The sequence below is a fragment of the Streptomyces sp. NPDC127177 genome, assembly GCF_042672475.1.
Taxonomy (GTDB): domain Bacteria; phylum Actinomycetota; class Actinomycetes; order Streptomycetales; family Streptomycetaceae; genus Streptomyces.
The window spans coordinates 112,170-169,239 of record NZ_JBHXUW010000003.1; the positions used below are offsets into that span (position 1 = coordinate 112,170).

The 57,070-nt window shown below is 71.4% G+C and carries 48 protein-coding genes and 1 pseudogene (2 of these 49 only partly in view); 27 read left to right on the forward strand and 22 right to left on the reverse strand.

Translation table 11 applies throughout. The annotated features are described in order from the left end of the window. Positions 1-626 carry the 5' portion of a pirin family protein gene (locus ACFVJX_RS04055; RefSeq protein ID WP_384124200.1) on the reverse strand. Its footprint begins 34 nt before the window's first position, so only the first 626 of its 660 coding nucleotides appear in the window; its start codon is at positions 624-626; its stop codon lies off the left edge, out of view. A 122-nt stretch (positions 627-748) separates the two neighbouring features. Between ACFVJX_RS04055 and ACFVJX_RS04060 the strand changes: the two genes are divergently transcribed. From ACFVJX_RS04060 to fabF, 5 genes are all read left to right on the forward strand, one after another. Next, a complete protein-coding gene (locus ACFVJX_RS04060) occupies positions 749-1,948 on the forward strand; it encodes a CdaR family transcriptional regulator (RefSeq protein WP_123470709.1) in 1,200 nt (399 codons plus the stop codon). 89 nt (positions 1,949-2,037) lie between these two features. Then, positions 2,038-2,952 carry an ACP S-malonyltransferase gene (locus ACFVJX_RS04065; protein WP_384124390.1) on the forward strand — a complete coding sequence of 305 codons (915 nt, stop codon included), beginning with the start codon at positions 2,038-2,040 and terminating at the stop codon, positions 2,950-2,952. A 13-nt stretch (positions 2,953-2,965) separates the two neighbouring features. Next, positions 2,966-3,967, forward strand: a complete 1,002-nt coding sequence (locus tag ACFVJX_RS04070) for a ketoacyl-ACP synthase III (RefSeq protein ID WP_384124198.1) — start codon at positions 2,966-2,968, stop codon at positions 3,965-3,967. A 64-nt stretch (positions 3,968-4,031) separates the two neighbouring features. Then, the gene (locus ACFVJX_RS04075) at positions 4,032-4,280 is read left to right on the forward strand and encodes an acyl carrier protein (RefSeq protein ID WP_024490626.1); all 249 of its coding nucleotides are present in this window, start codon (positions 4,032-4,034) and stop codon (positions 4,278-4,280) included. 77 nt (positions 4,281-4,357) lie between these two features. Beyond that, on the forward strand, positions 4,358-5,620 hold the full coding sequence (gene fabF, locus ACFVJX_RS04080) for a beta-ketoacyl-ACP synthase II (protein ID WP_384124196.1): 1,263 nt from the start codon (positions 4,358-4,360) through the stop codon (positions 5,618-5,620). 91 nt (positions 5,621-5,711) lie between these two features. On the opposite strand, the gene ACFVJX_RS04085 is transcribed toward fabF, so the two are convergent. Beyond that, complete coding sequence (locus ACFVJX_RS04085) at positions 5,712-6,206, reverse strand: DUF3145 domain-containing protein (RefSeq protein WP_363072315.1); 495 nt, start codon at positions 6,204-6,206, stop codon at positions 5,712-5,714. Between the two features lie 382 nt (positions 6,207-6,588). On the opposite strand from ACFVJX_RS04085, the gene ACFVJX_RS04090 reads away from it, so the two are divergent. Next, positions 6,589-7,500, forward strand: coding sequence for an SGNH/GDSL hydrolase family protein (locus ACFVJX_RS04090; RefSeq protein ID WP_384124194.1), 912 nt, complete (start codon positions 6,589-6,591; stop codon positions 7,498-7,500). Positions 7,501-7,527: 27 nt separating this feature from the next. After that, positions 7,528-8,520, forward strand: a complete 993-nt coding sequence (locus tag ACFVJX_RS04095; RefSeq protein WP_384124192.1) for an aldose epimerase family protein — start codon at positions 7,528-7,530, stop codon at positions 8,518-8,520. A gap of 79 nt (positions 8,521-8,599) precedes the next feature. Here the strand turns inward: ACFVJX_RS04095 and ACFVJX_RS04100 are convergent, their stop codons facing one another. Then, a complete protein-coding gene (locus tag ACFVJX_RS04100) occupies positions 8,600-11,071 on the reverse strand; it encodes a beta-glucosidase (RefSeq protein ID WP_384124190.1) in 2,472 nt (823 codons plus the stop codon). Between the two features lie 151 nt (positions 11,072-11,222). On the opposite strand from ACFVJX_RS04100, the gene ACFVJX_RS04105 reads away from it, so the two are divergent. Beyond that, positions 11,223-11,840, forward strand: coding sequence for a TetR/AcrR family transcriptional regulator (locus ACFVJX_RS04105; RefSeq protein ID WP_384124188.1), 618 nt, complete (start codon positions 11,223-11,225; stop codon positions 11,838-11,840). A 21-nt stretch (positions 11,841-11,861) separates the two neighbouring features. Here the strand turns inward: ACFVJX_RS04105 and ACFVJX_RS04110 are convergent, their stop codons facing one another. From ACFVJX_RS04110 to ACFVJX_RS04140, 7 genes are all read right to left on the reverse strand, one after another. Next, positions 11,862-12,641 carry an EI24 domain-containing protein gene (locus ACFVJX_RS04110; RefSeq protein ID WP_384124186.1) on the reverse strand — a complete coding sequence of 260 codons (780 nt, stop codon included), beginning with the start codon at positions 12,639-12,641 and terminating at the stop codon, positions 11,862-11,864. A 92-nt stretch (positions 12,642-12,733) separates the two neighbouring features. Then, the gene (locus ACFVJX_RS04115) at positions 12,734-14,254 is read right to left on the reverse strand and encodes an alpha-N-arabinofuranosidase (protein ID WP_384124184.1); all 1,521 of its coding nucleotides are present in this window, start codon (positions 14,252-14,254) and stop codon (positions 12,734-12,736) included. A 62-nt stretch (positions 14,255-14,316) separates the two neighbouring features. Next, positions 14,317-15,183, reverse strand: a complete 867-nt coding sequence (locus ACFVJX_RS04120) for a carbohydrate ABC transporter permease (protein WP_384124182.1) — start codon at positions 15,181-15,183, stop codon at positions 14,317-14,319. Next, positions 15,180-16,139 carry a carbohydrate ABC transporter permease gene (locus ACFVJX_RS04125; protein ID WP_384124180.1) on the reverse strand — a complete coding sequence of 320 codons (960 nt, stop codon included), beginning with the start codon at positions 16,137-16,139 and terminating at the stop codon, positions 15,180-15,182. Before ACFVJX_RS04125 ends, ACFVJX_RS04120 begins: the two co-directional genes overlap by 4 nt. Beyond that, positions 16,136-17,482 carry an extracellular solute-binding protein gene (locus ACFVJX_RS04130; RefSeq protein WP_384124178.1) on the reverse strand — a complete coding sequence of 449 codons (1,347 nt, stop codon included), beginning with the start codon at positions 17,480-17,482 and terminating at the stop codon, positions 16,136-16,138. The genes ACFVJX_RS04125 and ACFVJX_RS04130 overlap by 4 nt, the downstream gene beginning before the upstream one ends. A 203-nt stretch (positions 17,483-17,685) precedes the next feature. Next, complete coding sequence (locus ACFVJX_RS04135; protein ID WP_384124176.1) at positions 17,686-18,114, reverse strand: organic hydroperoxide resistance protein; 429 nt, start codon at positions 18,112-18,114, stop codon at positions 17,686-17,688. 88 nt (positions 18,115-18,202) lie between these two features. Next, positions 18,203-19,222 carry an NADP-dependent oxidoreductase gene (locus ACFVJX_RS04140; protein ID WP_384124174.1) on the reverse strand — a complete coding sequence of 340 codons (1,020 nt, stop codon included), beginning with the start codon at positions 19,220-19,222 and terminating at the stop codon, positions 18,203-18,205. A 112-nt stretch (positions 19,223-19,334) separates the two neighbouring features. Here ACFVJX_RS04140 and ACFVJX_RS04145 point away from each other — a divergent pair, with 112 nt between their 5' ends. After that, a complete protein-coding gene (locus tag ACFVJX_RS04145) occupies positions 19,335-19,787 on the forward strand; it encodes a MarR family winged helix-turn-helix transcriptional regulator (protein WP_384124172.1) in 453 nt (150 codons plus the stop codon). A gap of 56 nt (positions 19,788-19,843) precedes the next feature. On the opposite strand, the gene ACFVJX_RS04150 is transcribed toward ACFVJX_RS04145, so the two are convergent. Then, positions 19,844-20,527, reverse strand: a complete 684-nt coding sequence (locus ACFVJX_RS04150; RefSeq protein WP_384124170.1) for a hypothetical protein — start codon at positions 20,525-20,527, stop codon at positions 19,844-19,846. Positions 20,528-20,698: 171 nt separating this feature from the next. Here ACFVJX_RS04150 and ACFVJX_RS04155 point away from each other — a divergent pair, with 171 nt between their 5' ends. From ACFVJX_RS04155 to ACFVJX_RS04165, 3 genes are all read left to right on the forward strand, one after another. Then, positions 20,699-21,280, forward strand: a complete 582-nt coding sequence (locus tag ACFVJX_RS04155; protein ID WP_384124168.1) for a hypothetical protein — start codon at positions 20,699-20,701, stop codon at positions 21,278-21,280. Positions 21,281-21,427: 147 nt separating this feature from the next. Next, entirely contained in the window at positions 21,428-22,465 is a 1,038-nt protein-coding gene (locus tag ACFVJX_RS04160; RefSeq protein ID WP_384124167.1) for a rod shape-determining protein, read from the forward strand. A gap of 21 nt (positions 22,466-22,486) precedes the next feature. Beyond that, positions 22,487-24,070: a GAF domain-containing protein gene (locus ACFVJX_RS04165; protein ID WP_384124165.1), complete on the forward strand. Its 1,584-nt coding sequence runs from the start codon at positions 22,487-22,489 to the stop codon at positions 24,068-24,070. Here the strand turns inward: ACFVJX_RS04165 and ACFVJX_RS04170 are convergent. Beyond that, positions 24,048-24,479 (reverse strand): Lrp/AsnC family transcriptional regulator, encoded by a 432-nt coding sequence (locus ACFVJX_RS04170; protein WP_384124163.1) that lies wholly within the window; start codon positions 24,477-24,479, stop codon positions 24,048-24,050. The two genes, ACFVJX_RS04165 and ACFVJX_RS04170, sit on opposite strands and share 23 nt — an antisense overlap. Positions 24,480-24,591: 112 nt before the next feature. Here ACFVJX_RS04170 and ACFVJX_RS04175 point away from each other — a divergent pair, with 112 nt between their 5' ends. Next, positions 24,592-25,797: an MFS transporter gene (locus ACFVJX_RS04175; protein ID WP_384124161.1), complete on the forward strand. Its 1,206-nt coding sequence runs from the start codon at positions 24,592-24,594 to the stop codon at positions 25,795-25,797. A 67-nt stretch (positions 25,798-25,864) separates the two neighbouring features. On the opposite strand, the gene ACFVJX_RS04180 is transcribed toward ACFVJX_RS04175, so the two are convergent. Both ACFVJX_RS04180 and ACFVJX_RS04185 read right to left on the reverse strand, forming a co-directional pair. Then, positions 25,865-27,670: a ThuA domain-containing protein gene (locus ACFVJX_RS04180; protein ID WP_384124159.1), complete on the reverse strand. Its 1,806-nt coding sequence runs from the start codon at positions 27,668-27,670 to the stop codon at positions 25,865-25,867. A 3-nt stretch (positions 27,671-27,673) separates the two neighbouring features. After that, entirely contained in the window at positions 27,674-30,139 is a 2,466-nt protein-coding gene (locus ACFVJX_RS04185) for a PQQ-dependent sugar dehydrogenase (protein ID WP_384124158.1), read from the reverse strand. Positions 30,140-30,425: 286 nt separating this feature from the next. Between ACFVJX_RS04185 and ACFVJX_RS04190 the strand changes: the two genes are divergently transcribed. Genes ACFVJX_RS04190 through ACFVJX_RS04200 form a run of 3 tightly spaced genes read left to right on the forward strand, consistent with a single transcriptional unit; the run spans position 30,426 to position 34,114 of the window. Continuing rightward, on the forward strand, positions 30,426-31,883 hold the full coding sequence (locus ACFVJX_RS04190; RefSeq protein WP_384124156.1) for an acyl-CoA synthetase: 1,458 nt from the start codon (positions 30,426-30,428) through the stop codon (positions 31,881-31,883). Further along, complete coding sequence (locus ACFVJX_RS04195) at positions 31,876-33,267, forward strand: carboxyl transferase domain-containing protein (protein WP_384124154.1); 1,392 nt, start codon at positions 31,876-31,878, stop codon at positions 33,265-33,267. Before ACFVJX_RS04190 ends, ACFVJX_RS04195 begins: the two co-directional genes overlap by 8 nt. 49 nt (positions 33,268-33,316) lie before the next feature. Further along, on the forward strand, positions 33,317-34,114 hold the full coding sequence (locus ACFVJX_RS04200) for a VOC family protein (RefSeq protein WP_384124152.1): 798 nt from the start codon (positions 33,317-33,319) through the stop codon (positions 34,112-34,114). A gap of 18 nt (positions 34,115-34,132) precedes the next feature. Here ACFVJX_RS04200 and ACFVJX_RS04205 read toward each other — a convergent pair whose 3' ends face one another. From ACFVJX_RS04205 to ACFVJX_RS04230, 6 genes are all read right to left on the reverse strand, one after another. Next, a complete protein-coding gene (locus ACFVJX_RS04205) occupies positions 34,133-35,404 on the reverse strand; it encodes an MFS transporter (RefSeq protein WP_384124151.1) in 1,272 nt (423 codons plus the stop codon). A gap of 49 nt (positions 35,405-35,453) precedes the next feature. Further along, positions 35,454-36,359, reverse strand: a complete 906-nt coding sequence (locus ACFVJX_RS04210) for a Gfo/Idh/MocA family protein (RefSeq protein WP_384124149.1) — start codon at positions 36,357-36,359, stop codon at positions 35,454-35,456. Between the two features lie 49 nt (positions 36,360-36,408). Next, a complete protein-coding gene (locus tag ACFVJX_RS04215; RefSeq protein ID WP_384124147.1) occupies positions 36,409-37,617 on the reverse strand; it encodes an ROK family protein in 1,209 nt (402 codons plus the stop codon). An 87-nt stretch (positions 37,618-37,704) separates the two neighbouring features. Beyond that, positions 37,705-38,652 carry a carbohydrate ABC transporter permease gene (locus tag ACFVJX_RS04220; RefSeq protein ID WP_384124145.1) on the reverse strand — a complete coding sequence of 316 codons (948 nt, stop codon included), beginning with the start codon at positions 38,650-38,652 and terminating at the stop codon, positions 37,705-37,707. Continuing rightward, a complete protein-coding gene (locus ACFVJX_RS04225; RefSeq protein ID WP_384124143.1) occupies positions 38,649-39,629 on the reverse strand; it encodes a carbohydrate ABC transporter permease in 981 nt (326 codons plus the stop codon). The genes ACFVJX_RS04220 and ACFVJX_RS04225 overlap by 4 nt, the downstream gene beginning before the upstream one ends. Positions 39,630-39,666: 37 nt before the next feature. Next, positions 39,667-41,070: an ABC transporter substrate-binding protein gene (locus ACFVJX_RS04230; protein ID WP_384124141.1), complete on the reverse strand. Its 1,404-nt coding sequence runs from the start codon at positions 41,068-41,070 to the stop codon at positions 39,667-39,669. Between the two features lie 138 nt (positions 41,071-41,208). Between ACFVJX_RS04230 and ACFVJX_RS04235 the strand changes: the two genes are divergently transcribed. From ACFVJX_RS04235 to ACFVJX_RS04260, 6 genes are all read left to right on the forward strand, one after another. Continuing rightward, on the forward strand, positions 41,209-42,255 hold the full coding sequence (locus tag ACFVJX_RS04235) for a zinc-binding alcohol dehydrogenase (protein WP_384124139.1): 1,047 nt from the start codon (positions 41,209-41,211) through the stop codon (positions 42,253-42,255). A 97-nt stretch (positions 42,256-42,352) separates the two neighbouring features. Continuing rightward, entirely contained in the window at positions 42,353-43,153 is an 801-nt protein-coding gene (locus tag ACFVJX_RS04240; protein WP_384124137.1) for a sugar phosphate isomerase/epimerase family protein, read from the forward strand. Then, positions 43,150-44,541 carry a trehalase family glycosidase gene (locus ACFVJX_RS04245; RefSeq protein WP_384124135.1) on the forward strand — a complete coding sequence of 464 codons (1,392 nt, stop codon included), beginning with the start codon at positions 43,150-43,152 and terminating at the stop codon, positions 44,539-44,541. Before ACFVJX_RS04240 ends, ACFVJX_RS04245 begins: the two co-directional genes overlap by 4 nt. Next, positions 44,538-46,505 carry a glycogen debranching N-terminal domain-containing protein gene (locus ACFVJX_RS04250; RefSeq protein ID WP_384124133.1) on the forward strand — a complete coding sequence of 656 codons (1,968 nt, stop codon included), beginning with the start codon at positions 44,538-44,540 and terminating at the stop codon, positions 46,503-46,505. Before ACFVJX_RS04245 ends, ACFVJX_RS04250 begins: the two co-directional genes overlap by 4 nt. A 199-nt stretch (positions 46,506-46,704) precedes the next feature. After that, on the forward strand, positions 46,705-48,282 hold the full coding sequence (locus ACFVJX_RS04255) for a hypothetical protein (RefSeq protein ID WP_384124131.1): 1,578 nt from the start codon (positions 46,705-46,707) through the stop codon (positions 48,280-48,282). A 223-nt stretch (positions 48,283-48,505) separates the two neighbouring features. Beyond that, positions 48,506-49,531: a glycoside hydrolase family 16 protein gene (locus ACFVJX_RS04260; RefSeq protein WP_384124129.1), complete on the forward strand. Its 1,026-nt coding sequence runs from the start codon at positions 48,506-48,508 to the stop codon at positions 49,529-49,531. Positions 49,532-49,882: 351 nt separating this feature from the next. Here the strand turns inward: ACFVJX_RS04260 and ACFVJX_RS04265 are convergent. Next, positions 49,883-50,251: pseudogene (locus tag ACFVJX_RS04265) on the reverse strand (MerR family transcriptional regulator); the annotation flags it as partial. Positions 50,252-50,331: 80 nt separating this feature from the next. Between ACFVJX_RS04265 and ACFVJX_RS04270 the strand changes: the two are divergent. Then, positions 50,332-51,141, forward strand: coding sequence for an alpha/beta fold hydrolase (locus tag ACFVJX_RS04270; protein WP_384124127.1), 810 nt, complete (start codon positions 50,332-50,334; stop codon positions 51,139-51,141). 220 nt (positions 51,142-51,361) lie between these two features. Here the strand turns inward: ACFVJX_RS04270 and ACFVJX_RS04275 are convergent, their stop codons facing one another. Further along, on the reverse strand, positions 51,362-52,801 hold the full coding sequence (locus ACFVJX_RS04275; protein WP_384124125.1) for an aminotransferase class I/II-fold pyridoxal phosphate-dependent enzyme: 1,440 nt from the start codon (positions 52,799-52,801) through the stop codon (positions 51,362-51,364). Positions 52,802-53,097: 296 nt separating this feature from the next. Here ACFVJX_RS04275 and ACFVJX_RS04280 point away from each other — a divergent pair, with 296 nt between their 5' ends. The 4 genes from ACFVJX_RS04280 to ACFVJX_RS04295 all read left to right on the forward strand — a co-directional run. Beyond that, entirely contained in the window at positions 53,098-54,081 is a 984-nt protein-coding gene (locus ACFVJX_RS04280; protein WP_384124123.1) for a hypothetical protein, read from the forward strand. A 45-nt stretch (positions 54,082-54,126) separates the two neighbouring features. Further along, the gene (locus ACFVJX_RS04285) at positions 54,127-54,966 is read left to right on the forward strand and encodes a deaminated glutathione amidase (RefSeq protein ID WP_384124121.1); all 840 of its coding nucleotides are present in this window, start codon (positions 54,127-54,129) and stop codon (positions 54,964-54,966) included. A gap of 51 nt (positions 54,967-55,017) precedes the next feature. Further along, positions 55,018-55,968, forward strand: a complete 951-nt coding sequence (locus ACFVJX_RS04290; protein WP_384124119.1) for an ABC transporter substrate-binding protein — start codon at positions 55,018-55,020, stop codon at positions 55,966-55,968. A gap of 90 nt (positions 55,969-56,058) precedes the next feature. Next, positions 56,059-57,070: the 5' portion of an amino acid ABC transporter permease gene (locus tag ACFVJX_RS04295; protein ID WP_384124117.1), read on the forward strand. Its footprint extends 5 nt past the window's final position; the window shows 1,012 of its 1,017 coding nt (coding positions 1-1,012); it begins with the start codon at positions 56,059-56,061; its stop codon lies off the right edge, out of view.

Here is a 57,070-nt window from a genome sequence, read left to right on the forward strand (position 1 = left end):
CGGCTCGTGCCGCCGATCAGTTCAAGCCCGGTCTCCGCGGTGATCCGCGCCGAATCGCCGGGCGCCAGCTCCTCGTCGCCGATCCGCACCTCTCCGGCCACCACGTGCGCGTACACCAGCGGCGCGTCCGGCACCGCCGTGCGCTCCCCCTCCCCCAGCCGCCGCACATGGAGCATCGCGCCCGCCTCGGGGAGGGCGTACGGGGTGGAGTCGGCGATGCCGGGGACCGTCGTGTACGCGGGCTCGCCGCCCGGCTCCAGCGGTGCGAGCCACATCTGAAGGAACGTCAGCGGGCTTTCCCCGTCGTTGCGTTCGACGTGCCGGACGCCGCCCGCCGCACTGAGGTGCTGGACGTCCCCGGCCCGTACGAGCGTGGCGTGGCCCGTGGAGTCGCGGTGGGTCAGCTCCCCCTCCACCACCCAGGTCACGATCTCCGTGTGGCTGTGCGGGTGCTCGTCGAAACCCGCGCCGGGGGCCAGGCGCTCCTCGTTGCAGGCCAGGACCGGGCCGAAGCGGAGGTTGTCCGGGTCGTAGAAGGTGCCGAAGGAGAAGGAGTGCCGGGACTCGATGCCGGCTTCCTTGTCCCCGCCCCTGAAACGGTCGCCCGAGCGATGTACGGAAATCACCCGCCCACGGTAGCCCGCGCGGCCGACGGCCCGGCTCATCGACTCCCACGCGAAGCGACGTGATCTTGCGCCACCGGCCCCACCCCTCCGGTCGGACGTCCGGATAAGGCAGTCTTGTGTCCGTGCCCCGACCCGATCCTGAGCAGCCCGCCGCGAACGACGCCCATCTCCATGCCGCGACCCTGAAACGACTGGAGCAGTCCTCCGGCCGGCTGGCCGCGAACGCGATCGCCCGCATGGACGAGTCACTGCCGTGGTACCGGGCCATGCCACCGGAGAACCGGTCCTGGATCGGCCTGGTCGCCCAGGCCGGTATCGCCGCGTTCACCGAGTGGTTCCGCCACCCGGAGACCCCGCAGGCCATCTCGACCGATGTCTTCGGTACGGCTCCGCGCGAGCTGACCCGGGCGATCACGCTGCGGCAGACCGTCGAGATGGTGCGCACGACGATCGAGGTCATGGAGGCCGCGATCGACGAAGTCGCCGCGCCCGGTGACGAGTCGGTGCTGCGCGAGGCGCTGCTCGTCTACGCCCGCGAGATCGCCTTCGCGACCGCCCAGGTGTACGCCCAGGCGGCGGAGGCCCGGGGCGCCTGGGACGCCCGGCTCGAATCGCTCGTGGTCAACGCGGTGCTGTCAGGTGAGGCCGACGAGGGCGCCGTGTCCCGGGCCGCCGCGCTCGGCTGGAACTCCCCCGAGCACGTCTGTGTGCTGCTCGGGACGGCCCCGGACGGCGACAGCGAGCTGACCGTGGAAGCGATCAGACGGGCGGCCCGGCACGCCAAGCTCCAGGTCCTGACCGGGGTGCTCGGCAACCGTCTGGTCGTCATCGCCGGCGGCAGCGACAACCCGCTCCAGGTCGCGAAGGCGCTGATCGGCCCGTACGCGGCGGGGCCGGTCGTCGCCGGCCCCGTGGTGCCCGACCTGCTGGCGGCCACCCGGTCCGCGCAGGCGGCCGCCGCCGGACTCAAGGCGTGCGGCGCCTGGCAGGACGCCCCGCGGCCGGTTCTCGCGGACGATCTGCTGCCGGAGCGCGCGATGGCGGGCGACCCTGCCGCGCGGGATCAGTTGGTGGAGGAGATCTACAGACCGCTCGAAGAAGCGGGTTCTGCCCTCCTGGAGACGCTGAGTGTGTATCTGGAACAGGCGAGCAGCCTCGAAGGGGCTGCCAGGATGCTCTTCGTGCACCCCAACACCGTGCGCTACCGGCTCCGACGTGTGACAGACGTCACCGGATGGTCACCCTCGGATGTCCGCTCGGCGTTCACGCTGCGGATCGCCCTGATCCTGGGGCGTCTGGCCGACAGAGATCTCCAGTCCTAGACTTTTGTCGGACATCAACAATTCCCCATACGGTTCTTCGTCCCTGTCCCCACGGGTGTTCCGGACCGTTCACAAGAGAGAGTGTGAGGGTGCTCGTACTCGTCGCTCCCGGCCAAGGCGCTCAGACGCCCGGCTTCCTGACTCCCTGGCTCGACCTCCCCGGTGCCACCGACCGCATCGCGGCCTGGTCCGACGCCATCGGGCTCGACCTTGCCCACTACGGCACCAAGGCGGACGCGGAGGAGATCCGCGACACCGCGGTGGCTCAGCCGCTGCTGGTCGCCGCCGGTCTGCTGTCCGCTGCCGCGCTCGACGCTTCACCGAGCGTCGTCGCAGGTCACAGCGTTGGTGAAATCACCGCAGCCGCTCTCGCCGGAGTCATCGGCGACGAGGCCGCCCTCCGTCTCGTACGCACCCGCGGACTCGGCATGGCCGAGGCCGCGGCGGTGACCGAGACGGGCATGGCCGCGCTGCTCGGCGGGGACCCCGAGGTCACTGTCCCGCACCTGGAGAAGCTCGGTCTGACCGCGGCGAACGTCAACGGCGCCGGCCAGATCGTCGCCGCCGGCACCGCCGAGCAGATCGCCGCGCTCGTCGAGGACAAGCCGGAGGGCGTGCGCCGCGTGGTGCCCCTGAAGGTCGCCGGCGCGTTCCACACGCACCACATGGCTCCCGCCGTCGAGCGCCTCCGTGCGGCCGCCGCGGCTCTGGAGGTCTCCGACCCGGTCGTGACATATGTCTCGAACGCCGACGGCAGGACCGTAGCGACCGGCACCGAGATCATCTCGCGCCTGGTCGGCCAGGTCGCCAACCCGGTCCGCTGGGACCTGTGCATGGAGACCTTCAAGGAACTGGGCGTCACGGCGCTGATCGAGGCCTGCCCCGGCGGCACGCTCACCGGTCTCGCCAAGCGCGCGCTGCCCGGGGTACGGACCCTCGCGCTCAAGACCCCCGACGACCTCGACGCGGCCCGCGCGCTCATCGCTGAGCACGCGGGCGCCTAAGGAGCCCGAGAGCATGTCGAAGATCAAGCCCAGCCAGGGCGCCCCGTACGCACGGATCATGGGTGTCGGCGGCTACCGCCCGACCCGTGTCGTGCCGAACGAGGTGATCCTCGAAACGATCGACTCGTCCGACGAGTGGATCCGCTCCCGGTCCGGCATCGCCACCCGCCACTGGGCCTCCGAGGAGGAGACCGTGGCCGCGATGTCCGTCGAGGCGTCAGGAAAGGCCATCGCCGACGCCGGGATCAACCCGTCGCAGATCGGCGCGGTCATCGTCTCCACCGTCTCGCATTTCAAGCAGACCCCGGCCATCGCCACCGAGATCGCCCACAAGGTCGGTGCGGGCAAGCCCGCCGCCTTCGACATCTCGGCCGGCTGCGCGGGCTTCGGCTACGGCCTGACGCTCGCCAAGGGCATGATCGTCGAGGGCTCGGCCCAGTACGTGCTCGTGATCGGTGTGGAGCGGCTGAGCGACCTCACCGACCTGAGCGACCGCGCGACGGCGTTCCTGTTCGGCGACGGCGCGGGTGCCGTCATCGTCGGCCCGTCCAAGGTGCCCGCCATAGGCCCGACGGTCTGGGGCTCCGAGGGCGACAAGTCCGAGACGATCAAGCAGACCGTGGCGTGGGACACCTTCCACGCCGACCGTCCGGAGAAGTTCCCGGCCATCACGCAGGAGGGCCAGGCGGTGTTCCGCTGGGCCGTCTTCGAGATGGCGAAGGTCGCCCAGCAGGCGCTGGACGCGGCCGGGATCGCACCGGAAGACCTGGACGTCTTCATTCCGCACCAGGCCAACATGCGGATCATCGACTCGATGGTGAAGACCCTGAAGCTGCCGGAGCACGTCACGGTCGCCCGTGACGTGGAGACCACCGGCAACACCTCCGCCGCCTCGATTCCGCTCGCTATGGAGCGGCTTCTGGCGACCGGTCAGGCGAAGAGCGGCGACACCGCGCTCGTCATCGGCTTCGGGGCGGGTCTCGTCTACGCCGCGACGGTCGTTACCCTCCCCTAGGCACACCGGGTCTTTTCGCCCGGAAACCGAACCCAGCACAGATACACACCGAAGGAGCGCCAACATGGCCGCCACGCAGGAAGAGATCGTCACCGGTCTCGCCGAGATCGTCAACGAGATCGCCGGTATCCCGGTCGAGGACGTCCAGCTGGACAAGTCCTTCACCGATGACCTGGACGTCGACTCGCTGTCCATGGTCGAGGTCGTCGTCGCCGCCGAGGAGCGCTTCGACGTCAAGATCCCCGACGAGGACGTCAAGAACCTCAAGACGGTCGGCGACGCCGCCGACTACATCCTCAAGCACCAGGCCTGATCCAGCCGGTTCGTGTGTCGCCACCCGGCGGTGGCGCCGCTGATTCACGACCCTCTACACGTGGAGAAGATTTTCCAGTGAACTCGACCAATCGCACCGTGGTCGTCACCGGTATCGGCGCAACCACTCCGCTGGGTGGCGATTCCGCATCGACCTGGGAAGGTCTGATGGCCGGCCGGTCCGGCGTCAAGCCTCTTGAGGGCGAACGTTTCGCCGAACTGCCTGTCCGGATCGCGGCCCTCGCGGCCGTCGACCCGGGCGACGTCCTGCCCCGCCCGCTCGCCCGCAAGCTGGACCGTTCGGCGCAGTTCGCGCTGATCGCGGCTCGTGAGGCGTGGGCGGACGCGGGCTTCACCGGCAAGGCCGGTGAGGACGAGAAGATCCAGCCCGAGCGGCTGGGCTCGGTCATCGCCTCCGGTATCGGCGGCGTGATCACCTTGCTCGACCAGTACGACGTGCTGAAGGAGAAGGGCGTACGCCGCGTCTCCCCGCACACCGTGCCCATGCTCATGCCCAACGGCCCGGCCGCGAACGTCGGTATCGAGGTGAACGCCCAGGCGGGCGTCCACACCCCGGTCTCCGCCTGTGCGTCGGGCGCCGAGGCGATCGGGTACGCCGTCGAGATGATCCGCACCGGCCGTGCCGATGTGGTCCTCGCCGGTGGCACCGAGGCGGCGATCCACCCGCTGCCGATCGCCGCGTTCGCCAACATGATGGCGATGTCCAAGAGCAACGACGAGCCCGAGAAGGCCTCGCGCCCGTACGACACTGCCCGCGACGGATTCGTCCTCGGCGAGGGTGCCGGTGTCGTCGTCCTGGAGTCCGCTGAGCACGCTGCCGCGCGTGGCGCCCGGGTCTACTGCGAGGTGCTGGGGCAGGGGCTGTCCGCCGACGCCCACCACATCGCGCAGCCCGAGCCGACGGGTCGCGGTATCGCCGCGGCGATGCAGAACCTGCTGGACCAGACGGACCTCAAGCCGTCCGAGGTCGTGCACCTGAACGCGCACGCGACGTCCACACCGCAGGGGGACGTCGCGGAGCTGAAGGCCCTGCGCAAGATCCTGGGCGACGACCTGGACCACGTCGCGATCTCCGCGACGAAGTCGATGACGGGTCATCTGCTCGGTGGCGCGGGCGGTATCGAGACCGTGGCGACGGTTCTGGCGCTGCACCACCGGATGGCTCCGCCGACCATCAACGTCGAGAACCTCGACGACGCGGTCGAGGCGGACATCGTCCGCGACGCCCCTCGGCCACTGCCGGAGGGGCCGGTCGCGGCCATCAACAACTCGTTCGGGTTCGGCGGGCACAACGTGGTGCTGGCCTTCCGCAGCGTGTGACGTCGCACGCTTGAGGCCCGCGTCCCCCGTGGTGGGGAGGCGGGCCTCTCGCATGCCGCGGGCCTCCTCGGGGTCTCCGCCCCGGGAGGGGTCACACCACCTGGTGGAGCCAGCGGACCGGGGCACCCTCGCCCGCGTGGCGGAACGACTCCAGTTCGTCGTCCCACGGCTTGCCCAGGAGTTTGGCGATCTCCGCCTCCAGGTCGGACTCCCCCCGGACGGACCGCGCCAACGCGGCCCGCAACCGGTCCTCGGGGATCAGGATGTCGCCGTGCATGCCGGTGACGGCGTGGAAGATGCCCAGTTCGGGCGTGGAGCTGTAGCGCTCGCCCTCCGCCGTCGGCGACGGCTCTGCCGTCACCTCGAACCGCAGCAGATCCCAGCCGCGCAGCGCGGACGCGAGCTTCGAGGCCGTGCCCGGTCTGGCCTGCCAGGAGAACTCGGACCGCCAGGTTCCGGGCGCGGCCGGCTGTCTGATCCAGTCGAGCTGGACCCGCACACCGAGGACACCCGCCACCGCCCATTCGACATGTGGGCAGAGCGCGCGCGGTGCGGAGTGAACGTACAGGACTCCACGTGTCGTCACCGGGACCTCCAGTGTGGGACGAGGTTCGCCTTCCCCAGCGGCCTCGCGTCCGCACCGCCTCTTCTCGGCCGCTTCCCGAGGTTGTCATCAGTAAACAGCATCGGGAGTTAATCTCCGGAAAAGGGACAGTATGTGACGTGATGTGATGTTCGGAAGCCACCCGAGTGGAGCCGGGTGGCCGAAAGAGCCACTGGTTCGACGTGGAAAAGCTACCGTGCGGCGGCGTCCCAGGTGTGACGTACCGTCGGACCTGGGCCCAGGATTCGTTCAGCATTCACCCTGCGGAGCGCGGGGGCCCGCCTGCCGGTGCCGAGCGGATGTGCCGGGGGCAAGGACCGGACGAGACGAATGGAATGGGCGAATGGACGGGAGGGGCCAGGGAATGCCGGATCGGCCCGTACGACACCGCTCGCGCACCGTGCCGGCCGTGCTGGCCGCGCTGTCGTTCCTCGGTGCGGCCGCACTGACCGGATGCGACTCCGGTCCGGCCGGCACGACGAAGGGTGCGGCGGCCGGGGAGCACCCCGCGCCGGCCGGGCCGGTCTGGAACCGCAGTCCGGATTCGGTCGCGGCGGTCGGGGACTCCATCACCCGCGGTTTCGACGCCTGCTCGGTGCTGGCGGACTGTCCCGAGGTGTCGTGGTCGACCGGGACGGACAGCACCGTGCGCAGTCTCGCGGTGCGGTTGCTGGGTGCCTCCGGCGTGACGGGCCACAGCTGGAACCACGCGGAGACGGGGGCCAGGATCGCCCGGTTGCCGGAGCAGATGGCGCTGGCCGCAAAGGAGGACCCGGATCTGGTGACGGTGATGATCGGCGCGAACGACGCCTGCCGGGACTCGGTGCGGGCCATGACGCCGGTGGCCGATTTCCGTGCCTCGTTCGAGGCGTCGATGCGTCAGCTCCGCAGCGCGGCGCCGAAGACGCAGGTGTATGTGTCGAGCGTGCCCGATCTGAAGCGGCTCTGGTCGACGGGGCGCGGCAATCAGCTGGGCAAGCAGATCTGGAAGCTGGGGATCTGCAAGTCGATGCTGGGCGACGCTGACGACATGAGCGCGTCGGCCGCGGCCCGGCGCTCGGCGGTGCAGGAGCGGGTGGTGGCGTACAACGAGGTGCTGCGTGAGGTGTGCGTGAAGGACACCCGCTGCCGTTACGACGGCGGGGCGGTCTTCGACTACCGGTTCACCGGCAAGCAGCTCAGCCAGTGGGACTGGTTCCATCCGGGGCGCAACGGGCAGGCCCGGCTGGCAGAGATCGCCTACCGCAATGTCACGGCGGCCCGCCCGCCCGCGTAGGGGGTGGCCGGACTAGAGTCCGTGATCATGGACACGGGTTCGGGCACGGCGACGCGTACGGAAGACTTCGGCACCCTCGCGGACGGCACGACCGTGCACCGCTGGACGCTGGAGCGCGACGGTAGGCGGGTGCGTCTGCTGACGTACGGCGGCATCGTGCAGTCGGTCGAGGTGCCGGACCGGGACGGGGTGCGCACCGGGGTGGCGCTCGGGCTGCCGGATCTCGCCTCGTACCTGCGGTACACCGGCCCCTACTTCGGCGCGCTGGTCGGGCGGTACGCGAACCGGATCGGCGGCGCGTCCTTCGAGCTGGACGGGCGGACCCTCCACATCACGCGCAACGAGGGCCGTAACCATGTGCACGGCGGGGCCCGGGGCTTCGACAAGCGCGTGTGGGACGCCCGGGAGATCGCGGACGGGGTGGAGCTGTCCCTCGTGTCGGCGGACGGCGACGAGGGTTTCCCGGGGCGGCTGGAGCTCTCGGTGGCCTGCACCCTGGAGGCCGGCGGGGCGCTGCGGATCGCGTACCGGGCGACGACGGACGCGCCGACCGTGCTGAACCTGACCAACCACACGTACTGGAACCTGGCGGGCGCCGGGAGCGGCAGCGCGCTCGGGCAGCGGCTGCGGATCGCGGCCGGGCGGATCACTCCGGCGGACGCGGAGTCGCTGCCGACGGGTGAGTTCCTGCCGGTGGACGGTACGCGGTTCGACTTCCGGGAGCCCCGGCCGGTCTCCAAGGAGTACGACCACAACTTCGTGCTGGACGGGACGGGCCCGGCGGCCGAACTGTACGACGAGGTGTCGGGGCGGGTGCTGACCGTGACGACGACGGAGCCGGGTCTTCAGCTGTACACGGCGGACCACTTCGACGGGGAGCCGTTCGGACCGTGCGCCGGGATCGCGCTGGAGACGCAGCACTTCCCGGACTCCCCCAACCGTCCGGAGTTCCCCAGCACGGTCCTGCGGCCGGGCCAGGAGTACGCGTCGACCACGGTGTACGGCTTCTCGGTGCGCTGAGGCGGTACGGGGAGGAGCCCCGGGGCGGGGCCAGGGACCGCTCCGGGGCTCCTCCGTATCCGGGGGCCAAAGGGGCCCGTTACTCCTTGGTCCGCACGGTCGCCGTCAGCCGTACGTCGCCCAGTGAACGGGCCGCCTGCACCTCGTACGTACCGGGGACGACGGCCCAGCCGTACGCCTCCTGGTCCCAGATCTCGTACGCGCGCCGCTCCAGCGGGACCGTCACCTCGACGCTCTGTCCGGGGGACGCCTCGACGCGGGTGAAGCCGGCCAGGACGCGCCGGGGGCGTTCGGCCTCGTCGGCCTGCGGGGCCACGTAGAGCTGGACGGTCTCGGCGCCCGGCCGGGTGCCCGTGTTGGTGACGCGGACCGTCGCGGCGTCCGTGGTCGCGGTCAGGGTCTCGTACGTCCAGCTCGTGTAGCCGAGTCCGTGGCCGAAGGGGTAGGCGGGTGCGGCACCGGCCTTCTCCCAGGCCCGGTAGCCGATGAAGACGCCCTCGTCGTAGCGGAGTTGGCCGCCGGTGGGGGTGGTGTTGGCGACCGGTGCGTCGGCGAGGCGGGCGGGCCAGGTGGTGGGGAGGCGGCCGCCCGGTTCGGCGGCGCCGAGCAGGACGTCGGCGAGCGCCGCGCCGCCCTCCTGGCCGGGGAACCAGCTGAGCAGCACCGCGGCGACCTCCTCGCGCCACGGGAGCTCCACCGGGGAGCCGGAGTTGACGATCACGACGGTGTTCGGGTTGACGGCGGCGACGGCCCGGACCAGCTCGTCCTGGTGTCCCGGGAGCCTCAGGTCCGTGCGGTCGAAGCCCTCGGACTCGACGCGTTCGGTGGTGCCGACGACGACGATCGCGGTGTCGGCGGCGCGGGCCGCCTCGACGGCCTCGCCGATCAGCTCGTCCGGGTCCCGGCGCGGGCCGAGGTGGCAGAGCGAGAACGAGACGCCGGTGATCGGCGAGTCGGCGCCGGGGGTCTCGGGGATCTGCCCGAGCGAGACCTCGACGGGTTCGCCCGCGGTGAGCGTGACGCGGCCGCGTTCCTGGGGCGTGCCGAAGAACGCCTCGCCGGGATCGGCGGAGCCGCTGATCCGGTGTACGCCGTCGTAGAGCGTGGTGCCCCCGACGGTGAGGGTGAGCGCTCCGGTGCCGCGGGTGCCGAAGACGTGCTCGCCGCTGTCGCGGGGGACGAAGGTGCCGGTGATCCCGACGTGGTGCAGGGTCTCGTGGGTCACTCCGGCGGGCAGGTCGGTGCCGATCCACTGGACGGTTCCGGTGGGCAGCGGGGCTGATCCGATGACCGCGCCCGTGGCGTCGTAGCAGACCGCTTTCAGCGTGAACCCCTTTTCGGCCGGGGCGAGTTCGTTGTTCGGGTCGGCGCCCGTGCGGTAGTCGAGCACATCCTCGGGGAGGGCTGCGAGGAGGCCGTCGAGCGGGGAGACGACGTGGTGCGGGAAGACCTGCGCGGAGCCGCCGCCGAGCACCCGGGCGTCGCGGGCGAGGGCGCCGCTGAGTGCGACCTTGCGGACGGCGGACGGGTCGATGGGGAGTGCGGCGCGTTCGTTGCGCACCAGCACGAAGGAGCGGCGGGCGATCTCGCGGGCCAGCGCGTCGCCGTCGACCGGGGCCGGGCGGTCGGCCTCGGCGACCACCGGCGGGGCGCCGTCCAGCGCGCCGGTGCGGGCGGCCAGCCGCAGCACGTTGAGCACCGCGGTGTCCACGGCGGACTCATCGACCTCACCGGCCCGCACCGCGGCGGCGAGAGCCGGCCCGTACACCGTCTTCGGCCCCGGCATCGCGACGTCGAGGCCGCCTGTGACGGCGGCGACGGTGGCACGGGCGGCCAGCCAGTCGGAGACGACGAAGCCGTCGAATCCCCATTCGCCGCGCAGCACCTCGTTCTGGAGGTAGCGGTGCTCGGTCATGGTGGAGCCGTTGACCCGGTTGTAGGCGGCCATGATGCCCCATGGGTGGGCGTTGGCGACGATCCGCTCGAAGGGGGCGAGGTAGAGCTCGCGCAGGGCGCGCGGGGCGACGATGTTGTCGACGGTGAAGCGCTCGGTCTCGGCGTCGTTGGCGACGAAGTGCTTGACCGTCGTGCCGACTCCGCCGTCCTGCACACCGCGCACATAGCCGGTGCCGATCTCGCCGGTGAGGTACGGGTCCTCGCTGTACGCCTCGAAGTGGCGTCCGCCCAGCGGGGACCGGTGCAGGTTGACGGTCGGCGCGAGGAGCACGTGCACCCCCTTGCGGCGTGCCTCCTGCGCGAGGAGGTGTCCGGCGCGGCGGGCCAGGGAGGGGTCCCAGGTCGCGGCGAGGGCGGTGGGCGAGGGCAGTGCGACCGACGGGTCGTCGGCGCTCCAGCTGACGCCCCGCACCCCGATCGGGCCGTCCGACATGACCAGCGAGCGGAGCCCGACGGCGGGGAGGGCGGGCAGCGACCACATGTCCTGCCCGGCCAGCAGCCGGGCCTTGTCGTCGAGCCCGAGCGCGGCCAGGGCCGCTTCGGACGCGGCCTCGCGGGCCGCTTCGGGGTGAATGGGTGCGGACGCGTCTGCCACGGCCGTGCCTCCTCGTCGGGATCGTCTGCCGGATGTCTCCATAGTGACCCGTCATCGGTAGAACGGTAGGATTCGTTATGGATACGTAACACAAGGCCATGGCGTACGGTCCTGAAGAGGGACCGGAGAAGCACCGAAAGGGGCCGGGGCGATGGTGCGGGCCAGGAGCGCGGAGCGGCGGGCGGAGATTCTCCGCGCCACTCTGGAGGTGATCGCCGAGCGCGGCTACCGCGGCGCCACACTGGGCGCGGTGGCCGAGCGGGTGGGCCTGAGCCAGCAGGGCCTGCTGCACTACTTCCCCACCAAGGAGGCGATGCTCGTCGCCGTCCTGGAGGAGCGCGACCAGTGGGACACCGGCGGCGGTCCACGCAGCGACGGCGGCTGGCGGACCGATCTGCTCGGCTCACTCGTCGAGTACAACGCGATGCGCCCCGGTGTCGTCCAGACCTTCTCCGCGCTGCTCGGCGAGAGCGTCACGGAGGAGCACCCCGCCAGGGAGTTCTTCACCCGCCGCTACACACAGGTCCGGGCGAGCATGGCGGCGATGCTGCGCGCCGAGTTCGGCGAGCGGCTGCCGGGCGGTCTCACCCCGGAGCGCGCGGCCCCGCTGCTGGTCGCGGCGATGGACGGGCTGCAGTACCAGTGGCTGCTCGACCCGGACACGGTGGACATGCCGGCGGCGTTCCAGGACTTCCTGCGGCTGTTGCGTCCCGACGGGGAACAGGGCACCGCACCGGCCGCCGACGCGGACGAGGACGACGCGGGCTGAGGCGTACGGCCCGCGCCCGCCTCAGCCGTTGACGTCCTCGTGCCGCCCGTCCTGCGCGTCGTCGTCCGCCCCCACCAGGTCGCGTGCCAGCAGGGTCGCCCCGGCGACGGCCCCCGGCATCAGGAAGACGGCGACGAACGGGACGAGGAAGGCGAGACCCAGGGGTACGCCGAAGCCGAGGATCAGCGGACGGCGGCCGCGCAGCAGGACGAGCCGGTCCTTCAGCACCATGCCGCGGCGCTGGAGCGCGACGGCGGTGAGTTCCTCGGCGAGGAAGTAGCCGGTGACGCAGAAGCCGATCAGCGGGACGACGGTCTGGCCGGCGACCGGGACGAAGCCGAGGGCGAAGAGCAGGACGGCGTACAGGGCGACGCGCACCAGGATGCGGACGCTGTCGCGGGCGGAGATCCACAGCTCCCGCCAGAACGGCAGCCCCGACTCCGGGACGTCGCCGCCCTCGGCCCGGTCGACCTCCTCGGAGAGCGATTCGTAGAAGGGCTGCCCCACCAGCAGCGTCACCGCGGTGAACGTGATCACGGCCAGGAACAGGCCGAGGGCGAAGACCAGCACGGTCAGGGTGTTGCGGAGCAGGCCGAGCCAGGGTGATGACCAGTCGTCGGCGAAGGGGGTCGCCCAGGACGCCAGGTCGTCGGCCCCGTAGCCGAGGCCGACCAGGGCGCCCGCGTACACCACGAGGGTGATGAGGCCGGGGACCAGTCCGATGCCGAACCACCGCCCGTGCCGGGCCACCCAGCGCTGCCCGTTGATCAAATAGCCGAATCCCGCTGCCGCGTCACGCATGCGGTCAGCGTACGTGCGGGAGCGGGGGCCGCCCGCACCGGTGAGCCGGGAGCGGGCGCCCGGCCGCCGACGGGCCCGCTCCCCCGTCGCGTTCAGCCGAGCCGGATCACGTTCCAGGACATCGGCTCAAGCGTGGCCCTGAGCACTCCGGCGTCGAGCGTGGTGCCCTCGGCGGCCGGGTGCGGGGCGACCCGCTCGGGCTCGGCGAGCGTGTTGCGGGCGTCCGGATCCGTGTCGGCGAGGACCTGGTGCTCCTCCACCGCCGTCAGCTCGAAGCCTTGCAGGGCCACTTCGAGCGGAAGGGCCGCGTCCTGGCCCCGGTTGACCGCGAAGACGGTGACCGCGCCGGTCTCCGGATCGCGGACGGCGGTGGCGTGCAGCAGATCCGTCTCGCCGTGCCTGGCCGTCGAGTAGGTGGGCGAGTCCACCCGTACGTCCAGCACCTGGCCCCTGCCGTACCGGGCGGCCTGGGCGAACGGGAAGAAGGTGGTCTGCCGCCAGGCCGGTCCGCCGGGTTCGGTCATGATCGGGGCGATCACGTTGACCAGTTGGGCCAGGCAGGCCACGGTCACCCGGTCGGCGTGCCGCAGCAGGGCGATGAGCAGGGTGCCGAGGACGACGGCGTCGGTGACCGAGTAGTTGTCCTCCAGCAGACGCGGCGCCTCGGGCCAGTCCAGGGGGTTCTCCTCGGCCTCCTGCTGACTGCGCGTCATGTACCAGACGTTCCACTCGTCGAAGGAGAGGTTGATCTTCTTCGTGGACTTCAGCCGGGCTCCGACGTGGTCGCAGGTGGCGACGACGCTCTCGATGAAGGACTCCATGTCCACGGCGGACGCCAGGAACGAGTCGCGGTCGCCGTCGTGTTCCTCGTAGTAGGCGTGCAGCGAGACGTAGTCGACGAGGTCGTAGGTCTCGGCGAGCACCGTCGCCTCCCACGCGGCGAAGGTGGGCATGGAACGGCCGGAGGAGCCGCAGGCGACGAGTTCGACGGACGGGTCGATCTGCCGCATGGCTCGCGCGGTCTCGGCTGCGATCCGGCCGTACTCCTCGGCGGTCTTGTGGCCGGTCTGCCAGGGCCCGTCCATCTCGTTGCCCAGGCACCAGAGCCTGATCCCGAAGGGATCCTTGTCGCCGTGCGCGATCCGGCGGTCGGAGAGTTCCGTGCCGGCCGGGTGGTTGGCGTACTCCTGGAGCTCGATGGCCTCCTGGACGCCCCGGGTACCGAGGTTCACGGCCATCATCGGTTCGGCCTGCGGGCCGATCTTCCTGAGGAGGGCGATGTACTCGGAGAGGCCGAACCGGTTCGTCTCGGTGGAGCGCCAGGCCAGGTCGAGGCGGCGCGGGCGTTCGTCGACCGGGCCCACGCCGTCCTCCCAGCGGTAGCCGGAGACGAAGTTCCCGCCGGGGTAGCGGATGGCGGTGACGCCGAGTTCGCGGATCAGGTCCAGCACGTCGGTACGCAGGCCCGCCTCGTCGGCCGCCGGGTGGCCGGGCTCGTACATCCCGTCGTAGACGCAGCGGCCGAGGTGCTCCACGAACGATCCGAAGAGGCGGGGGTCGACGTCGCCGACGGTGAACGCCGGGTCGAGGGTGAAGCGCGCGGTGCGGGTCATGGCTTCCTCGCTGTGTTCGGTGGTGCGGTCATCGGGTGTCGGGTTCTGGCGGGGCGCCGGTGTCACTGGCCGGCCAGGCCGGTGTGGGCGACGCCGCTGATGATCTGCCGCTGGAAGAAGACGAAGACGATGATGAGCGGCAGCCCGGCCATCAGTCCCCCGGCCATGAGCTGGGCCCACTGGATGCCGTAGGAGTTCATGACGGTCGCGATGCCGTTCGGCATGGTCATCAGGTCGGGGTTGTTGGTCACCATGTACGGCCAGAGGAAGTTGTTCCAGGACGCGATGAAGGTGAAGATGCCGACCGCGGAGAGCGAGGGGCGGGACAGCGGCACGATGATGGTGAGGAACACCCGCCAGCGGCCGGCGCCGTCGATGAACGCGGCCTCCTCCAGCTCCCTCGGGATGCCCTGGAAGAACTTGTAGAGGATGTAGACCATCGCGGCGGGCGCGCACTGGGGCAGGATCATGCCCCAGTAGGTGTCGACCATCCCCATCGACTGGACGGTGCTGAACAGCGGGACGCCGAGCACCGCGGGCGAGACCATCAGCCCGGCCATCACGAGGCCCATCAGGGCGCTCTTGCCGCGGAACTCGGTGCGGGCGAAACCGTATCCGGCGAGCGCGCCGACGAGCACCACGACGGCCGTGACGCAGACCGAGACGACGAACGAGTTCACGAACCAGTTGGTGATGTTGCCCGTCTCGAAGATCGCCTTCCACGCCTGGGCCGTCCATACCTCCGGCAGCCAGTGCGGCGGCACCGCGACGGCCTCGGTCTCCGACTTGAGGGAGGTGAACAGGGCCCAGACCAGTGGGGCCGTCCACACCGCGGAGACGGCGACGCCGACGGCGGTCAGGACGATCTGGCTCACCGTCCAGGGTTTGCGGACCCGGCCGGTCGCGGCCCGGGGATGCGTATCGGTCATCGGACGCCCTCCTCACGCTTGCGCAGCAGCCACATGCGCCCGAGGGCGACCGCGGCGATGATCACGAAGAAGATGATGGAGATCGCGGACGCGTAGCCCACGCGGTAGCTGGTGAAGCCCTCTTCGAGGGTGTACTGGACGAAGGTGCGGGTCGATTCCTCGGGCCCCGGGCCGAAGTCGTTGATGACGACGGCCTGGTCGAAGACCTGGAGCGAGGCCAGGATCTGGAGGGCGATGACGAGCCCGGTGATGTTGCGCAGCATCGGCAGCGTGATGTGCACCATGCGGTGCCAGGCGTTCGCGCCGTCCAGTTCGGCGGCCTCGTACAGGTGGTGCGGGATGCCCTGGAGGGCGGCGAGGTAGAGCAGGAAGCTGAAGCCGACGGTCCACCACAGGGTGGTGATGACGACGGCGAGCATGGCGGTGGACTTGTCCGTGAGCCAGGGTGTGTCGGTCCCGAGGACGTGATTCACCATGCCCGTGCCGGGGTTGAACAGCCACTGCCAGAGGTTGCCCGCGACCGTCGACGGCAGCAGGAACGGGGCGAAGAAGCAGAGCCGCCACAGCCACTTCGCGCGTTCGATGTGGTGGGCGAGCATCGCCATCAGGAAGGCGATGACGGTGATGCAGGGCACGACCAGGAGCGTGAAGTAGGCGCTGTGGCCGAGTGAGTCCCACATGAGCGGGTCGTGGAACGCCTCGCGGTAGTTGTCCCAGCCGACGAAGCGCGCGCCGGCGCCGGAGACGTTGGCGTCGGTGAAGCTCAGGTACGCGCCCCGCAGGACCGGCCAGATCACGAACAGCGCGAACAGGACGAGGAAGGGCGCGACGAACCAGCCGCCGTGCTGGAGCCGGCGGCCGGCGCGGGCGCGGAAGCCGTCCGTGTCCGGTGCGTCGGTGGTGCGGGCCGGCCGCCGGGCGGGTGCGAGGACGGCCCCGGCGCCGGTCGCCGTCATGCGGCACCTCCCTCGGCGGCGGTTCGGCCGTCCATCGGGTTCTTCATGGCCAGGAGTTGTTCCAGCACGCTCTTCATGCGGCGGGCGGCCGTGGCCGGCTTCGTGGAGCCGAGGTTGGAGGAGGCGATGACGGGTCCGATGCGGGTGGCGAGCGTGCCGGTGGAACCGGAGAACCAGGTCTTCGGCTCGGTCGCCTGGTGGGTCATGGCCGAGACGTACTCGTTCTGCGGCGTGAGTCTCTTGTACGCGTCGGAGCCCAGCGTCGGCTTGTAGGCGGGTATGTGGCCGCCGGCCGCCCAGGCCAGGGCGTTCTTGACGACGTACGCGGCGAGCCGGTGCGCGCCCTCGTCGGCGGGGCCGCCCCGGTCCGACTGGTGGGGCAGGACGAAGGAGTGCGACTCGCAGTGGGTGGCCTGCCTGCCGAAGACCGGGGGCAGCGGGGTGGCACCGTACTCGATCTTCGCCCCCGAGTAGACGGGCACGGACCAGTTGCCCTCCCAGACGAACGGCGAGCCGTTCATGAACTGTTCGCCGTCCGCCGCACCCGCGGTGGCGTACCCGTCGGTGACGTGCCGGCGCAGGAACTCCAGGACCTCGGTGGCCTTGTCCTCGTCGAGGACGACGTCCGTCATCGACGCGTCGAAGTACGCGCCGCCGAGCTGCGCGTAGAAGGCGACGAAGAACCACCAGGCGAAGTTCTGGTCGTTGGCGTGGATACCGACGGTCTGAAGTCCCTTGCCGGTGACCTTCCTTGCGGCTTTCAGGGCGTCGAACCACTCATCGGTCGAGGTGACCGGCACGATGAGGCCGTCGTCGCCGAGGAGGCCGGCCTTCCCGAGGACGTCCTTGCGGTAGAAGGACAGTTGGGCGTGCACGTCGAGCGGGAGCGCGTACAGCCTGCCGTCGATGACCGCGCGCTTCCACAGCGCCGGGTCGAAGTCCTGTTCGTGGACGCCGTACTCGGCGAGCAGGTCCACGTCCCAGGGGTCGAGGAGCCGCCCCGGTGCGAAGCCCGGTACCCGTCCCAGGTGCATGACGCCGAGGTCGGGGGCGCGGCTGCCCGAGGCGGACATGGCGAGCTTGGTGTAGTAGGGGCTGCCCCACTGGAGCGTCGAGTCCTTCACCTCGATGCCGGGTTCGGCCCGGCGGAAGGCGTCCAGCATCGCGATCATGTTGTAGCCGTCGCCGCCGCTGAAGAGGTTCCAGTAACGGACCCGGGTGTCGGCGCTCGACGCGAGGGCGTCCGCACCGGTTCCCAGCGCCGCGAAGCCGAAGCTGCCGGCGACGGCCGCCCCGCCCAGCCCCGTGATCAGTTGCCTGCGATTCAGGCCAGGTCGTCCCATGCCCCGCCCTCACTGTTCGAAATCCCGAATACCGCCCGTAACTTCGAACGGACCGTAAAATCGAAGCGGTTGTGCGTCAATGGGTCGCGCAGGAATTCCGAACAATGTCCGGGGTGCCGAACAAGGGGGCACGACAAAGCCGAGGGCCGCACCCCGGACGGGATGCGGCCCTCGGCCGTCTACGAGCGGTACGCCGTCTCGGATCAGACGACCGAAAGCTCGACCTTGATGTTGCCGCGCGTGGCGTTCGAGTACGGGCACACCTGGTGGGCCTTCTCGATGAGCGCCTGCGCGGTCGCCGTGTCGACGTTCGGGATGGTCGCGCTGATCGCGACCTCCAGGCCGAAGCCACCGGCCTCGGTCTTGCCGATGGAGACCGAGGCGGTCACCGTGGAGCCGGAGATGTCGGCCTTCTCCTGACGGGCCACGACACCCAGCGCGCCCTGGAAGCAGGCGCTGTAGCCGGCCGCGAAGAGCTGCTCCGGGTTGGTGCCCGCGCCGCTTCCGCCCATCTCCTTCGGCGGGTTGACGACCACGTCGAGCTTGCCGTCGTCCGAGGAGACCCGGCCGTCACGGCCGTTCTCGGCGGTGGCGACGGCGGTGTACGCGACGGCGATGTCCTGAATGGTCATGTCTGTGAATCCTTCTGCTATGCGCCGCGACTCGCGCCCACGATCGCGACGGCCTGGGATGAGCCTAACGGGTGCCCCGACAGCGGTGTCAGCCGAGGGAAACGATCATCTTTCCGGTGTTCTCGCCGCGGAGCAGACCGAGGAAGGCGTCGTAGCCGTTCTCGATGCCCTCGACGACGGTCTCGCGGTACTTCAGCTCTCCGGAGGCCAGCCAGCCGGCCACCTCCTGGACGAACTGCCCCTGGAGAGCGGCGTGGTCGCCGACGAGCATGCCCTGCAGACGCAGCCGCTTGCCGATGACGAGCGCGAGGTTGCGCGGGCCCGGCGTCGGCTCGGTCTCGTTGTACTGCGCGATCATGCCGCAGATGGTCGCACGGCCGTGCACCTTCAACGAGGAGATCGCGGCTTCGAGGTGCTCGCCGCCGACGTTGTCGAAGTAGACGTCGATGCCGTCGGGGGCGGCCTCGCGCAGCTGCTCGCGGACGGGGCCGTTCTTGTAGTTGAACGCGGCGTCGAAGCCGTACTCCTCCACCAGCAGCTTGACCTTCTCGTCGGAGCCGGCGGAGCCGATGACGCGCGAGGCGCCCTTGAGCTTGGCCAGCTGGCCGACCTGGCTGCCGACCGCACCGGCGGCGCCGGAGACGAAGACCGCGTCGCCCTCCTTGAAGGAGGCGACCTCGAAGAGGCCCGCGTAGGCGGTGAGCCCGGTCATGCCGAGTACGCCGAGGTAGGCGGAGAGCGGGGCGAGGGAGGCGTCGACCTTCACGGCGTGCTTGGCCGGGACGTCGGCGTACTCGCGCCAGCCGAGGCCGTGCAGGACGTGGTCGCCGACGGCGAACCCCTCGGCGGCGGATGCGACGACCTCGCCGACCGCGCCACCCTCCATGGGGTGGTCGAGCTTGAACGGCGGGGTGTACGACTTCACGTCGTTCATCCGGCCGCGCATGTACGGGTCGACCGAGAAGTGCAGATTGCGGACGAGGACCCGGCCCTCGGCGGGAGCGGTGACCGGTGCCTCACGCAGCGCGAAATCCTCGGCCTTCGGCCAGCCGTGCGGACGGGCTACGAGGTGCCATTCACGGCTGGACGTGGGAAGTGCTGCGGACATGGGCTCGGTGTCTCCTCAATGTCTCGGGGGGGGTGCGGAAAAGCTTCATGTTGTGAAACAACCATGCGCCTGGATATTTCATGTTGTCAAGTAACCGGCTATCCTGTGTCGCATGGCCACCCCTCGGACAGACCCTCTGACTCTCGAAGTCGTCGAGCTCATCGGCACCGTCGTGGCGCGCTACTACGAGGAGTACGAGCAGGCCGCGGCCGCACACAGCCTCACCGGCGCGCAGGCCCGGGTGCTCGGGCTCCTTTCCCTGGAGCCGATGCCCATGCGCCGGATCGCCCAGAAGCTGAAGTGCGAGCCGTCCAACGTGACCGGCATCGTCGACCGGCTCGAGGTGCGCGGCCTGGTGGAGCGCCGCCCCGATCCGGCCGACCGGCGGGTGAAGCTGGCCGCGCCCACCGAGAAGGGCACCCGGACGGCGCGGCAGCTGCGTGAATCGCTCGACTTCGCTCGTGAGCCGCTGGCAGGCCTCTCGGACCGGGACCGGGCGGTGCTGCGGGATCTGCTGCGCCGGATGCTCGGCATGGAGCCGCCCGCCCAGGATCCTGCTTCCTGAGCGAGGAGGGGCTTCCGCCTGGGACCGCGAGGCCCCCTAAAGGCCCCTCCGGAGCCTCAGCAGAACCACAGGAACCAGCAGCCGCCCGAGTCCGAAGGGGTCGGCGTCGGGGTGGGCGTAGGCGTGGGCGTGACCGTGGGTGTGGGCTGCGGCGGGGCCGGGGGCTGCGAGGGGTCGTCATCCGTGCCGCCCGGATCGGACGGGTCGGCGGACGGGTCCCCCGGCTCCTCGGACGGCGTGCCGGACACCTCCGCGGTGGCCGCCGGGGCCGATGCGGCGTCTCCGGGGCGCGCCGGGCCCGTGCCGGTGGCGCCGGAGGGGCGGGAGTCGGAGGCCGGGGCCACCGTGGGGCTGCCCACGGGCGTGTCCACCGGCCCCGGCGGCTCGACGGCGTCGCTCCGCGTGGGCTCGGGGGCGGGCGCGGTCGTGACGGACGTCGACTCGCGTACGTAGTCCGACGACCCGTCGCCGCCACCCTGCTCGGTCGCCAGCTCGGCCAGGCTCAGCACCCCTGCCGCCAGGACCACCCCGAGCAGCGCCACCAGCACCGTACGGCCGCGGCGGCTGCGGGCCCGGCGTCCCCGGCGCGGCCGGGGCTCCGGTTCCTCGCGCCGGCGCGAACCACGCCCGCCGTGCCCCGTCCGGGCAGCCTCGCGCTCCCGGCGGCGCCGGCCTCCGGAACGGGGCTGAGCGGCCTTCTCGTCCCGCGCGTCCGGTTCGTGGCGGACTGGCGCGGGCACGGCGTAGTGACTCAGCGCCTCCGCGGGGGTTCCGCATCCGGCACAGGCCAGGGCGCCGTTGAGATGCCGCTGACAGGGGTGGCAGTAATCCATCGCGCCCGCAGATTAGATGGCGATCGGACAACAGAGAAAGCGGCTCAGGTGAGGATCCTGTGTGGAAGCGTTGGTTCCATGACCGCTGCCGCGCCTTTCGGGCCCAGAGAGTTCCAGCTTGTCCTGTTGCGCCGGATGGCCGACCACCAGCCCGGCCTGGTCGAGGACGCCCGGCACGAACTGGGCGCCGGCCTCGCCGAGATGCGCGAGGCCAACCGGCGCTGGCAGGCAGGGCGTCGCTCCCCCGGGGCGGTGCGGGGGCGGGGACAGGGGGCGCTGCGCCGCTACCGGTCCGTGCTCGGCGAACCTGAGTCGTCCGTACGCCGGACGGTCGGCGACCTGGAGTGCGACGCGCTGCTGTGGCCGGTGCCGCTCTGGCCGGATCTGCGGTTCGAGGTGATGGCCGGGCCGGGCGGTGCCGTGTGGAACGAGTGGCTGGTGCGGGCCCCCGGCGCGGCCGCCCCCGCGCTCGGCACGGTGGAGGATCTGCGCCCGTGGTCGTGCACGGTGGACGAGGTGGCGCGGGCCTTCGCGCCGGCCCGCCCGATGGAGGGCAGCGCACCGACCCGCTGGGCGCTCGCGATCACCGCCCCGGTCACCGGGGAGCCGTACGTCGCCGAGTTCACCTGGGGTCTGCTCCAGCGGCTGCTCCCGGGCTGACGGAGCCTCGGGGCACCGGCCGACGAGCCGTCAGCTCCGTCCCCCCTACGGCGCATCCCAGCGCGCACAACAGCTCCCACCGGCGCACGATACGAAGACAGCCGGCTGCCCGTCGGTACCCCCATCAGCGCTCTCGGGAGAACTGCCGTGACCGTCAGCCTTGAGCAGTTGCGCCGTTGCCATGTCGCCGTCGACCTCGGGGCCGCCCGGACCCGCGTCTATGTGAAGGGGCTGGGACTCGTCGTAGACGAGCCGAGCGCCGCCGCCGTGAACACCCGTACGGGATCGCTCATCGCCGTCGGGGCGCTCGCCGAACAGATGACGGGACGCACCCCCGACTACATCCGGGTGGTCCGGCCGGTCTCCGGCGGGACCGTCGTGGACATCGAGATGGCCCAGCGCATGCTGCGTCAGCTGCTCGGTGAGAAGCTCCGCAGGCAGCTGCGCCGCAAACCCCGGCTGCGGGCCGCCGCCTGCACGCCGCACGACAGCGATCCGCTCGCCCAGCGGGCCGCCGTCGAGACCCTGGTCGGGCTCGGCGCGCGCCGCGTCGAGCTGGTCGACACGCTGATCGCGGCGGCCGTTGGCTGCGGGCTGCCGGTCGAGCAGCCGACCGCCACCATGATCATGGTGTGCGGGGCCGCGACCACCCAGATCGCGGTGCTCTCGCTCGGCTCGATCGTGACCGCTGTGCGCCTCCCGGTCGGCGGCGACGCGATCGACCACGCGGTGATCCAGCACCTGCGCCAGTACCACGAGCTGATGCTGCCCAGCCAGTCCGTGCGCCCCCTGCAGCTCGCGCTCAGCGGCAACGGCCTGACCTCGCACGGCCCCGCCGTGACCGAGATCCACGGCCGGGACGTGGCCACCGGACTGGCCCGCTCCGTCCAGGTCGACACCGCCGCCGTACGGCAGGCGATCCACCGCCCGCTCACCGCGGTCCTGGACGGTCTGGGCAAGGTGCTGCGGGACTGCCCGCCCGATCTGGTGGCCGACCTCGCCGACTGCGGGATCATGATGGTCGGCGGCAGCGCGCTGCTGCCGGGCCTGGACCAGATGCTGCGCGACGCGACCGGCATGCCGGTGCACATCGCCGAACGGCCGGACGTCTGCTCCGTGCTGGGGCTCGGCGCCATGCTGGACGGCAAGATCCGCCCGATGGTCCTCGACCCGCTCGCCTGCTGAGCTCCGGGAGTCGTACGGCGGATGACGGACGAACCTGACGACGCGGCACCCAGCAGGCGAATCCCGCAGACACCGCGGCTGCCGATGCTCCTGGAGGCGGTACTGAGCGTCGGCACGGATCTCGAACTCCGGGCGACCCTCCAGCAGATCATCGACACCGCCACCGCCCTCACCGAGGCCCGCTACGGGGCGCTGGGAGTGCTGGACCCGGTGCGCGGCACCATCAGTGAGCTGTTCGTCTCCGGGGTGAGCGAGGCCGAGCGGGAGGCCGTCGGCGACTTCCCGGACGCCCACTCGGGCATGCTGGCCGCGCTCATCGAGGAGGCGCAGCCGCTGCGCTCCGACGACCTGACGACCGACCCCCGCTCCACCGGGATGCCGGCCGGCCACCCGCCGATGCGCTCCTTCCTCGGCACCGCGATCCGGGTGCACGAAAGGATCTTCGGGAACATCTACCTCACCGAGAAGAGCACCGCGCACTTCACCGAAACCGACGCGGCGCTCCTGCGGGTCCTCGCCTCGCAGGCGGGGATCGCGATCGGCAACGCCCGGCTGTACGAGACGGCCCGGCAGCGGGAACGCTGGATCGAGGGCGCGGCCGCGGTCACCAACACCCTGCTGACCGGGGAGAACGCCGCCGACGCCCTGATGACGGTGGCCGAAAGGGCCAGGATCCTCAGCAACGCGTCGGCCGGGGTGATCCTCCAGCCGAACGAGGAGGGCGGCATGGAGATCGTGGCCGCGTCCACGCTCGACGACCCGGCAGGCCTGGTGGGCACCACCATCGCGCCCGATGCCCCCGTCCTGGTCCAGCTGCTGGGCGGTGAGCCGGTCTTCCTGGAGGACTCGGCGACCGATCCCCGGATGACGACCCACGTACGGTCCCGGTTCGGTCCCAGCATGATGCTGCCGTTGCAGAGCGGCGGCCGGCTCATCGGCACGCTCGCCCTGCCGCGGCGGCGCGGCGACCGCCCGTACACGGCGGTGGACCGGCTACTGGCCTCGCAGTTCGCCTCGCAGGCCGCACTCGCTCTGGTCCTGGCGGACGCCCAGCACGACCGCGAGCAGCTCGCGGTGTACGAGGACCGGGACAGGATCGCCCGCGATCTGCACGATCTCGTCGTCCAGCGGCTGTTCGCCACCGAGATGATGCTGGAGTCGACCCGCCGCCGGGCCGGTGCCGGGGAGACCGACGAGCTGCTCGGCAGGGCCGTCGACGAGCTGGACTCCACGATCCAGGAGGTGCGGACGACGATCTTCACTCTCCAGCAGCCGCCCGCCGAGGCCCCGGCGACGTTCCGGGGCCAGGTGCTGCGGGAGACCCGGGGTGCGGCGGCTGTGCTCGGTTTCCAGCCGTCGGTGCACTTCACCGGTGCGGTGGACGCGCTGGTGCGGGAGCCGGTGGGCGGGCAGCTGCTGGCCGCCCTGCGCGGGGCGCTGGCAGCCGCGCACCGAAGGAGCGGGGTGTCGGCGATCGAGGTGGAGATCGATGTGACGGCCGTGCTGCCCGACGGCCGGCCCGCGGTCCGGCTGAGGGTCGGCGACGACGGGCAGGAGCCGGACGGGTCCCGCCCGCCCGCCGTCAGCTGGCAGGCGCCGCTCTGAGCGCGACCCGGGTGCTGGAGTGGGCGACGCCCGCCTCCCGCTTGAGTCTGCGCAGCAGTGCGTCCAGTGACGCGGTGTCGGCGGCGGTGGCGCGTACGAGGTAGTCGTGCCCGCCGGTCACGTGCACCACCTCGGTGATTCCGGGCAGGGTCAGCACCGCCCGCTCGAAGACCTCGTTGGTGGTGTCCATCCGCAGGGTCACGTCGATGAAGACGACGAGACCGGTCCGGGTGTCGGCGGCGGGGTCGACGATCACGGTGAAGCCGCGGATGACGCCGTCCCGGCGCAGCCGTCGCACCCGGTCGGCCGCCGCGTTGGCGCTGAGCCCGACCCGTTCTCCCAGATCGCGGTACGAGATCCGTGCGTCCTCCTGGAGAACGCCGAGGATTTCCCTGTCCAGACGGTCCATACCGCGATTGTCTCAGCTTCCCGACATTTACGACTTCGGAGGCTTCGTTCCCGTCCCCTCGGATGGAGCAGGCGGACGGGCCCGAGGGTGCTTTCCGATCTTGACTGGCAGGGTGGAAACAGCCGTCAAGCAGTCACCCGCTCCGGCGGCCTCCGGCGCCGCCTACCGCAACCTCATCATGGCCACGATCGGCTTCGCGCTCACCTTCTGGGCGTGGAATCTGATCGCGCCCATGTCCGGCGACTACAAGGAGCGGCTCGGGCTGAGTTCGTTCCAGCAGTCGCTGCTGGTCGCGGTGCCGGTGCTGGTCGGCTCGCTGGGCCGTATCCCGGTGGGCGCGCTCACCGACAAGTTCGGTGCGCGGCTGATGTTCCCGCTGGTCTCGGCACTCACCGTGGTGCCGGTGCTGCTGCTGATCCCGGCGAAGGACTCCTACGGCGCGATGCTGGCGGTGGGCTTCCTGCTGGGCCTGGGCGGTACGACGTTCGCGATCGGCGTCCCGCTGGTCAACTCGTGGTTCCCGCCCGCCGAACGGGGCCTCGCCCTCGGTGTCTTCGGCATGGGCATGGGGGGTGTGGCGCTGTCCGGCTACTTCACCCCGAGGATCGCCGACCACGGTGACAACCTGCCGTTCCTCGTGGTCGCCGGGGCGCTCGTGGTGTACGCGGCGCTGGCCGCGGTGCTGGTCGACGACCGGCCCGGCCGGCAGGTGCCGACGGACACGCCGGCCCATCGGCTGGGGGCCGCGGGGCGGCTCCGGGTCACCTGGGAGTTGTCGGCACTGTACGCGATCGGCTTCGGCGGCATCGTGGCGTTCGGCGTCTATCTGCCGACGTACCTGAAGACCTGGTACGACCTCTCGCCGACCGACGCCGGAACGAAGGCGGCCGGTTTCGCGCTGGTCACGGTCGTCTTCCGGCCGATCGGCGGCTGGCTGTCGGACCGGATGCACCCGGCGCTGGTCTCCTCGGTCGCGCTCGGGGTGGCCGCCCTGATGGCGATCGTGCAGGCCTTCGACCCGAAGCTGATGCCCGGCGGCACGATCGCGCTGCTGATCATGGCGGCCGGTCTCGGTACCGCGAGCGGCGGTGTGTTCGCCCTGGTCTCGCAGGTGACGCCGCAGGCGAAGGTGGGCAGCGTCACCGGGATCGTCGGCGCGATGGGCGGCCTCGGTGGTTTCGTGCCGCCGCTGGTGATGGGCGCGATCTACAGCTCGAAGGGCTCGTACTCGATCGGTTTCATGCTGCTGTCCGACCTGGCCCTGGCGGGCTGTGTGTACGCGTACGGGCGGATGCGGAACATCCGGCGGGACGCCTGAGGCGGCTCCCGGGACCGCAGGAGCGGCAGCGTCCCCGCCGGGGCGCTGCCGCTCGTCGCGGGCCCGCTCAGTGTGCGGCGCGAGCGGCCGTGCGCTGCTGCTCGAAGGTCTGCGCCCAGTGGGCCGTCCGGTCGAGGTAGGCCGTCTCGGCGGCCGCGCCCGTCCTTCCGTACGCGCCCTCGTACGTCCGGTAGCCGTGTCCGGCGGGCGGACTGCTCGACGCGGGCTCGATCGGGCTGCCCTCGTGCCACTCGTTGAAGGAGGTGACGGAGACCCAGCTGGGTGATCCGCCGATGGCCGGGTCGAGGGCGTTGCTCCATTCCAGGTCGTAGGCGGCGCCGTCGTCACGGCCCAGGGTGGGTGTGGTGTTGCCGGGCACGGCCCGGTCGTCGATGTATCCGGGAGCCACGGAGGGCGCCCAGACCAGTCCGTTGGCCTTCGCGTACTCCCCCGCCTGCTTCCAGCCGGGGGCGGTGGCACCGGCGATGCCGTCGTAGGTGTAGATCCCGCCGAAGTGCGCGACCTTGGTGGTGTCGGTGGTCTGGGCGAGGACGACGGCGCTGTCCCGCACCGCGTCCAGGGCCGACCAGTCCTGGATCCTCAGGCTCTCGAAGACGTAGAACGCCGGGCGGTCCCCGTGCTCGGCGTCCCGGTAGTAGGCGGGGTGGCTGCCGTAGCGGGCCTCCAGGTAGCCGATGTCGTCGACCACGGACGCCGCGGTCCTGCCGCTGTAGGGCTCGATGTGCCAGGCGACCTCGATCCCGTGCCTGGCGGCGGCGTCCAGGACCTGTCCGGCGATGGAGTCCTCGTAACCGCCCTGCCCCCACCAGCTGTAGACGATGACGCCCGCACCCGACTGCTCGATCCACTTCATGTGCTGCTCGACGGCCCCGGCGATGTCACCGGAGTCGTACGGGCCGAGCTTCGGGTAGAGGTCCGCGCCGATGTCGTCCGGCGGGGTGTGGCCGCCCTGCTCCCAGTGGCGCCAGCTGCCGTTCGTCTCCGGGGTGCCGTACCACGGGTAGTAGAAGAGGTGCACGTTCGAGGAGCCCTTCTCCTCCACGGGGCCGTCACCCGGGTCCGTGGCGCCGGAACCGCAGTCGGCCTGCACCGCGCCGGCCGCGTACTGGATTCCGCCCAGCAGCAGTTGGCGGAAGTCCGGGTCGCTGTACGACTCGATGGTGTGGCCGAGGCCGGTGTAGAAGGACCGCCCCTGCTGCTGCGGGTGGCACCACGTGATCGGGTGGTCGTCGCCCATCTCGCCGCCGGAGTAGCTCGATTCGTCGAGGCTCTGGAGCACATGGACGTCGTCGCGGGGATCGGTGCGGTAGTTGTACCACTCGTCGGTGCGGGTCCACTCGTCCTCCAGGTGCGCGGTGGCCGGGTGGGTGTGGTCCTCGGTGACGACCTTCGCCTCCTGGATCGCCGGGTGGCTCTTGAACCAGGCGCCGACGAGGTGTTCGTACGCCGGCCAGTCGTACTCCGTGTCGGCGGCCGCGTGGACACCGACGAATCCGCCGCCGCCGTCGACGAACGCCGTGAGCGCGTCCTGCTGCGCGGTGTCCAGGACGTCACCCGTGGTGCTGAGGAAGACCACCGCCGCGTACCCGGCGAGGTTCTCCGGGGTGAAGGCGGCCGCGTCCTCGGTGGCAGTGACGTCGAAGCCGTCGGCAGCGCCCAGTTCCTGGATCGCCGTGATCCCGGCCGGGATGGAGTCGTGCCGGAATCCGGCGGTCTTCGAGAAGACCAGCACGTCGTACGGATCGGCGGCCGCGGCGGCACCCGCCGGGGCGGGGGCCAGCAGCGCGGCCCCGAGTGCCAGGGCGGCGGCGCAGGCGATGTGGCGTAGGCGCGAGGCCAGTTGGCGTCTCATGTGTCACTCACCCGCCGTCTCGAAGGTGAAGGAGTCGATGTCGAACAGATTCCCCTGGCCCGTGGGGCCCTTGAAGACGAGGAAGAGTCCGGTGGAGCCCGCAGGTGCGTTGCTCACGTCCGCCGTGACGTCGGTGAAGGTCTCCCAGTCACCGGTGGGCGCGACGGTAAGGGTGGAGAGCAGCGCGCCGGTGACGGAACCCGCCCGTACCTCGATCGTGCCGCCGGGTCCCGCGGACGAGACCCGGGCCGAGATAGCGGTGGCGTTGTCCAGGGCGTACGGATCGAAGGAGATCCAGTCGCCGTCGTCGGTGAAGCCGACGGTGGCGCCGCCCTCGGCCGCGCCGTGCTGGGCGGCCTCGACGCCGGACTGGGCCGCGAAGTGCTCGGCCTGCCGGTGGCGGGGCTGGAGGATGCTGTCGCTGTGGGTGGTCAGTCCGCCGGTGTCGGTGTACTCGGCGTCGAAGACCCCGTAGATGTTGGCGGCACTGTCGTGCTCACCGTCCACGGGGACGTCGATGGTGCCGGAGCAGCCGTCCTTCGAGGTGATCTGGTGACGGTGGCTGTCGTGGCCGAGCAGATAGGTGACCTTGACCTTCGAGCAGTCGACCGTGCCGTCCTCCGGGTCGGTGACGGTGACGGTGAAGGGCACGGAGTCGCCGAAGGAGAAGAGTTCGCCGTCGGCGGGTGTGCTCAGGGTGACCGTGGGGGCGGTGTTGCCTGCCGTGACGACGAGGCTGGCGGTGCCGGTGAGCCCCTCGGGGTCGGTGACCGTCAGGGTCGGACCGAAGGTGCCCGCGGTGGTGTAGGTGTGGTGCGGGTCGGCCTCGGTGGAGGTGGCGCCGTCACCGAAGTCCCAGGAGTAGGTCAGCTCCCCGCCCTCGGGGTCCGCACTGCCGTCCGCCGAGAAGGCGACGTCGAGCGGGGTGGGTCCGGAGGTGCGGTCGGCCGCGGCCTTGGCGACCGGGGAGCGGTTGCTGCCCGCGAGGTACTCGACGCGGTACAGCGCCTGGTTGCCTGAGCCGGTGCCGTAGTCCAGGACGTACAGCGCGCCGTCCGGGCCGAACGCCGAGTCCATGACCTGCGTTCCGGTCCACGGGAAGGTCTCGATCGTCCCGGGCGAGCCGTCGTCCCGCACCTCGACCGGTTTGATCCACTGACGGCCGTACTCGCCGGCGAAGAAGCGTTCGTCGAGCGATGCCGGGAACTTCACGGCCGAGTCGAGGTCCGCGTCGTAGTGGTAGACGGGTCCGGCCATCGGCGATTCGGAGCCGCCGCCGAATTCGGGCGGGGAGCCCGCGTCTCCGGCGTAGCGGATCCAGGCGGGCTGCGCTGCGGGGAGCGTCGCCAGGCCGGTGTTGCGGAAGGAGCCGTTGGCCGGGCCGGAGGCGCAGTCGTACTTCGCGCCGGAGGGGCCGCTCGGGAAGGCGTAGGAGTTGTACGTCTCCGAGGCGGTGTTGGTGCCCGTGCAGTAGGGCCAGCCGAAGTTGCCGGGGCCGGTGACGCGGTCGAACTCCACCTGGCCGCTGGGGCCCCGGCCGGGGTCGGTGGTGCCGGCGTCGGGGCCGTAGTCGCCGATGTAGACGGTGCCGGTCGGCTTGTCGACGGACATCCGGAACGGGTTGCGGAAGCCCATGGCGTAGATCTCGGGCCGGGTCCGGTCGGTGCGGGGGGCGAAGAGGTTGCCGTCCGGAACGGTGTATCCGCCGTCCGCCGTCGGCTTGATCCGCAGCAGCTTGCCGCGCAGGTCGTTGGTGTTCCCGGAGGAGCGCTGGGCGTCGAACTGCGGGTTGCGCTCGGTGCGTTCGTCGATCGGCGCGTAGCCGTCCGATTCGAACGGGTTGGTGTCGTCGCCGGTGGTCAGATAGAGGTTCCCGGCCGCGTCGAAGTCGATGTCACCGCCGACGTGGCAGCACTGGCCGCGGTCGTTGGGGACTTCGAGCACGACCTTCTCACTGGCCGTGTCCAGCGTCCCGTCGGCCTTCAGGGTGAACCGGGAGAGGTTGAGGTGGCCCTTCCACGGCTCGAAGTCGGCGGCGGAGCCGGTCACCGGGGCGTCCCCGGCCGGGGTGTCCAGGGTGGGTGAGTAATAGAGGTACAGGTAGCGGTTGTCGGCGAAGCCGGGGTCGGCCGCGACTCCCTGGAGCCCCTCCTCGTCGTGCGTGTAGACACTGAGCTTGGCCGCGGTCCTCGTCGTCCCGGAGGCGTCGGTGAGGCGGACCGTGCCGTCGCGGGCGGTGTGGACGACGGACCGGTCCGGCAGGACCGCGAGGGACATCGCCTCGCCCAGTTCGTCCGGCCCGAGGGCCAGTTGGACCTGCTGGTAGTCGGCGGCGGGGATGTCGGCGGCAGCATGGGCCGCGGCGGGGGCCGCGGGTGCGGCCGCGGCGGAGCCTGCGGCGAGGCCGCCGGCGGCGAGCAGGGTGAGTGCGGTGACGAGTCCGGACCACCGTGGTGGGGACAGGGCCATGAACGCTTTCCTTCCTGACGGTGCGTGGGGTGTGTCAGGCAAGGCGCTGTCGCGCATTGCGACGTGCGTGTGCTGCCGGGTGAGCGGCGATGCGGCCAGGTTCTTTCTTCACCGCCGCGCCAAGATGCTCCGCCGGAGTGAACTTTTTGCATGCTGGCAACGCAAAATTAATATGTCAAGGTCGTATCCAAATCCCCTCCGGATGTCCCGTACAGCCATCTGTGCGCCGGGTCACGAGATGTCCCCGGAGCCGGAAGCGCTTCACCGCTCTAGGGTTCACAGGGTGATGCCACTCTTGCCTGCACTCCAGGACGCGACCGGACCGACCGCCGCCCGCGAAGCCGTCCGGTTCGGTGAACACTCCCTGGCCTACGCACAGTTGGCCGCCGCTGCCGATGCGCTCGCGGCCCGCGTCGCCGGTGCCGGACGGATCGCGGTCTGGGCCTCCCCGACCCCGGAGACCGTCGTCGCCGTGGTCGCCGCGCTACGGGCGGGGGTGCCCGCCGTGCCGCTCAACCCGAAGACCGGCGAGCGGGAACTGGCCCATATCGTCGCCGACAGCGCCCCATCGGCGGTGCTGGCCGCCGCCGGTGACCTGCTGCCGCCCGCACTGGCCGGGCTGGAACGGGTGGACGTGTCCTTGACGGCCCCGGCCCCCACCGCGGCCGAATTCCCCGAGCCCTCCCCCGAGTCCCCCGCCCTGGTCGTGTACACCTCCGGCACCACCGGCCCGCCCAAGGGGGCCGTCCTGCCGCGCCGGGCGATCGCCGCCACGCTCGACGCGCTGGAGGACGCCTGGCAGTGGACCGGCGACGACGTGCTCGTCCACGCACTGCCGCTGTTCCATGTGCACGGACTGATCCTCGGGATCCTCGGCCCGCTGCGGCGGGGCGGCTCGGTGCGCCATCTCGGCCGGTTCTCCACCGAGGGCGTGGCCCGGGAGCTGGAGTCGGGCGGCACGATGCTGTTCGGTGTGCCGACGATGTACCACCGGATCGCGGAAGCGCTTGCCGATTCCTCGGCGTCTGGCCCGCTCGCGAAGGCACTCGCGGGCGCCCGGCTGCTGGTCTCCGGTTCGGCCGCGCTGCCGGTCCACGACCACGAGCGGATCGCTGCGGCGACCGGCCGCCGGGTCATCGAGCGGTACGGGATGACGGAGACGCTCATGAACACGGGCGTGCGCGCCGACGGCGAACCCCGCCCGGGCACCGTCGGCGCCCCGCTGCGCGGCGTCGAGCTCCGTCTCGTCGAGGAGGACGGCAGCGCCCTCGCCGACCCGGAGTCCATCGGCGAGATCCAGGTGCGCGGCCCGAACCTGTTCACCGGCTACCTCAACCGGCCCGACGCGACGGCCGCCGCGCTCACCGCCGACGGCTGGTTCCGCACGGGCGACATGGCCACCCTCGACCCCGACGGGTACGTACGGATCGTCGGCCGCAGGGCCACCGACCTGATCAAGAGCGGCGGCTACAAGATCGGCGCCGGCGAGATCGAGAACGCGCTCCTGGACCACCCCGGTGTCCGCGAGGCCGCCGTCACCGGCGAACCCGACCCGGACCTGGGTGAGCGGATCGTCGCCTGGGTGGTGCCGGCCGATCCCGCCGCCCCGCCCACGGCCGACGAACTCGCCGGCCATGTCGCCGCCCAGCTCTCCCCGCACAAGCGACCGCGCACGGTCCGCTACCTGGAGGCGCTGCCGCGCAACGACCTGGGCAAGATCATGAAGCGGTCGCTCCATGGCTGAGCGGCTGACGGCCCGTGAGGCGATCGCCGCCGTCACCGCCGACTTCACCGAATCCACCGCGCCGCGCGAGGACACCACGGCAGACGGCCCGCTCGGCTGGGCGGGATACGCGGACTCCCGGGCGCGGGCCACCGAGCGGACCGGCGAACGCGAATCCGTCGTCCACGGCCTCGCCACTGTCGGGGGCCACCCCTGCGTCCTGGTCTCGTTCGAGTTCGGCTTCCTCGGCGGCTCGCTCGGGCAGCGCACCGGGGACCGGCTGGAGGCGGCGTACGAGGAGGCGGCGACCCGGCGCCTCCCCCTCGTCTCGCTGATCGCGACGGGCGGCAGCCGGATGCAGGAGGGCATGATCGCGCTCACCCAGCTGCACCGGGTGGCCGCCGCATCGGCCCGGCTGCGCGCCGCCGGTCCGGCGCAGCTCGCGGTCCTGCGCGACCCGACGACCGGTGGCGGCTGGGCGACCCTGGGCGCGGGCGCCGATGTGATCCTGGCGCTGCCGGGGGCGCAGGTCGGGTTCGCCGGTTCCCGGGTGCGGCCGCCCGGCGCGGACCCCACCGCGTACTGCGCCGAGGGCCAGTTGGCGGCCGGCCAGATCGACGCGATCGTTCCGCCGGAGGAGCTGGCCGCCACGCTGGGCCACTGGCTGGGGGCACTCGCCCACCGGGACACCGTGCCCGCGCCGGCCCCGGTCCCGGCCGCCCTCCTGCCGACCGGGCTGCCCCGGACCGGCTGGGACGCGGTGCTCCGGGCCCGGTCCGCGGACCGGCCGCGCGCCGAGGCGTATCTGAAGGCCTACTTCGGCATACGGCTCCCGGTCCACGGGGACCGCTGCGGGGGCACGGACCCCGGGCTGCTCTGCGGGTTCGGGCTGCACGAGGGGCGGCCCGTCGCGTACGTCGCCCAGTGCGGCACCCCGACCCGCCCGGCCGGCTACCGGGCCGCTGCCCGGGTGATCGCACTGGCCGACCGGCTCGGCGTCCCCGTCCTCACCCTGATCGACACCCCGGGCGCGGCCAACGACGCCGCGGCGGAGCGGGCCGGTGCCGGCGCGGCCATCGCCGAGGCCTTCGCGGCGATCGCCGCGGCCCGGGTTCCCGTCACCACCCTGGTGATCGGCGAGGGCGGTTCGGGCGGGGCGCTGGCCCTGGCCGCCCCCGGCAACACGCACGTCACCGCCGACAGCTACTTCTCGGTCATCGCCCCGGAGCTCGCGGCGGCGATCCTGAAGCGCTCCCCCGGCCAGGTGCGGGCCACGGCGGACCAGCTGCGGCTGCGCCCGCAGGATCTGGTGGACCTGGGCGTCGCCCGCTCCGTCGTACGGCGAGGCTCGCCGGACGGCGGGGCGGACTCGGCGCGCACGGGCAGCAATGGGTCGATAGCGTAATAAGAGGGGCGGAACACAGAGGACACCGATTGAAGGAAGAGGCCAGGTCATGGCCGCAGAATCAGAGGGCACCCCGTGCTGGGCCGACGCGACGTTCGGTGACATCGAGGGTGCGAAGCGCTTCTACGGTGAGCTGCTGGGCTGGAGCTACGGCGACTCGCTGCCCGAGTTCGGCAACTACACCCAGGCCTCCGTGGACGGCAAGGCGGTCGCCGCGCTGATGCCTCCCGTTCCCGGCCAGGACGTTCCGGCCGCCTGGACCCTGTACCTCGCCTCGCCGGACGCGGCGGCCACCGCGGCGAAGATCCGCGAGAACGGCGGCGAGGTCCTGGTGGAGCCCATGCGGGTCGGGGAGTTCGGGACGATGGTGCTGGCCCGTGACCCGGGCGGGGCCGCCTTCGGGGTGTGGCAGGCGGGCAGCCACGAGGGCTTCGGCGCGCGCACGGTGCCGGGTGCCTACAACTGGGCCGAGATCTTCACCCGGGAGCCGGCGAAGGCGGACGCGTTCTTCCCCGCTGTCTTCGGGTACGGGGTGAAGCGCCTGGAGGACGACGCGATCGACTTCACGCTCTACGACCTGGGTGCGGACCCGGTGCTCGGCCGGATGAAGATGACGGAGGACTTCCCGCCGGAGGTGCCGCCGTATCTGAACGTGTACTTCACCGTCGCGGACTGTGACGCGGCCGTGGAGAAGGCGAAGGCGCTCGGGGCGCAGCTCCGGTTCGGCCCGCTGACCATCCCGTTCGGCCGGTTCGCGGCACTGACCGACCCGCAGGGCGCACCGTTCTCACTGATCGACAACACGACGACCGGTGGTGCGATGCCGAAGCTCACGGACGCCTCCTGACCGGTTGCCCGCCCTCCCTCACGCCTCGGGTTCGCGGGCGTCGTAGCGCGCGAACCGGGGCCAGCGCAGCGCGAGCAGCGCCACGGCGACCACGCACGCGATGCCGCCGCCGGTCACGGCCACCCCGGGTGAGACCAGGTCGGAGACCGATCCGGCCACGAAGTCGCCGAGCCGTGGGCCGCCCGCCACGACGACGATGAACACGCCCTGGAGCCGTCCGCGCATCTCGTCCGGCACGGCGGCCTGGAGCATGGTGTTGCGGAAGACCATCGAGGTGGTGTCGGCCGCCCCGGCGAGCGCCAGGAAGATCAGCCCGAGCCAGAGCTGCCGGGTCAGCCCGAAGACGGCGATGGCGGTGCCCCAGCTCGCGACCGCGAAAAGCACGGCGAGCCCGTGCCGCCTGATCCGCCCCAGCCAGCCGGAGAACACCCCGCCCAGCAGCGCCCCCAGCGCCGGGGCTGCGACCAGCAGCCCGGTGGTCTTGGCGTCGCCCCCGTACCAGACCACGGCGACGACGGGGAAGAGCGCCCGGGGGTGGGCCAGCACCATGGCGCACATGTCGGTGAAGAAGGTCATCCGCAGGTTGGGCCGGGTGCCCAGGAAGCGCAGCCCGTCCATGACGGAGGCGCGCTTGCCGCTCGCGGCCGAGCTCTCGCTCCGGTCCGGCAGCATCGAGGGCAGCCGCCACATTGCGTACAGGGAGGCGGTGAAGGTGACGGCGTCCACGCCGTAGGCGGCCCGGTAGCCCCACCAGCCGACGATGAGCCCGCCGAGCATCGGGCCGACGAGTGTGCCCGTGGTGCTGGTCATGGAGTTCAGCGCGTTGGCGGCCGGCAGCTGCTCGGCGGGCAGCAGCCGGGCGATCATCGAGCTGCGGGCCGGTGAGTTGAGCGCGAAGCAGACGGCCTGGAGTGCGACCACCCCGTACAGCAGCCCCACCCGTTCGACCCCGGCGACGGTGATCGCCACCAGCCCGACGGAGAGCACGAACGACCCGAAGGCGCTGGCCAGTCCCAGCTTGCGCCGGTCGAGGGTGTCGGCGATGGCACCGCCGTACAGCCCGAAGACGACCAGGGGCACGAGCGAACAGAACCCGATCAGCCCGACGGAGAAGGCGGAGCCGGTGAGGTCGTACACCTGGAGCGAGACGGCCAGTGCCGTCATCCCCTGCCCGACCCACGAGACCGTGTTCCCGAACCAGAGCCGCCGGTAGTCGGGGGAGGTCCGCAGCGGGGTCAGGTCGGCGAATATTCGGGTGCGGGGTACATCGGGTTCGGTCGTTTCGGTCACAGCGGATGGTAGCGAGAGGGCGGGCGGGCCCGTTCGGGGGCCCGGCTGATCAGGCCTTTCCCACCTGGTCGAGCAGTTCCTGGAGCCGCAGGCCACGGGCCGCGTCGATGCCGGTCCCGGTCCCGGTGCGGACGGCGGTGGCGAATTCGCGCCGGAGCACGGGCCAGCACTCCTCGTGGTCGATGTCCGCCGTGTCGTAGACGAGTTCCTCGTCGGGGCCGAAGAGCTCGACGCGGGTGCGGCCGCGGGGCAGGCTGACGCTGCCGGAGAGCGAGGCCTGGCTGACAGCGCCGTTCTCGTGCTCGCAGGTCAGCTCGATCCAGCGGCGCGGGTCGCCGGTGCCGCGTACCGAGACGATCGGGGCGACGGCGCTGTCCAGCAGGTCCAGCAGGTGGGGGCCGAGGTCGAGCAGCGCACCGTGCTCCAGCCGCCAGCCGGTCGCGAACTCGCCGCCGAGGAAGGCGCCGTGCAGATAGCAGGACCGGGCCCCGATGATCCGGCGGGTGGCCGCCTCGGCCAGGAAGGCCCGGGTGACCGGGTGGTAGCGCTTGGTGAGGACGAGCTGCGAGACGACTCCGTGTTCGGCGACGGCGTCCGCGACGGCACGCGCCGCGGCGAGGTCTTCGCCCAGGGGCTTCTCCAGCAGCAGCGCACGCCCGGCGGCGGCCGCCCGTACGGCCAGCCCGGCCTGGACGGCGGGCGGCACGGCGAAGGCGACCGCCTCGCAGTGGTCGAGAAGCTCGTCGAACGAACCGGCGGCCAGGGCGCCGTGCGCCTGGGCGAGCTCGGCGGCCGCCTCCGGCCGCCGGGCCCAGACCGCGGTCAGCGTGGTCTCGGGACCGGCGGCCAGCATCCGGGCGTGCATGGCACGGGCCCAGGGGCCGGCCCCGACCAGCCCGACGCGGACCGGCGGCTGCGGGCGTTCGTCCCCTGCCGGGGCTACGAGGTGGGACATGGTGCTTCTCCGTGGGTGGTGCGGGGGCGGGAGCCGGTAGGTGTGGGGGTCAGCCGGTGCCGCGGGCGAGTGCGGCCAGCCGGATGTCGGCCCGTTCGGGCGCGTAGAGGTGGTCGACGACCATGACGGCCGCCCCGAGCAGGGCGGCCCGGTCACCGAGGGTGGAGGTGTTCACCTGGAGGTGCGCGGTGGTTCGCGGCAGGGCCCGCTGGTAGAGGAGTTCGCGTACGCCGGTGAGGAAGGGTGTTCCCGCCAGGTCGCCGCCGAGCATCAGGACACCCGGGTTGAGCAGGGTGACGACGGTGACGAGCACCTCGCCGATGCGCTGTCCGGCCTCGCGGGCGAGCCGGACCGCGTCCGGGTCGCCCGCCGCGAGGTGTTCGCGCACGTCGGATCCGGACGCGGTGGGGACACCGGCGGCGGTGAGCTGTCCGGCGATGGCCCGTCCGCTGGCGACGGCCGCCAGACAGCCGTAGGAGCCGCACATGCACAGGGCGTCGGGGCGGTCGTGGAGACGGATGTGGCCGATGTCGCCGGCTCCTCCGTCGATCCCCCGGTACACCTTGCCGCCCACGACGACGCCGGCTCCGATTCCGGTGGAGGCCTTGATCAGTACGAAGGCGGCGCAGTCGGGGTGGTTCTCCCGCTGTTCGGCCAGCGCCATGAGGTTGGCGTCGTTGTCGACGAAGACGGGGAGCGGGTCACCGCCGGGCCACGTCCCCACGTGCTCGGCGAAGGCCTCCCGCAGCCGCTCGCGCACCGGGAAACCGTCCCAGCCGGGCATGATCGGGGGCTGCACGATCCGGGCGGACTCCCAGTCGACGGGTCCGGGCACGGACAGGCCGATCCCGCACACCCGGTCCGGTGTGGTGCCCGCCCGGTCCAGGAGCGGGCCGAACCAGCGGGCGAGCCGGTCCAGGACCGGTTCGGGGCCGTCGGCGATGACCAGTTCACCGGTGTGCTCGGCGAGGACCGTGCCGGACAGGTCGAGGACGGCGGCGCGGCCGTGCCGGGTCTCCAGGTCGGCGACGAGGACCACGGCATGGGTGGGGTCGAACTCCAGCCGGGCGGAGGGGCGTCCGCCGGTGGACGTGCCGGTGGCGCCGCGCAGCCAGCCCGCTCCGAAGAGCTGGTCGAGACGGTTGCCGACAGTCGACCTGGACAGCCCCGTGGCCTGCTGCAACTCGCCGCGCGTGGTGGCTTCGCCGCTGCGGATGAGCCGTAGCAGATGTCCCGCGCTCGCCTGATTTCCTGTCATCCCCGCCGTCCTCGTTCTGTTTCGTCCCGTGCCCGAGGCCCATCGTGCCGCCCGGCACGTCGGCCCCGTACCGTCCCTGACCTCTGCTCAGCCCTTGTCGGCGCCGCTGGTCAGCCCCTCGGTGAGCAGCCGTTCGGCGGCGAAGAACAGCAGTACCACGGGGATGGTGAGGACCACCGACCCGGCCATCAGAACGGTCTTGGACACCTCGATGCCGTTGGCCAGCTGCTGGAGCCCCAGCGAGACGGTCCACTTGTCCGGGTCGGCCGCCAGGAAGAGCAGCGCGAACAGGAATTCGTTCCAGGCGATCATGAAGACGTAGAGCCCGGTGGCCATGAGCGTCGGCAGCGCGAGCGGCAGGATGATCCTGCGTACGGTCTGGAGGCGGGAGGCTCCGTCGATCGCGGCGGCTTCCTCGACGCTGAAGGGGATCGTGACGAAGTAGTTCTTCAGCATGTAGATCGAGACCGGCACGGTCTGGGCGATGTAGACGATGGCCAGTCCCGCCAGGCTGCCGGAGAGGCCCATCTTCGCGAACATCACGAAGAGCGGCACCGCCAGCAAGGTGGCGGGGAAGAGGTAGACGGCCAGGAAGAGCGCGCTGACGTGCCGGTTGCCGAAGAACTTCAGCCTGCTGACGGCGTAGGCGCCGGGCACCGCCGCGGCGAGGGTGAGCAGAACCGTGGCCACGGCGACGAGCGCCGAGTTGAGCAGCATGCCGAGGAAGCCCTGGCCGCCCTCGGAGGTCGGTTTGAGCACGCTCTCGTACGTGTCGAGCGTGAAGTCCTTCGCGGAGACCCAGAGGTTTCCGGGGTCCAGCAGGAGTGCGTCGATGGGCTTCACCGACAGCATCAGCATGTAGTAGAAGGGCACGATCGTGATCGCCGCGAGGAAGGCGATCACGATCCAGCGGAGGATTCCGAAGAACCGTTCCTCGAACTGGGCGCGGGTCGGGGTGCGGCGGGGACGCACGGCCGGAGCGGTCCGGGCGGGCCCGGTCGTCCGCTCACGGGTCGCGGACGGGGCGGGGGTCATGCCGACTCCTCCTGAACCTTCTTGCCGAAGAACTTGAAGTAGATGCCCAGCAGCGCCATCAGGACGACGGCGAGCACCAGGGCCTGCGCCGACGCCGCTCCGACGTCGAAGCGCGAGGTGAGGAAGTCGTAGACGCGGACGGCGACGACGTCCGTGCCCGAACCGCCGCCGGTGAGCAGGTAGATGTCGTCGAACTTGTTGAACGTCATGATGAATCGCAGGACGGACAGCAGGGCGATGACGGGCATCATCTGCGGCAGCAGGATGTGCCGGAAACGCTGGGAGATGGTGGCTCCGTCGACCTCGGCTGCCTCCTCCAGGCTGCTCGGGACGGCCTGGAGCCGGGCCAGCATGAAGAGGAACGCGAACGGGAAGTAGCGCCAGGTCTCGAAGGCGATGACGGTCAGCAGCGCCAGTGGGATGTCGAAGTGGACCCCGAACAGGCCGACTTCGTAGGACCGCGTGGACAGGAAGGCGATCGGGTCGTCCCAGCCGAAGAGCTTGTGGCCCCATTCGTTGACGATCCCGTACTGGGGGCTGAGAGCGACCTCCCAGACGAAGGAGACCGCCACGACGGGTGCGACGTACGGGAGGAGCATCGCGGCCCGCAGCGCTCCCCGGCCGCGGAAGGGCCTGCGCAGGGCGAGGGCGGCGATCAGTCCGAGGATCACGGAGCCCGCGGTGGCTCCGATCGTGTAGAGCAGCGTGGTGCCGAGGCTGCTCCAGAATCCGGGCGATCCGAAGACCTGCTCGAAGTTGTCCAGGGTCCAGCGGCCGAAGAGGCCGTTCTCCTGGATGTCGACGAGCTTGGCGTTCTGGAAGGCGAGCAGGACGGTCCACAGGATCGGCAGGATCACCACGACCAGGACGACCAGGAAGGTGGGGGTCACGAAGGCGAGGCCCGCGCGGTTCTCCCGCCTGCTGGCGGTCTGTGGCCGGCTGCGGCGCTTCGTCGCGCCGCTCTGGATTGTGCTCATGGGATCGGTTACCTCGGTGACTGATCGGCCGGTGCGGCTACTGGAGGGATTTCTGCAGGGCGGTCACTTCGTCGTCGGCCTCCTTGGCGGCCTCGTCCGGGGAGAGCTGTCCGCTCGTCATCGCCCCGATGGCCTTGGCGACGGGCAGTTCGCCGTTGGTGGCCCCGACGAGGGCGCCCTGTCCCTGGGTCAGACCCCATCGCTTCATGTCGCTCACGCCCTTGACGAGCTGGTCCAGGAGCGCGGACGGGTAGGCCTTCTGCAGGGACTCGCGGTGGTCGACGCCCATGACGCCGGCCCGCCAGGCCCGCTGGAAGGAGCCGGGGTCCTGCGGGGTGCCGGTGCGGACGGGGATCTTGCCCTCGGGGGCCATGCCGAACCAGTCCTGGTAGCCCTTGCCCATCATGTACTCGATGAACTTCTGGGAGGCCCCGGTCTCGGCGGTCCTGGTGACCGCCCATGAGGTGATCTCGCCGAACTGCGCGGGTTCCTTGCCGTCGGGGCCCTGGAGGGAGGTGACGACACCCGTGTTGCGGGCGAGGAACTTCGGGTCCTTCTTGCACTCCGGGCAGCTCGGCAGCGCGTCTGAGCGCAGCCCGGCCAGCTCGTCGAGGAGGAAGGACGACCAGACCATCATCGAGGACCTGCCCGAGAAGTAGGTGGCCCGGGTGGTGTCCACGCTCTGGGTGCCGGGCGCCCCGTGCTTGCGCGCCAGGTCGTCGTAGGCGGTGAAGGCCGCGCGGCAGGCGGGCGAGTCGAGGGCCGGCTCGCCCGCTTCGTCGACGAGTTGGCAGTCGTTGGCCAGGGCCAGGTCCTCGAAGCTCTGCTGGGTGAAGACGTCCGAGGGGTCGGTGGCCAGGGAGATGCCGTCCCGGCCGTCCTTGTCCAGGGCGGCCGCGGCCTTCAGTGCGCTGCGGTAACTGTCCGGCGCGCGGAGCCCGGCCTTCGCGAACAGGTCCTTGCGGTAGACGAGGAGCTGGAGCCAGGCGTCGGAGGGGACTGCCAGGCGGGCCCCGTCGTCCTGGGTGAGGGACAGCGCGTTGGCGTTGAACGTGCCGGGGTCCAGGTCCTTCACGATCTTGTCGGCGACCTCGGTGTTGAGCAGCCCGTTGCCGTACATCTGCCAGATCTGTCCCATGGGGACGGCGCCGATGACGTCGGGGAGCTTGCCGGCCGCCGCGGCGGACATGATCAGCTGCGGGAGCTGCGCCTCGTCCACGCCGACCAGGTCGACCTTGACGCCGGTCTCCCGCTCGAACCGGCCGATGACCTTCTCGGTCGCCGCCACGCGTGGCGGCAGGTTCTCCTGCGACCACACCGTGATCCGGTTGTCGGGCTTCTGCTCGGCACCGGAACTGCCGCAGCCCGCGAGCAGGCCTGCGGCCAGGGTCGCGGCGAGCCCGAACAGGGTCGCCCTCGACCGTCGGGTCCTCATCACCATGCCTCTTCCTCACGCCACTTACGCATTTTCGTTACGCATCTCAGCATCACTTTTGCTTGTTGACAAGACATAACTCTGAGATATCTTCGACTGAAGTAAGCGAGCAACGCTCTTCTCCCACCAGATCCGGAGCTTCCCGTGGAACGCGTCGTCCAGTTCGCCGGCCCTCGTCAGGTCGAAGTCGCCGAGCACGAGAGCGCCCCGCTGCCGGCCGGCCATCTGCGGGTCCGCACCCGCTACTCCGGCATCTCGGCGGGCACCGAACTCACCGCCTACCGCGGTACGAACCCGTATCTGACCCGCACCTGGGACGCCGAGGCCCGGATCTTCCGCGACGGCGCCGCCGGCATCGAATACCCGGTGGCCGGCTGGGGCTACTCCGAGGTCGGCGAGGTCACCGAGGTCTCCCCCGAGCTCGTCGGCACCCCGGGAATGCCGGTCACCGGCGATCTGGTGTGGGGCATCTGGGGCCACCGCAGCGAGGGCATCGTGCCGGCCGAGCGCATGGTGGGCCACACCCTGCCCGCCGGGCTCGAACCCCTGGCCGGAGCCTTCGCCCGGGTCGGCGCCATCGCGTACAACGCCGTCCTCGCGGCGGACATCCACCTCGGCGAGGACGTCGCCGTCTTCGGGCAGGGCGTGATCGGCCTGCTCACCACACGTCTGGCCCAGCTCAACGGCGCACGGGTCACGGCTGTCGACGCGCTCGACGGACGTCTGGCCACCGCCCGCGAGTACGGGGCGCGCCACACGCTCAACGCCCGCACCGACACCGTCGCGGAGCGCATCCGCGAAGCCACCGGCGGCACCGGCGCGGACGTCGCCATCGAGATCAGTGGCGTGTACCCCGCGCTGCACGAGGCCCTGCGCTCGGTCACCGTGGGCGGCCGGGTCGTCGCGTCCGGCTTCTACCAGGGAGACGGGGCCGGCCTGCGGCTGGGCGACGAGTTCCACCACAACCGCGTCCAGCTCATCTGCTCGCAGATCGGCGGTGTCCCCCCGCAGCTCGCCGGGCGGTGGACCGTCGAGCGCCTCCAGCAGACCTTCCTGTCCCTGGTCGCCGAGGGCCAGGTCGATGTGGAGTCCCTGGTCAGCCATGTCGTGCCGGTGGCGGATGCCGCCGACGCCTACGTGCTGCTGGACGAACGGCCCGCCGACGCGCTCCAGATCGTCCTGGAGTTCTGACACCCCCGGGGCCACTGCCCCGCACAACCCGACCTCCGCCGTCGCAAGCCTGCCGACACCACCGCGAGCGCTGCCCGTCAGCGCCGAAAGGCCCCCCATGCTGAAGACCGCCTGCCAGGAACAGCTGCTCCCCGGCGACACCCTCCAGGAGAAATGGGCGTTCGCCCAGGACGCCGGCTACGACGCCGTCGAACTGCGTTCGGCCGGCGACTTCCGGTTCCGCGACCGGTTGCCCGAGCTGAAGCAGGCACGCGCCGACGGCGTCGTCATGCCGACCGTCTGCGTCGACATGCTGCACTTCTTCGCCGCTTTCGACGAGGATCTACGCCGGGACGCCCTGGAGCAGATGAAATCGCAGCTGAGCGTGGCGGCCGAGATCGGCGCGCTCGGTGTGCAGACCCCCGCCTCGTACGGGATGTTCTCGCGACGGCTGCCGCCCTTCGAGCCGCCGCGCACCGAGGAGCAGGACCGGGAGGTACTGCTTGCCGGACTCACCGAGCTCGGCGAGCACGCCCGGCGGGAGGGCGTCACCCTCTACCTGGAACCGCTGAACCGGTACGAGGACCACATGGTGAACCGGCTGGAGCAGGCCGCCGACCTGATCCGCACGGTGGGGCTGGACTCGGTCCGCATCGGCATCGACAGCTACCACATGAACATCGAGGAGACCGACCCGTCCGCCTCGATCCTCGCCGCCGCCCCCTACGTCGGCCACGCCCAGGTCAGCGACTCCAACCGGTTCCAGCCGGGCGCCGGTCACCTGGACTGGCCGGCCTGGCTCGGCGCGCTGCACAGCATCGGCTACGACGGCTACCTCGCCGTCGAGTGCCGGCTGACCGGCGACCCCCTCGCGGCGGTCCGCTCCATCCCCGCGTTCCTGCGGAGGTCCGGAGCATGACCTCGCTGCTCGAAACCCCCGTGCCCGCCGCCGCCGATGCCCTGACGCTCCGGCGCGGCGCGGCACGGGTCCTGCTGTCGAACTGGACGGGAGGCTCGACGGTCCCCTCCCGAGGGCTCTACCCGCACCAGTGGAGCTGGGACTCGGCGTTCATCGCCATCGGCCTGCGCCACCTCTCGGTGCGGCGCGCCCAGCGCGAACTGGAGACGCTGCTCGGCGCCCAGTGGTCCGACGGGCGCGTCCCGCACATCGTGTTCAGCCCGGCGGTCCCCCTCGACGCCTACTTCCCCAGCCCCGACTTCTGGCGCTCCTCCCGCGCCGGCGCGGCGGCCGGGGCACCGGCGGGCACCGAGACCTCCGGAATCGTGCAGCCGCCGGTGCACGCGCTCGCCGCCTGGCTGGTGCACAGCGCCGACCCCGAGGCCTCCCGCCGCCGCGGCTTCCTGCCCCGGGTGTACGGCCGCCTCGCGGCCTGGCACGACTACCTCACCGGCCCCCGCGATCTGGGCGGCGGCGGCCTGGCGGCGATGGTGCACCCGTGGGAACCGGGGATGGACAACAGCCCCTGCTGGGACGGCCCACTGGACCGTGTCGACCCGGCCGCGCCCGGCTCCTACCGGCGCGCCGACCTCGATCACGGGCAGCCGGCCGAGCGCCCCACCGACCTGGACTACGGCCGTTACGTCCGCCTCGCCGCCGACTACCGCGACAGCGGGTACGCGGACGCGGGCGCCGGCCACGCCTTCGCGGTCGAGGACCCCTGCGTCAACGCCCTGCTCATCGTCTCCGAGCACGCGCTCGCCCGGATCGCCGCCGAGACCGGAGGCGACCCCGCACCGCACGAGGAGCGGGCGGCACGCCTGACCGGGGCGCTCGTGGAGCGGCTGTGGTCGCCGGCCGACGGGATGTTCCTCAGCCGCGACCTGGTCGGCGGTCATCTCGTCGCCGAACGGAGTGTCGCCGGGATCATCCCGCTCATCGTCCCCGGACTCCCCCAGGAGATCGTGGACGCGCTGGTCGACACGGCGGCGGGTGACGCCTTCCGGCTCGGCAGGATCCCGATGGCCCCCTCGTACGACCTCACCGGCCATGCCTTCGATCCTTCCCGCTACTGGCGCGGACCGGCCTGGTTCAACACCAACTGGCTGCTGGAGCGCGGCCTTCGGCAGCACGGGCGCACGGTGGCTGCGGACCGGCTGCGGGCCGCGATGCTGGCCGCCGCGCAGGCCGGCGACTTCGCCGAGTACGTCGACCCGTTCACCGGGCAGGCCCGGGGCACCCGCGACTTCGGGTGGACGGCCGCTCTCACCCTCGACCTGCTGGCCGCTCGCGAATCCGGACAGAGTGCCGCCCGCGGCGAAGCCGCTTCGGACGGGGTGCCGGCATGAGCGGCGCGGCCGGGACGACCACGCTGGTCCGTGACGGCGTCTTCGCCGTCGTCGGCGCCGACGGCGGTGTCACCGGCAGCCACGGCACCTCGCCCGACGGACTGTTCCTGCGCGACGCGCGCCATCTGAGCCTGTGGTCCCTCACCGTCGGCGGCTCGGCGCCCGGTGTCCTGGTCCCGTCGGCCGGTGAGGACTCCGCGCGCTGCGTGCTGACCCCGCCGGGCACGCGCGACGAGCCCCCCGGCTACACCGTCTTCCGCGAACAGGCACTCGTTCCCGGGGGGCTCACGGAGCGGCTCCTGCTGGTCAGCAACCGTGCGCGGGCCACCACCGCACGGGTCGCCCTGAGCGTGGACTGCGATTTCGCCGACCAGTTCGAACTGCGCTCCGACGGGCGGCAGTACGCCAAGGACGGCGCCTCCCGCACCGCCGTCGTCCGGCCCGACGGGGTCGACTTCGTCTACGCGCGCGGTGACTGGCTCTCCCGTACGGCCGTGTCGGCGGTGCCGGCCCCGTCGGCGGCCGGGGCGGTCGAGGGGCGGGAGACGGCCCACCGGCTGGAGTGGCGGCTCGACCTGCCCGCGCACGGCACGGCGGAACTCCTGCTCACGGTCATGGCACACCCGCACGGGACACCGGCCGTCCCGGCACCCGCCGTCGTGCCCGCACAGGCCGCCGCGGACCGTGCGGCCCGCATCGCGGGCTTCGTCGGTGACGCGCCCCTGCCCATGCCCGCCGACGCACCCACCGGGCTGGCGGCCGCGTGCGCGCGGGGGCTGAGCGACCTCGCGGCGCTGCGGGTCCCCGCGCCCGGTCCGGACGGGGAGGATCTGACGGTCCCGGGCGCCGGAGTGCCCTGGTTCCTCACCCTCTTCGGCCGCGACTCCCTGCTCACCTCCCTCTTCGCGCTCCCCTACCGGCCCGAGCTCGCGGCGGGCACGCTCGGCGCGCTCGCGGCGACGCAGGGCAGGACGTACGACGCGTACCGGGGAGAGCAGCCGGGGCGTGTCGTCCATGAGATCCGGCACGGCGAACTGGCGCACTTCCGCCAGGTTCCGTACGGCCGTTACTACGGTTCGGTGGACGCGACCCCCCTGTTCCTGGTGCTCCTGGACAGCTACACCCGGACCACCGGCGACGACACCCTCGCCGCGCGGCTGGAGCCGCAGGCCCGTGCGGCCGTGGCGTGGATGTTCCGGGACGGCGGCCTGGACGACGGCGGGTACCTGGTCTACACGCCCGACGCCGAAGGGCTGGTCAACCAGAACTGGAAGGACTCCGCCGGGGCGGTCTGCTTCCTGGACGGGACCCAGGCCGAGGGGCCGATCGCGGTCGCGGAGGCGCAGGGTTACGCGTACGACGCGCTGGTGCGAACCGCGCGACTGGCCCGCACGGTGTGGGACGACGCAGGCTGGGCCGACGAACTGGACACGGCGGCGGCCGCGTTGCGGGAGCGCTTCCTGCGGGACTTCTGGATGCCGGGCCCCGACTTCCCCGCACTCGCGCTGGACGGCCGGGGCCGGCAGGTCGACTCCCTCGCCTCCGACGCGGGCCACCTGTTGTGGTCGGGGATCCTCGACCGGGCCCACGCCCACCGGGTGGGGCGGCGCCTGCTGGAACCGGACTTCTTCTCCGGCTGGGCCATCCGCACCCTGGCCTCCGGACAGCCCGGCTATCACCCGCTCTCGTACCACCGGGGCAGCTGCTGGCCGCACGACAACGCCGTGACCGTGCTGGGTCTCGCCCGCTGCGGACTGGCGGACGAGGCCCGCACGGTCGCGGCCGGCCTGCTGGACGCGGCGGCGCACCACGGGGACCGGCTGCCGGAGGTGATGGCGGGCTACGGCCGCGCCGACCACCCGCGCCCGGTGCCCTATCCCCACTCCTGTTCCCCGCAGGCCTGGGCGGCGGCGACGCCACTGGCCGTCCTCACGGCGCTGGAGCAGGACCCGCTGGGGGACTGAGCGACAACAGCGGACGGCCGCAGCCCCCACCGGCTGCGGCCGTTCTTCGTTCGCGGCGTGATTCCCCCCAGGGCAGGCCGAATTGGTACCGCCACTTCGGTAACAGCGTTCACGCGACTCATTGACAGCACCATCCACGCAGGGAACCATCCCCCTCTTGGAAGGCGATTGACAACGTTGTCCAACGGGCGGAGGCGTCATGGGTTCGCATGAGCAGCAGAGCGGGCGGAACAGTCGGAGTGGGCTGTCACGCAGGCAGCTGATCCGGGCAGGCACCGTGGCAGGGCTGGTCGCGGCGGGAGCGGCCGCGGGCGGTGCGCCAGGTTACGCGGCGCCGCGGCGCGCGACGGGAGGACGGCCCGCCATCGAGTTCGGCGGCGGCCAGGACGCGCTGCTGGGCGGCGCGTACCGGTCGGCGCTGACGAACCTGCTGGACATCAACACCGTTCCCTACGATCCGGCGCAGTACAACCAGACCGGCCTGATGACGGACTCCCCCGGTACGTTCATCCGGGCCGGCGGGGGCTACGAGCAGCCGTGGACCCGGGACGCCTCGGTCAACTCGTGGAACGCCGCGAGCTTGTTGTCGCCCGATGTAGCCCGCAACACGCTGTGGGCGGTGTGCCGGCGGCAGGACGACGGCACGCTGATCGTCCAGCAGGACAACCAGTGGTGGGACCAGATCGTGTGGGCGGTCGCCGCCTGGCAGCACTACCTGACCACCGGGGACCGGGACTTCCTCACCGACGCCTACCAGGCCGCCGCCAACACCCTGCGCGCGGACCGGTCCCAGCACTTCAACGAGAAGTACGGGCTGTTCGAGGGCCCGGCGTTCCTGCAGGACGGTATCGCCGGCTACCCCAGCCCGCCGTACGACCCCGACAACACCTCGTCGTTCGTGCTCGACCACCCCGGCACGGACAGGATGATGTGCCTGTCCACCAACTGCCTCTTCCACGCGGGGTATCTGGCCTGCGCCGAGATGGCGGACGAGACCGGCGACCGGCGTACGGCGGCCGGCTTCCGGGTGGCCGCCGCGCGGCTGCGCACCGCGATCAACGCACACCTGCGGCGGCCCGGCGCCGGCGGCTACGGGTACTTCATCCACGGCACGGGCGAGCACGCCGGCCGGCTGGAGACGTACCAGGAGGCCAACGGGCTGGCGTTCGCCGTGCTGTGCGGGGTGGCGTCACGTCAGCAGGTACGCGCACTGCTCGGCACCACCCATCACGAACCGCACGGTGTCGTGAACGTCTGGCCGCACTTCTCCCGCTTCGACGACGCGCACCCGGGCCGGCACAACGTGACCGTGTGGCCGATGACGGTCGGCATGTGGGGGCACGCGGCCGCCGTCGGCGGCCGCACCGACCTGCTGGCGCAGGCGGTCACCGACATCGCCGGCCTGGAGCACCGCGACGGCCACTTCTGGGAGATCCACAACGCCGGCACCGGTGAGGTGGACGGCGGCTGGCAGAACGGGCGGCAGTGGGGCTCGGAGCCGGACCAGACCTGGTCGGCCACCGGCTACCTGCGGCTGATCCACCAGGGCGTGTTCGGTATCTCCCACGAGCGGGACCGCCTGCGGTTCGCCCCGAGCCTGCCGCCGGGCTGGGGCCCCGTGACCTTGCGCGACCTGCCCTACCGCGAGGCGACGCTCGACATCACCCTCACCGGAGCCGGCCACCGCGTCGTGTCGTCCACGCTCGACGGCCGCCGACGCACCACCGCGCCCGCGGACCTGGAGGGGCGGCACCAGGTGCGCATCGAACTGGCCTGAGCGGCCTCCGCGGCTTGAACACACTTCACCACACACAGCCCCCACCGCATCCACAACTGAATTCCGTTTGCCAACTGGGCCTGCACTTCGGCCCAGTTGGCTTCGGGAAGTGAACGCGGCAAGCACCTTGACGGGGTCAGCCACCGTGCCCGACAGTCGTTCGCAAGACGGTTGAGAGCGCTCTCAGCCGCCTCTCCCCCCACCCCCACGGAAGCAGCCCCCCATGAACAGGATCGCTTTCTTCGGCACCTCCCCGGGTCTCCCTTCCAGCCCCGGGCACCGCACCCGACGGCGTCTGCCGGTCGCGCTCGCCGCACTCGCACTCTGTCTGCCACTGGCCGGCCTCATGGGCCCGGCGGGTCCCGCCGGGCTCTCCGGCACCGCGGCGGCCGCCGAGCCGGCCGCCGGAGCCGGTACCGCCGACGCCGACGCCGACTGGACCACCATGTTCAGGGACGACTTCGACGGTGCCAGTGGAACGGGACTCAACACAGCCGACTGGCTCTACGACATCGGCACCAGCTACCCCGGCGGCGCCGCGAACTGGGGCACCGGCGAGATCGAGACATCCACGGACTCGACGGACAACGTCTACCAGGACGGCTCGGGCCACTTGGTGATCAAGCCCATACGGGACGACTCGGGGCACTGGACGTCGGGCCGGGTGGAGACCCAGCGCACCGACTTCGCCGCACCGGAGGGCGGGCAGATGCAGCTCAGCGCCTCCCTGAAACAGCCCGACCCCGCCAGCGGACTCGGCTACTGGCCGGCCTTCTGGGCGATGGGCGCCGACGCCCGCCCTGCCGGGGCCACCAACTGGCCCCGCATCGGCGAGCTGGACATCATGGAGGACGTCAACGCGCTCAGCCAGCACTCCACCACCTTCCACTGCGGCGAGTGGGCGGGCGAGTGCCACGATCCGGACGGGATCAGCAGTGACTTGCAGGCCTGTGACGGCTGCCAGTCCGGCTACCACACGTACTCGGTGACCGTCGACCGCCGGGACGCCACGGCCGAGCAGCTGCGCTTCTACCTGGACGGCGTCCAGACCTTCGCGGTGAACCAGAACGAGGTGTCCGACGCGACCTGGAAGGCCGCCGTCGACCACGGGTTCTTCGCCATCTTCGATGTGGCGATCGGTGGTTCGTATCCGGACAAGGTCTGCGGCTGCACCTCCCCCGGTGCCGACATCACCTCCGGGGCGGAGATGAGCGTCGACTGGTTCTCGGCCGAGGTGAGCCAGTCCTGAACCAAGACCACCGGTGACCGTATCCGGGGGTGGTGCCTGAACCACCACCCCCGGATACGGTCACGGACGTCTGCGCCTGCGCCCGCGCCCGGAGACGCGCGGCGCAGCTACCGGGGAACCGGCTCCGGGCGTAACGCGGCACCCGCCCGCACAAGGCGCGCACGGACGGGTCAAGGCATGCACTGACGGCGTACGAAGGCTGCCGGTAGCCGGTAGCCGTAGCCGGAGCCGCGATCAGGACAACACCTTCCGGCCCGCGCGGTCAGGACCCGGCGCAGTCCGTGCCCCGGTCCCGTTCACCGCTTCACCGAAGCCTCGACGGCTGTGGCTCGCGCCCGGCCGAGGCGGCCCGGGAGTCCCGGCGCCCTCAGGGGGTGCGGCGGCGATGATGGTGTCGAGCATCGAGCGTGACGCCTCCAGGTCCTCGATGGCGCGGGTGATTCGCTCGCCCTCCCGACGGAGCCGGCCGAGCAGGTCCGGGCAGGTGGGCACGAGGCGTTCGTCGTCCGTCCGGATGCACGGCAGAACCTGAGCGATCAGCGCCGTCGGAAGGCCTGCCGCCAGCAGGCAGCGGATGCGGCGTACCGTCTCTACGTCCGGCTCGCCGTAGACACGGTAGCCGCTGGGCAGCCGCTCGGGCGTCAGCAGCCCTTGCTGCTCGTAGTAGCGCAGCAACCGCTCATGGACCCCGGTGCGCCGCACCATCTCCTTCATGCGCATTGCCGCCCGCCCCCACCCGTTCCCCTTGTGCACGCCGTCACTTGACTCTGACACTGATGTCGGAGTTTAGCGTCGGCCGCATGACCACTGACCACACACTTCTCACCCCGCAGCTCGACGTTCTCGTGCAGGGCAGCGGCCCCGCACTCCTGCTCGCCCACGGCGCCGGTGGCGGCATCGAGGGAAACTTCGGCCTCGTTCTCGACGATCTCGCCCGGGACCACACCCTCGTCGGCCCGCACTACCCGGGAGCGGGCGGCTCCCCGGCAGCCACCGAACCGCTGGAGCTGGACGACCTCGCCGACCGGCTTGTCGCGGCGGCCGTCGCAGCCGGGCAGGACACGTTCGCCGTCCTCGGGGAGTCCCTGGGCAGCGCCGTGGCCGTCCGGATCGCCACACGGCACCCCAACCGTGTCCGGGCCCTGGTCCTCACCGCCGGCTTCCCCACGGCCGACCCCGTCCTGGACCTCGCCGCCCGGCTGATCAAATCCCTCGCGGCCTCGGATCATTGGGACGACCTGGCGCGGTTCGCCCTCCTGTCCTGCATGTCCCCGGCGGAGCTGGCGGGCCTCGAACCCGCCGACCTCGACGACCCGGCCGCCCGGACCCGGAACGCGATACCGCCGGGGATGCCGGCCCACTTCGACCTGGTGTCGCGTGTGGACGTCCGCGGCGACCTGTCGAAGGTGTCCGCACCCACCCTGGTGGTGGCGCCGACCGGCGACCGGCTGGTGCTGCCCGAGAGCTCGCACCGGCTGGCGGCCGGCATCCCGGGCGCCCGGCTGGTCGAACTGCCCGGCGCAGCCCACGTCCTGAGCGCCACGGACCGGGCGACCTGGCTCGGCCACGTCCGGGAATTCCTCGCCGCTCTCCCCACGGCGACGGGGTGAGCGCACCGCTCCACGCGCGCCAGGACGAGGTGAGCGCACCGCTCCACGCGCGCCAGGACGAGGTGAGCGCACCGCTCCCTCGCGCCCCACAGCGTGCCCGCGGGTGCGAGGCGCTCACGGCCGCCCCTTGCCCCCTGCCCTGTGCCCTCGGTGATTCGGGCATCAGCGAGAACAGGGGCTCCCGTGCCGCAGGGGCCCGGCGACGGGGCCGTGCCGCAGCTCAGTGCAGGGGGTCCGCCGTCATGGCCGCCCGGGCGAGAAGATCGGCGATCTCGTCGAGGGTGGCCGTGTCCTCGACGAGTTTGCTCGTCGCCACCCGCACATGCGCCTGCGGCGCCGGCGCGACGACGAAGCGGCTGCCGGGGGAAACGCTGACTCCACGCGCCGCCAGCGTCACCAGCGCTGACGTCTCGTCAGCCACCGGTACCCACAGACCGAGCCCGTCCCGGTTGGCCGTCGGGACACCGCGTTCGGTGAGCCGCTGGGCCAGCGCCTCCCGGCGGTGCGTGTAGCGCCGGACCGCGGCGGCGACCAGTTCGGTGGTGGTGGCGTCGGTGAGGAGGTACGCGAGCGCGTCCTGCAGGATGCGGCTGGTCCAGCCGATGCCGTACGTCCGCAGGATCCGGATCTTCTCGACCATCTCACGGGCACCGCCGACCACCGCGATCCGGAGATCGGGACCGTACGACTTCGAATAGGAGCGGACGAGCACCGAACGTTCGGGCAGACGCGCGGCGAGGCTCGCGGCCGGGCGCTGGGCCAGTGCTCCGATGCCGTCGTCCTCGACGAGCAGGACGTTGGGGGCGGCAGCCAGTCGGGCGGCCAGTCGGTCAGCGCGGTCTTCCGTGATCGTCCAGCCGCACGGCGCCTGCGCGCGGGGCTGATACAGGAACATGACGGGCCGGGAGCGCAGGGCGGCATCGAGGGAGTCGGGCAGCGGGCCGTCGTCATCGCAGGCCACAGGGACCTTCTCGGCCTCGAACGCGTCAAGTATGTCCAGCAGACGGGCCGTTGTCGGTTCCTCGACGGCGACCCGGTCACCGGGGACGAGCAGTGCGCGGCAGAGCAGTTCGATGCCCTCGTATCCGCCGCCGACCGCCGTCCACGCCTCGGCCCTGAAGGGCCATTCCTCTCGCACGGCTTCCTCGAGAAGGGGCGTGATGGGGGTGCGGGAGTAGTCGTTGAGCTGGGGGGTGCCCGCCGCGGCGAGGAGCGCGTCGGCCAGTGGCGGCAACAGTGCCGGATCGGGCGCCGCGATGGCGAGGTCCAGGGAGAGCCGGTCACCGAGGTGCCCCACTCGCTCGAAACGGGTGGGGTGGGGGACGGTCGGCGGACCGCTCACCGTGGTTCCGCGGCGGCCGGAGGTGGTGATCATCCGGTGGGCCCGCAGCTGGCTCCAGGCCTGGGCGACAGTGGCGGGGCTGACACCCAGGGCGGTGGCCAGGGCGCGCACGGTGGGCAGCGTGATGCCCGGTGACAGCCCGCCGGAGCGGATCAGCTCGGTCATGGACGCGGCGATTCCGCGTGCGGTCACATCGGGAAGCCGGAGAACCAGTTCGGCGGCGGACAGCGCCGCCCGGCCGGCTTCCGTCCGCGCCCGGGGAACGGCGGGGACGGACGGTGCCGCGGGGTCGGCCGCTCCGTCGGTGTCTTTGGGCATCCCGCCATCCTTTCAGACCGGCTACGGCCGCCCGCCCGGCGGCGACCGGGCGCTCGGCAGACGTTACAGCGGGTGGCGAGTTATGTTCAATAACAAAATCCCCCTTGTTCGCTCAGCATGCTGAACATATCGTCCTGTTCATCGCGCTCGTCGGAGAACCTCGCGTGGCGCCGTATCCCACGGCACTACCGCCTCGAACGGCACGAGCGGATCCGGGCCACGCGCCCCTTGCGCGGCCCGCATCCCTGACCGGCTCGCTCTCCGTCCGTCCGCGAGAGACCGCTGAGAGGAACAACGTGCAACAACCCGAAATCCGTTTGGGCCTCAGGGACTGGGACCACCTGACTCCGCTGCTGTCCGGCGCCGTACCGACCCCCGGCTGGTCCCTCCGGCTCGACCTGCGGGAAGTCACTCCGGATGTGCTGACCGAATCCGTGCTGGACGGCGGCGAGACGTCCTTCAGCCGCTATGCCCAGGCACGTGCGGCCGGCGACGACCGCCTGTTCGGCCTTCCGGTATTTGTCATGCGCGGCTTCCGCCACCGGTGCGTTCTCGTACGCCGGGACAGCACGTTCACCTCCCTCCTGGAATTGAAGGGCGCCCGGATCGGCCTCACCGGCTGGCCCGACTCGGGGAACACCTGGACCCGTGCGCTGCTGCGCGGCGCCGGTGTCGATCTCACTGGGATCGAGTGGCGGGTCGGCCCGCTGACCGAGGGCGAGAGCGGTAAGGACCGGCTGGGCTCCCGCCCGCTGCCGGCGAACGTCTCGGCGATGGCCGACGGCACGAGCCTCCAGGAGGAGCTGGCCGCCGGGCGGCTGGACGCCGTCTTCACCCCGTTCATGCCGACCGAGATGTTCACCGCCCACAACCGGTTCCGCCATCTGCTCGCCGACCACCGCGCCGCCGAGCGCGAATACCTCGCCGACACGGGCTTCGTGCCCGGTATCCACCTGGTCACTCTCAAGCGGGAGACGGTCCGGGCCCACCCGTGGCTGCCCGCCGCCGTGCTCGATGCGCTGGAGAGGTCCAAGCGGCACTGGGTGGAGCGGCGGCGCCTGCTCGCCGACACCACGCCCTGGCTGCTCGACGAACTCCTCGACACGGCCCACAGGTTCGGCGGTGACGACTGGATGCCTTACGGCGAGGCCGCCAACGCGCCCATGGTGCGGGCCTTCTGCGAGGAACTGCACGCCCAGGGCGTCTGGCCGGACCCCATCGACCCGTCGGTGCTCTTTCCCGCCCACCCCCCTGTCCCGGCGACGCCACCGGCCCGCTGAACCGGTCGTCGGCCCTCAACCACCGCTCAATTACTGGAGTCTCCGTTGCGTATCGCCACCGGCCAGTTCGCCGCCTCCCCCGACTGGGAGCCGAATCTCGAAGCATGCCGCTCCCTCACCGCCCGGGCCCGGGCCGGCGGTGCCGACCTCCTGGTCCTGCCGGAGGGCGTACTCGCCCGGTTCACCGAGGACCGCCACCGCATCCGTGAGGTGGCGCAGCCGCTGGACGGCCCCTTCGTCACCGGACTGCGCGAGGCGACCCGGGGCGGCTCAACCGCGGTCGTCGTCGGCATCCACGAACCCTCCGACGACGGACGCGTCCACAACACCCTCGTGGTGCTGTCCGACGGCGAACTCATCGCCGTCTACCGCAAGCTGCACCTGTACGACGCGTTCGGCACCCAGGAGTCGGAGAACGTGCGGCCGTCCGACGCACCGCCCGTCACCGTCGACATCGCGGGTACCCGGGTGGGGCTGATGACGTGCTACGACGTACGTTTCCCGGAAATGGCCCGGCTGCTCGCCGATGCCGGTGCCGAGGTGCTGGCACTGCCGGCGGCCTGGGTGCGCGGCCCCGGCAAGGAGCGCCACTGGGAGATCATGATCGCCGCTCGCGCGCTGGAGAACACGTGCTGGGTCGCGGCCAGCGGTGAATGCGGTCCGCGGAACATCGGCAACAGCCTCGTCGTCGACCCGCTGGGCACCGTGCGCAGCCGCCTCGGCTCCTCCCCCGGCCTCGCCTGGGCGGAGGCCGATCCGTCGATCATCGCTCAGGCGCGGCAGGCCCTCCCCGTCATGGCCAACCGGCGTTTCGCCGTGGACCCCCGGGTACGGCCGCTGGGAACGGTGGGCGGCACGCCGGCAGCGGTCCCGTCCGTCGCCTGAGACCACGCGCCGGCAACTCCCGACTCCCGCCCCACCTCCGGAGGAGACCCGATGAAGACACCACGTCCGCGCGGGACATCCGCCCTCACGGCCGTGCTCGCCCTTGTGACGGGCACCGTCCTCACCGCCTGCGGCGCAAACCCGCCGGGGGCGGAGGACTCCGTACAGAACAGCGCCCAGCAGACGGCGGTAGATCTCAAGCAGCCCCTCGATCCAGCCCTGCACGCCAAACTGCCCGCGAAGAACCGGGCCAGCGGCGAACTGATCTCGGTCAACAACGGCTCCTTCCCGCCGTACGAGATCGCCGGATCGGACGGGCACAGCCTCACCGGCGCCTCCGCCGACCTGTCCACGGCGCTCGGACACCTGCTGGGCGTGCGCATATCGCACGTGACAGCGGACGGCCTGCCCTCCCAACTCACCGGGATCAAGGCCGGGCGTTTCGACTTCGCCCTCGGCCCGGTCGGTGACTTCAAGGAGCGCCAGACCTCCAACGACTTCGTCGACTGGGTACAGGAGTTCGTTGTCTTCGCCGTTCCCAAGGGCAACCCGAAGCACATCGAGTCGCTCGCCGGCACCTGCGGCAAGCGCATCGCGGTGATGTCCGGAGGATCGGCCGAGGGCGTCGCCAAGGAGCAGATCCCGAAGTGCCGTGCGGAGGGCAAGCCCGCGGTCAACGTGCAGTCCTACAAGGACCAGCCCAGTTCGATCCTCGCGGTCCGCTCCGGCCGCGCCGACGCCTTCTTCTCCTCCCAGGCCCCGCTCACGTACTTCACCGCCCAGGCCAAGGACCAGCTCGAACTCACCGGCGTCGGCAAGAGCAACGGCTTCGACACCCTTTACCAGGGTGCGGTCGTGCCCCAGGAATCCTCGCTGGGCGGTGTGCTGAAGGAGGCCCTGCAGAGGCTCATCGACAACGGCACCTACCACAAGATCATGGACAAGTGGGGCCTGAGGGCGAACGAGATCAAGACCGCGGGCATCAACCTCGCCCCGTCATGACGGTCCTCCGCACACCCCCTGCCCCTTCTCCGTCCCAGCCCGGTTCCAGCCCCAGTTTCCCGCCCCAGCCATGACAGGAGGTGAGCCGACATGGCCACCATGACCAGCAAGCGCAAGGACCCACATCTCGGCGACGATCAGGGAACAGCCAACGGCCCCCTCGCGCCCGAAGACGTGGACGTGGCCGGTGCCACCCCCGTCAGGCACCCGCTGCGCGTCATCGCGGTCCTCGTCATCGCCGTGCTCTTCGCCCAGTTGGCACACTTCCTCGCCACCAACGAGAACTTCGAATGGGACGTGGTCGCCAGCTACTTCAACGCCGGCGTCATCGGGCGCGGCATCGCCACCACCATCGAACTCACCGTCATCGCCATGCTCATCGGCATCGTGGGTGGTGTGCTCATCGCCGTCGGCCGGATGTCGGACAACCGGCTGCTCAGCACTGTCTGCGGCGTCTACGTGTGGTTCTTCCGAGGCGTGCCCGTGCTGGTGCAACTCGTCCTCTGGTACAACATGTCCGCGCTGCTCCCGAACATCTCCCTCGGCATCCCGTTCGGGCCGTCGTTCGTCAGCGGAGAGACCAACTCCCTCATCACCCCGTTCCTCGCAGCCATCCTCGGGCTCGGCCTCAACGAGGCCGCCTACATGGCGGAGATCGTCCGCGGCGGTCTGCTGGGCGTCGATCAGGGGCAGAGCGAGGCCGCCTCGGCCCTCGGCATGAGCCCGGCCCGGGTCCTCCGGCGAGTCGTACTGCCCCAGGCCATGCGCTTCATCGTGCCGCCGACGGGCAGCCAGGTCATCAACATGCTGAAGGCGACGTCGCTGGTGAGCGTCATCGCGCTCGCCGACCTGCTGTACACCGCGCAGTCGATCTACAACCGCACCTTCCAGACCATCCCGCTGCTCATCGTGGCCTGCCTCTGGTACCTGGTGATGACCTCCGTCCTCTACGTCGGGCAGTCGTACATCGAGCACTACTACGCGCGCGGCGCGAACCGCTCGCCCCGGCAGAGCTTCTGGGACTTCGCGCTCTTCCGCCGGCGCCGCCCGGGCGCCGTCACCCACGACACAGCCACCGCGCCGGTGACCGAGGAGGAGAAGA

Bases quoted from the DNA above. Each gene is read 5' to 3' on its own strand.
- ACFVJX_RS04130 (WP_384124178.1), bottom strand. From the start codon at position 17,482: ATGGGACGACCTGGCCTGAATCGCAGGCAACTGATCACGGGGCTGGGC.
- ACFVJX_RS04165 (WP_384124165.1), top strand. From the start codon at position 22,487: ATGACGGACGAACCTGACGACGCGGCACCCAGCAGGCGAATCCCGCAG.
- ACFVJX_RS04255 (WP_384124131.1), top strand. From the start codon at position 46,705: ATGGGTTCGCATGAGCAGCAGAGCGGGCGGAACAGTCGGAGTGGGCTG.
- ACFVJX_RS04095 (WP_384124192.1), top strand. From the start codon at position 7,528: ATGGACACGGGTTCGGGCACGGCGACGCGTACGGAAGACTTCGGCACC.
- ACFVJX_RS04215 (WP_384124147.1), bottom strand. From the start codon at position 37,617: ATGACAGGAAATCAGGCGAGCGCGGGACATCTGCTACGGCTCATCCGC.
- ACFVJX_RS04135 (WP_384124176.1), bottom strand. From the start codon at position 18,114: ATGACCATTCAGGACATCGCCGTCGCGTACACCGCCGTCGCCACCGCC.
- ACFVJX_RS04195 (WP_384124154.1), top strand. From the start codon at position 31,876: ATGGCTGAGCGGCTGACGGCCCGTGAGGCGATCGCCGCCGTCACCGCC.
- ACFVJX_RS04125 (WP_384124180.1), bottom strand. From the start codon at position 16,139: ATGACGGCGACCGGCGCCGGGGCCGTCCTCGCACCCGCCCGGCGGCCG.
- ACFVJX_RS04120 (WP_384124182.1), bottom strand. From the start codon at position 15,183: ATGACCGATACGCATCCCCGGGCCGCGACCGGCCGGGTCCGCAAACCC.
- ACFVJX_RS04115 (WP_384124184.1), bottom strand. From the start codon at position 14,254: ATGACCCGCACCGCGCGCTTCACCCTCGACCCGGCGTTCACCGTCGGC.
- ACFVJX_RS04105 (WP_384124188.1), top strand. From the start codon at position 11,223: ATGGTGCGGGCCAGGAGCGCGGAGCGGCGGGCGGAGATTCTCCGCGCC.
- ACFVJX_RS04200 (WP_384124152.1), top strand. From the start codon at position 33,317: ATGGCCGCAGAATCAGAGGGCACCCCGTGCTGGGCCGACGCGACGTTC.
- ACFVJX_RS04140 (WP_384124174.1), bottom strand. From the start codon at position 19,222: ATGTCCGCAGCACTTCCCACGTCCAGCCGTGAATGGCACCTCGTAGCC.
- ACFVJX_RS04190 (WP_384124156.1), top strand. From the start codon at position 30,426: ATGCCACTCTTGCCTGCACTCCAGGACGCGACCGGACCGACCGCCGCC.
- ACFVJX_RS04225 (WP_384124143.1), bottom strand. From the start codon at position 39,629: ATGAGCACAATCCAGAGCGGCGCGACGAAGCGCCGCAGCCGGCCACAG.
- ACFVJX_RS04145 (WP_384124172.1), top strand. From the start codon at position 19,335: ATGGCCACCCCTCGGACAGACCCTCTGACTCTCGAAGTCGTCGAGCTC.
- ACFVJX_RS04250 (WP_384124133.1), top strand. From the start codon at position 44,538: ATGAGCGGCGCGGCCGGGACGACCACGCTGGTCCGTGACGGCGTCTTC.
- ACFVJX_RS04155 (WP_384124168.1), top strand. From the start codon at position 20,699: ATGACCGCTGCCGCGCCTTTCGGGCCCAGAGAGTTCCAGCTTGTCCTG.
- ACFVJX_RS04220 (WP_384124145.1), bottom strand. From the start codon at position 38,652: ATGACCCCCGCCCCGTCCGCGACCCGTGAGCGGACGACCGGGCCCGCC.
- ACFVJX_RS04180 (WP_384124159.1), bottom strand. From the start codon at position 27,670: ATGAGACGCCAACTGGCCTCGCGCCTACGCCACATCGCCTGCGCCGCC.
- ACFVJX_RS04090 (WP_384124194.1), top strand. From the start codon at position 6,589: ATGCCGGATCGGCCCGTACGACACCGCTCGCGCACCGTGCCGGCCGTG.
- ACFVJX_RS04070 (WP_384124198.1), top strand. From the start codon at position 2,966: ATGTCGAAGATCAAGCCCAGCCAGGGCGCCCCGTACGCACGGATCATG.
- ACFVJX_RS04245 (WP_384124135.1), top strand. From the start codon at position 43,150: ATGACCTCGCTGCTCGAAACCCCCGTGCCCGCCGCCGCCGATGCCCTG.
- ACFVJX_RS04110 (WP_384124186.1), bottom strand. From the start codon at position 12,641: ATGCGTGACGCGGCAGCGGGATTCGGCTATTTGATCAACGGGCAGCGC.
- ACFVJX_RS04260 (WP_384124129.1), top strand. From the start codon at position 48,506: ATGAACAGGATCGCTTTCTTCGGCACCTCCCCGGGTCTCCCTTCCAGC.
- ACFVJX_RS04240 (WP_384124137.1), top strand. From the start codon at position 42,353: ATGCTGAAGACCGCCTGCCAGGAACAGCTGCTCCCCGGCGACACCCTC.
- ACFVJX_RS04075 (WP_024490626.1), top strand. From the start codon at position 4,032: ATGGCCGCCACGCAGGAAGAGATCGTCACCGGTCTCGCCGAGATCGTC.
- ACFVJX_RS04270 (WP_384124127.1), top strand. From the start codon at position 50,332: ATGACCACTGACCACACACTTCTCACCCCGCAGCTCGACGTTCTCGTG.
- ACFVJX_RS04230 (WP_384124141.1), bottom strand. From the start codon at position 41,070: ATGGTGATGAGGACCCGACGGTCGAGGGCGACCCTGTTCGGGCTCGCC.
- ACFVJX_RS04170 (WP_384124163.1), bottom strand. From the start codon at position 24,479: ATGGACCGTCTGGACAGGGAAATCCTCGGCGTTCTCCAGGAGGACGCA.
- ACFVJX_RS04275 (WP_384124125.1), bottom strand. From the start codon at position 52,801: ATGCCCAAAGACACCGACGGAGCGGCCGACCCCGCGGCACCGTCCGTC.
- ACFVJX_RS04290 (WP_384124119.1), top strand. From the start codon at position 55,018: ATGAAGACACCACGTCCGCGCGGGACATCCGCCCTCACGGCCGTGCTC.
- ACFVJX_RS04210 (WP_384124149.1), bottom strand. From the start codon at position 36,359: ATGTCCCACCTCGTAGCCCCGGCAGGGGACGAACGCCCGCAGCCGCCG.
- ACFVJX_RS04185 (WP_384124158.1), bottom strand. From the start codon at position 30,139: ATGGCCCTGTCCCCACCACGGTGGTCCGGACTCGTCACCGCACTCACC.